General features: G+C 60.2%; 47 protein-coding genes and 1 riboswitch (2 of these 48 only partly in view). Of the genes, 14 read left to right on the top strand and 33 right to left on the bottom strand.

Annotated features, from left to right (window positions below; translation table 11 throughout):
* Positions 1-590: the 5' end (the start) of an adenylosuccinate synthase gene (locus tag NF676_RS03330; protein WP_016771943.1), read on the bottom strand. It extends 700 nt beyond the left edge of the window; the window shows 590 of its 1,290 coding nt (coding positions 1-590); it begins with the start codon at positions 588-590; its stop codon lies off the left edge, out of view.
* Positions 591-644: 54 nt separating this feature from the next.
* The gene (locus NF676_RS03325) at positions 645-1,832 is read right to left on the bottom strand and encodes an ATP phosphoribosyltransferase regulatory subunit (RefSeq protein ID WP_041480727.1); all 1,188 of its coding nucleotides are present in this window, start codon (positions 1,830-1,832) and stop codon (positions 645-647) included.
* 88 nt (positions 1,833-1,920) lie between these two features.
* Here NF676_RS03325 and NF676_RS03320 point away from each other — a divergent pair, with 88 nt between their 5' ends.
* Complete coding sequence (locus NF676_RS03320) at positions 1,921-2,127, top strand: hypothetical protein (protein WP_143497950.1); 207 nt, start codon at positions 1,921-1,923, stop codon at positions 2,125-2,127.
* Positions 2,128-2,144: 17 nt separating this feature from the next.
* Here NF676_RS03320 and hflC read toward each other — a convergent pair whose 3' ends face one another.
* The 9 genes from hflC to NF676_RS03275 all read right to left on the bottom strand — a co-directional run bounded on the left by hflC (position 2,145) and on the right by NF676_RS03275 (position 12,216).
* Complete coding sequence (gene hflC, locus NF676_RS03315; protein ID WP_016771945.1) at positions 2,145-3,014, bottom strand: protease modulator HflC; 870 nt, start codon at positions 3,012-3,014, stop codon at positions 2,145-2,147.
* Positions 3,014-4,180, bottom strand: coding sequence for an FtsH protease activity modulator HflK (hflK, locus tag NF676_RS03310; RefSeq protein ID WP_024011368.1), 1,167 nt, complete (start codon positions 4,178-4,180; stop codon positions 3,014-3,016). Before hflK ends, hflC begins: the two co-directional genes overlap by 1 nt.
* A 96-nt stretch (positions 4,181-4,276) precedes the next feature.
* Positions 4,277-5,578 carry a ribosome rescue GTPase HflX gene (hflX, locus tag NF676_RS03305; protein WP_041480728.1) on the bottom strand — a complete coding sequence of 434 codons (1,302 nt, stop codon included), beginning with the start codon at positions 5,576-5,578 and terminating at the stop codon, positions 4,277-4,279.
* A gap of 12 nt (positions 5,579-5,590) precedes the next feature.
* Entirely contained in the window at positions 5,591-5,857 is a 267-nt protein-coding gene (gene hfq, locus NF676_RS03300; protein WP_016771947.1) for an RNA chaperone Hfq, read from the bottom strand.
* A 95-nt stretch (positions 5,858-5,952) separates the two neighbouring features.
* Positions 5,953-6,924: a tRNA (adenosine(37)-N6)-dimethylallyltransferase MiaA gene (gene miaA, locus NF676_RS03295; protein WP_150638272.1), complete on the bottom strand. Its 972-nt coding sequence runs from the start codon at positions 6,922-6,924 to the stop codon at positions 5,953-5,955.
* Positions 6,924-8,831 carry a DNA mismatch repair endonuclease MutL gene (gene mutL, locus NF676_RS03290; protein WP_252887229.1) on the bottom strand — a complete coding sequence of 636 codons (1,908 nt, stop codon included), beginning with the start codon at positions 8,829-8,831 and terminating at the stop codon, positions 6,924-6,926. Before mutL ends, miaA begins: the two co-directional genes overlap by 1 nt.
* On the bottom strand, positions 8,828-10,207 hold the full coding sequence (locus NF676_RS03285) for an N-acetylmuramoyl-L-alanine amidase (RefSeq protein ID WP_370593506.1): 1,380 nt from the start codon (positions 10,205-10,207) through the stop codon (positions 8,828-8,830). The genes mutL and NF676_RS03285 overlap by 4 nt, the downstream gene beginning before the upstream one ends.
* A gap of 51 nt (positions 10,208-10,258) precedes the next feature.
* Positions 10,259-10,729: a tRNA (adenosine(37)-N6)-threonylcarbamoyltransferase complex ATPase subunit type 1 TsaE gene (gene tsaE, locus NF676_RS03280; protein ID WP_150638276.1), complete on the bottom strand. Its 471-nt coding sequence runs from the start codon at positions 10,727-10,729 to the stop codon at positions 10,259-10,261.
* A complete protein-coding gene (locus NF676_RS03275; RefSeq protein WP_252887228.1) occupies positions 10,717-12,216 on the bottom strand; it encodes an NAD(P)H-hydrate dehydratase in 1,500 nt (499 codons plus the stop codon). The genes tsaE and NF676_RS03275 overlap by 13 nt, the downstream gene beginning before the upstream one ends.
* A 63-nt stretch (positions 12,217-12,279) precedes the next feature.
* On the opposite strand from NF676_RS03275, the gene queG reads away from it, so the two are divergent.
* Positions 12,280-13,380, top strand: coding sequence for a tRNA epoxyqueuosine(34) reductase QueG (gene queG, locus NF676_RS03270; protein WP_252887227.1), 1,101 nt, complete (start codon positions 12,280-12,282; stop codon positions 13,378-13,380).
* A 55-nt stretch (positions 13,381-13,435) separates the two neighbouring features.
* On the opposite strand, the gene NF676_RS03265 is transcribed toward queG, so the two are convergent.
* The 6 genes from NF676_RS03265 to orn form a co-directional block, all read right to left on the bottom strand.
* Positions 13,436-18,178: an RHS repeat domain-containing protein gene (locus tag NF676_RS03265; RefSeq protein ID WP_252887226.1), complete on the bottom strand. Its 4,743-nt coding sequence runs from the start codon at positions 18,176-18,178 to the stop codon at positions 13,436-13,438.
* A gap of 80 nt (positions 18,179-18,258) precedes the next feature.
* Complete coding sequence (locus NF676_RS03260; protein ID WP_252887225.1) at positions 18,259-19,245, bottom strand: hypothetical protein; 987 nt, start codon at positions 19,243-19,245, stop codon at positions 18,259-18,261.
* A 341-nt stretch (positions 19,246-19,586) separates the two neighbouring features.
* Positions 19,587-22,106 (bottom strand): leucine-rich repeat domain-containing protein, encoded by a 2,520-nt coding sequence (locus NF676_RS03255; RefSeq protein WP_252887224.1) that lies wholly within the window; start codon positions 22,104-22,106, stop codon positions 19,587-19,589.
* A 184-nt stretch (positions 22,107-22,290) separates the two neighbouring features.
* On the bottom strand, positions 22,291-23,316 hold the full coding sequence (locus NF676_RS03250; protein ID WP_252887223.1) for a hypothetical protein: 1,026 nt from the start codon (positions 23,314-23,316) through the stop codon (positions 22,291-22,293).
* Between the two features lie 177 nt (positions 23,317-23,493).
* Positions 23,494-24,108, bottom strand: coding sequence for a trimeric intracellular cation channel family protein (locus NF676_RS03245; RefSeq protein WP_177342722.1), 615 nt, complete (start codon positions 24,106-24,108; stop codon positions 23,494-23,496).
* Between the two features lie 102 nt (positions 24,109-24,210).
* On the bottom strand, positions 24,211-24,753 hold the full coding sequence (gene orn / locus NF676_RS03240; protein ID WP_016771957.1) for an oligoribonuclease: 543 nt from the start codon (positions 24,751-24,753) through the stop codon (positions 24,211-24,213).
* 107 nt (positions 24,754-24,860) lie between these two features.
* Here orn and rsgA point away from each other — a divergent pair, with 107 nt between their 5' ends.
* The 3 genes from rsgA (at position 24,861) to NF676_RS03225 (ending at position 27,649) form a co-directional block, all read left to right on the top strand.
* A complete protein-coding gene (rsgA, locus tag NF676_RS03235) occupies positions 24,861-25,892 on the top strand; it encodes a small ribosomal subunit biogenesis GTPase RsgA (protein ID WP_024011360.1) in 1,032 nt (343 codons plus the stop codon).
* Positions 25,893-26,204: 312 nt separating this feature from the next.
* Positions 26,205-27,164, top strand: coding sequence for a caspase family protein (locus NF676_RS03230; RefSeq protein WP_252887222.1), 960 nt, complete (start codon positions 26,205-26,207; stop codon positions 27,162-27,164).
* Complete coding sequence (locus tag NF676_RS03225) at positions 27,164-27,649, top strand: toll/interleukin-1 receptor domain-containing protein (protein WP_041480739.1); 486 nt, start codon at positions 27,164-27,166, stop codon at positions 27,647-27,649. Before NF676_RS03230 ends, NF676_RS03225 begins: the two co-directional genes overlap by 1 nt.
* A gap of 59 nt (positions 27,650-27,708) precedes the next feature.
* Here NF676_RS03225 and motB read toward each other — a convergent pair whose 3' ends face one another.
* Together motB and motA are read right to left on the bottom strand one after the other, a co-directional pair.
* Positions 27,709-28,749, bottom strand: a complete 1,041-nt coding sequence (gene motB / locus NF676_RS03220) for a flagellar motor protein MotB (RefSeq protein ID WP_073471668.1) — start codon at positions 28,747-28,749, stop codon at positions 27,709-27,711.
* 3 nt (positions 28,750-28,752) lie between these two features.
* A complete protein-coding gene (gene motA / locus NF676_RS03215; RefSeq protein WP_024011357.1) occupies positions 28,753-29,604 on the bottom strand; it encodes a flagellar motor stator protein MotA in 852 nt (283 codons plus the stop codon).
* A gap of 166 nt (positions 29,605-29,770) precedes the next feature.
* On the opposite strand from motA, the gene NF676_RS03210 reads away from it, so the two are divergent.
* The 4 genes from NF676_RS03210 (at position 29,771) to NF676_RS03195 (ending at position 34,861) form a co-directional block, all read left to right on the top strand.
* Positions 29,771-31,309: an HDOD domain-containing protein gene (locus tag NF676_RS03210; protein ID WP_252887221.1), complete on the top strand. Its 1,539-nt coding sequence runs from the start codon at positions 29,771-29,773 to the stop codon at positions 31,307-31,309.
* A gap of 42 nt (positions 31,310-31,351) precedes the next feature.
* Positions 31,352-32,167, top strand: coding sequence for a thiosulfate sulfurtransferase (gene rhdA / locus NF676_RS03205; protein WP_076565369.1), 816 nt, complete (start codon positions 31,352-31,354; stop codon positions 32,165-32,167).
* Between the two features lie 18 nt (positions 32,168-32,185).
* Entirely contained in the window at positions 32,186-33,046 is an 861-nt protein-coding gene (gene asd, locus NF676_RS03200) for an archaetidylserine decarboxylase (protein WP_024011354.1), read from the top strand.
* A gap of 66 nt (positions 33,047-33,112) precedes the next feature.
* Positions 33,113-34,861, top strand: a complete 1,749-nt coding sequence (locus tag NF676_RS03195) for a cyclic-di-GMP receptor FimW-related protein (protein ID WP_252887220.1) — start codon at positions 33,113-33,115, stop codon at positions 34,859-34,861.
* A 91-nt stretch (positions 34,862-34,952) separates the two neighbouring features.
* Here the strand turns inward: NF676_RS03195 and serB are convergent, their stop codons facing one another.
* Positions 34,953-36,167 (bottom strand): phosphoserine phosphatase SerB, encoded by a 1,215-nt coding sequence (gene serB, locus NF676_RS03190; protein ID WP_041477650.1) that lies wholly within the window; start codon positions 36,165-36,167, stop codon positions 34,953-34,955.
* A gap of 134 nt (positions 36,168-36,301) precedes the next feature.
* On the opposite strand from serB, the gene NF676_RS03185 reads away from it, so the two are divergent.
* A complete protein-coding gene (locus tag NF676_RS03185) occupies positions 36,302-37,813 on the top strand; it encodes an AhpA/YtjB family protein (RefSeq protein WP_041477649.1) in 1,512 nt (503 codons plus the stop codon).
* Positions 37,814-38,044: 231 nt separating this feature from the next.
* Here NF676_RS03185 and NF676_RS03180 read toward each other — a convergent pair whose 3' ends face one another.
* The 9 genes from NF676_RS03180 to NF676_RS03140 form a co-directional block, all read right to left on the bottom strand.
* A complete protein-coding gene (locus NF676_RS03180; RefSeq protein WP_024011350.1) occupies positions 38,045-38,755 on the bottom strand; it encodes a PqiC family protein in 711 nt (236 codons plus the stop codon).
* A 185-nt stretch (positions 38,756-38,940) separates the two neighbouring features.
* Positions 38,941-41,205, bottom strand: a complete 2,265-nt coding sequence (gene parC, locus NF676_RS03175; protein ID WP_024011349.1) for a DNA topoisomerase IV subunit A — start codon at positions 41,203-41,205, stop codon at positions 38,941-38,943.
* 7 nt (positions 41,206-41,212) lie between these two features.
* A complete protein-coding gene (locus tag NF676_RS03170) occupies positions 41,213-41,737 on the bottom strand; it encodes a retropepsin-like aspartic protease family protein (protein WP_151552195.1) in 525 nt (174 codons plus the stop codon).
* On the bottom strand, positions 41,734-42,723 hold the full coding sequence (locus tag NF676_RS03165) for an esterase-like activity of phytase family protein (protein ID WP_252887219.1): 990 nt from the start codon (positions 42,721-42,723) through the stop codon (positions 41,734-41,736). Before NF676_RS03165 ends, NF676_RS03170 begins: the two co-directional genes overlap by 4 nt.
* Complete coding sequence (gene parE, locus NF676_RS03160; RefSeq protein ID WP_095180975.1) at positions 42,723-44,630, bottom strand: DNA topoisomerase IV subunit B; 1,908 nt, start codon at positions 44,628-44,630, stop codon at positions 42,723-42,725. The genes NF676_RS03165 and parE overlap by 1 nt, the downstream gene beginning before the upstream one ends.
* Before the next feature lie 41 nt (positions 44,631-44,671).
* On the bottom strand, positions 44,672-45,280 hold the full coding sequence (locus NF676_RS03155) for a YqiA/YcfP family alpha/beta fold hydrolase (RefSeq protein ID WP_095180976.1): 609 nt from the start codon (positions 45,278-45,280) through the stop codon (positions 44,672-44,674).
* Between the two features lie 290 nt (positions 45,281-45,570).
* Complete coding sequence (cpdA, locus tag NF676_RS03150) at positions 45,571-46,386, bottom strand: 3',5'-cyclic-AMP phosphodiesterase (protein WP_252868692.1); 816 nt, start codon at positions 46,384-46,386, stop codon at positions 45,571-45,573.
* A gap of 97 nt (positions 46,387-46,483) precedes the next feature.
* Positions 46,484-46,936: a DUF1249 domain-containing protein gene (locus NF676_RS03145; RefSeq protein WP_016771972.1), complete on the bottom strand. Its 453-nt coding sequence runs from the start codon at positions 46,934-46,936 to the stop codon at positions 46,484-46,486.
* Positions 46,927-47,544, bottom strand: a complete 618-nt coding sequence (locus NF676_RS03140; protein ID WP_024011344.1) for an NUDIX domain-containing protein — start codon at positions 47,542-47,544, stop codon at positions 46,927-46,929. The genes NF676_RS03145 and NF676_RS03140 overlap by 10 nt, the downstream gene beginning before the upstream one ends.
* Before the next feature lie 227 nt (positions 47,545-47,771).
* Here NF676_RS03140 and NF676_RS03135 point away from each other — a divergent pair, with 227 nt between their 5' ends.
* Positions 47,772-48,518 (top strand): RsiV family protein, encoded by a 747-nt coding sequence (locus tag NF676_RS03135; protein ID WP_016771974.1) that lies wholly within the window; start codon positions 47,772-47,774, stop codon positions 48,516-48,518.
* On the opposite strand, the gene cytX is transcribed toward NF676_RS03135, so the two are convergent.
* Entirely contained in the window at positions 48,487-49,779 is a 1,293-nt protein-coding gene (gene cytX / locus NF676_RS03130) for a putative hydroxymethylpyrimidine transporter CytX (RefSeq protein WP_252887218.1), read from the bottom strand. The genes NF676_RS03135 and cytX overlap by 32 nt on opposite strands.
* A gap of 140 nt (positions 49,780-49,919) precedes the next feature.
* The gene (gene thiC, locus NF676_RS03125; RefSeq protein WP_095180980.1) at positions 49,920-51,809 is read right to left on the bottom strand and encodes a phosphomethylpyrimidine synthase ThiC; all 1,890 of its coding nucleotides are present in this window, start codon (positions 51,807-51,809) and stop codon (positions 49,920-49,922) included.
* 145 nt (positions 51,810-51,954) lie between these two features.
* A riboswitch (TPP riboswitch) is annotated at positions 51,955-52,060 on the bottom strand.
* Between the two features lie 204 nt (positions 52,061-52,264).
* On the opposite strand from thiC, the gene NF676_RS03120 reads away from it, so the two are divergent.
* Complete coding sequence (locus NF676_RS03120) at positions 52,265-53,698, top strand: TolC family outer membrane protein (protein WP_041477642.1); 1,434 nt, start codon at positions 52,265-52,267, stop codon at positions 53,696-53,698.
* A gap of 91 nt (positions 53,699-53,789) precedes the next feature.
* Here the strand turns inward: NF676_RS03120 and waaA are convergent, their stop codons facing one another.
* Both waaA and NF676_RS03110 read right to left on the bottom strand, forming a co-directional pair.
* A complete protein-coding gene (gene waaA / locus NF676_RS03115) occupies positions 53,790-55,064 on the bottom strand; it encodes a lipid IV(A) 3-deoxy-D-manno-octulosonic acid transferase (protein WP_252887217.1) in 1,275 nt (424 codons plus the stop codon).
* 11 nt (positions 55,065-55,075) lie between these two features.
* Positions 55,076-55,972: a LysR family transcriptional regulator gene (locus NF676_RS03110; RefSeq protein ID WP_252883067.1), complete on the bottom strand. Its 897-nt coding sequence runs from the start codon at positions 55,970-55,972 to the stop codon at positions 55,076-55,078.
* Between the two features lie 107 nt (positions 55,973-56,079).
* On the opposite strand from NF676_RS03110, the gene NF676_RS03105 reads away from it, so the two are divergent.
* Both NF676_RS03105 and NF676_RS03100 read left to right on the top strand, forming a co-directional pair.
* The gene (locus NF676_RS03105) at positions 56,080-56,412 is read left to right on the top strand and encodes a DMT family transporter (RefSeq protein ID WP_252887216.1); all 333 of its coding nucleotides are present in this window, start codon (positions 56,080-56,082) and stop codon (positions 56,410-56,412) included.
* Between the two features lie 202 nt (positions 56,413-56,614).
* Positions 56,615-57,671, top strand: partial view of an NAD(P)/FAD-dependent oxidoreductase gene (locus tag NF676_RS03100; protein ID WP_252887215.1) — the 5' portion only. It continues 119 nt past the right edge of the window; 1,057 of the gene's 1,176 nt are visible here — the first part of the coding sequence; the start codon lies at positions 56,615-56,617; its stop codon lies beyond the right edge, outside the window.

Raw genomic sequence — 57,671 nt, 5'->3', positions numbered from 1 at the left:
AGCTCAGCGTATTCCTTGCACTCGGCCAGGGTCTTTTCGAATTCGATGGCTGGTTCTTTGTAGTAACCAACCAGCATGAAATTGTGGTAATCCACCAGTTCACGCAGCTTGTCTTCGAAGCGTGGCATGTTCAGCAAGTCGCCGACACGCAGGCCACGACGGGCAACTTTATCTTCGTACGCCGGGCCGATGCCGCGACCGGTAGTACCGATCTTCAGCTCGCCACGGGCCTTTTCACGGGCCTGGTCCAGCGCGACGTGGAAGGACAGGATCAGCGGGCAGGACGGGCTGATACGCAAGCGCTCGCGCACCGGTACGCCTTTCTCTTCCAGCTTGGTGATCTCGCGCAGCAGGGCGTCAGGTGCAACCACCACGCCGTTGCCGATCAGGCATTGCACGCCTTCGCGCAGCACGCCCGACGGAATCAGGTGCAAGACGGTTTTCTCGCCGTCGATCACCAGCGTGTGACCCGCGTTGTGGCCACCCTGGTAGCGCACTACGGCGGCAGCATGTTCGGTCAGCAGATCAACGATCTTGCCTTTGCCCTCATCACCCCACTGGGTGCCCAGGACTACGACATTCTTACCCATAACACTTGTCCTCATTCGCGCAAACTTGGTGCCGGCGATGGCCGGCAGGAAAACTCAAGAAGCCAGTGGCGATACTTGCCAAAGCCCGTTCTGCTGAATCAATTGCCGGTCGCAGTCCGCATCACGGGCGGCGGCCAAAGGTTGTCCAGGCAAGGCCTGAACGACACGCTGACCCTCACTGCGCAACTGGCAAACCTGCTGCCAGAGTGCCGCATCCGTACTGTCAGGCATCCAGATACCGCCAGACGGTAGCTCGATCTCAGCACGCCCCAGGGTCACCAGGGTTTTCAAATCGGTAGAGAAACCGGTCGCCGGACGGGCGCGGCCGAAGTCAGCGCCGATGTCATCGTAACGACCGCCCTGAGCGATGGACTGGCCAACGCCCGGCACGAACACCGCGAACACCACACCGGTGTGGTAGTGGTAGCCGCGCAACTCGCCGAGGTCGAAATACAGCGGCAGCTGCGGGAAGCGCACGGAAAGACGTTCGGCGATCGCCAGCAGGTCTTCCAGCGCCGCCAGCACTGGCGCCGGGGCATTGGCCAGACGCTCGCGGGCAGCGCTCAACACTTCACGGCCGCCGCACAGATCAACCAGTGCGCGCAGCATGCCCGACAGATCCGTCGGCAGGCCTTCGGTCAGGGTAATCACCTCATCGATGGCCTTGCGCTGCAGGGCATCGAACAACTGCTGCTCGACTTCACCGGACAGACCGGCGGCGCGCGCCAGACCACGATAGATGCCGACATGGCCGAGGTCCATGTGCACGTCCGGCACATCGGCCAGTTGCAGCATGGCCAGCATCAGGCTGATGACTTCGACGTCGCTGCTCGGGCTGGCGTCGCCGTACAGCTCGGCGCCCAGCTGGATCGGGCTGCGCGAGGACGACAATGCACGCGGCTGGGCGTGCAGGACACTGCCTGCGTAGCACAGACGGCTCGGGCCTTCGCGGCGCAGGGTGTGCGCATCGATACGCGCCACCTGCGGTGTGATGTCGGCACGGAAACCCATCTGCCGGCCCGATTGCGGGTCGATGACCTTGAAGGTACGCAGATCCAGGTCCTGGCCCGCGCCGGTCAGCAGGGATTCCAGGTACTCGATATGGGGAGTCACGACAAACTCGTAACCCCAGCTCTGGAACAGATCCAACACCTGACGACGCGCGACTTCAATGCGCGCCGCCTCCGGTGGCAGTACTTCTTCGATGCCATCTGGCAGCAGCCAGCGGTCTACCGTTGCCATTACGCCATTCCCCTTTGATCCGGGCGGCCAGCACTAGGCGAGCCTTGAGTGAAGCAGAAAATGACCGGAGCGTTCAAAACGCACGCGCATGAACGACGCAGCGAAAGGCCGGCTGGCGGCTTCGCCCATCACTTTCCTCGAAAAACGCTCGGGCTATTCAAACCCGATGCCTGCAACAAAAACAGCAATCAAACGTGCAGACGCAAAAAAGCCGGGAATTTCCCGGCTGCCGCATCATACACACGTTTTCCGAAAGGATCACCCCGCCCGAGGTTTTAGCCGCCGGGCGGAATGATTCAGGTCAACGTCGTATCAAGGTTTGGCTTTTTCCAGGTAACGGAAGAAGTCGCTGCTTGGGTCGAGGACCAGGACGTCGGATTTGTTCGCGAAGCTTTCACGGTAGGCACGCAGGCTACGGTAGAAACCGTAGAACTCCTGATCCTGACCGTAGGCCTTGGAGTAGATCGCAGCTGCCTGGGCGTCACCGTCACCGCGAACCTCTTCGGATTCACGATAGGCTTCGGCCAGCAGCACGCGGCGTTGACGATCGGCGTCGGCACGGATGCCTTCGGCCAGCTCGTTACCCTTGGCGCGGTGCTCGCGAGCTTCACGCTCACGCTCGGTGCTCATACGCTCGAACACACTGCGGTTCACTTCCTTCGGCAGATCAATGGCCTTGACCCGGACATCAACCACTTCGATACCCAGCTCTTTTTCCGCCATCTTGTTCAGCGATGCAGTGATGTCAGCCATCAGCGCATCACGCTCACCCGACACCACTTCGTGCAGGGTGCGCTTGCCGAACTGGTCACGCAGCCCCGATTCGAGACGACGGGACAGACGCTCGTCGGCGATCTGCTTCAGACCCGAAGTCGCGGTGTAGAAGCGCTCGGCATCTTTCACCCGCCACTTGGCGTAGGCATCGACCATCACGGCTTTCTTTTCCAGGGTCAGGAAGCGCTGCGTCGGCGCATCCAGCGTCAGCAGACGCGCATCGAATTTGCGCACCTGGTTGACGTAAGGCACTTTCACATGCAGACCTGGCTGGACATCCGCCTGAACCACACGGCCGAATTGCAGCAGCACCGCGCGCTCGGTCTGAGCGACGATGTAGAAGCAATTCCAGCCCACCAGTACCACAACGACGCCAACGATCAGGGCGATCAGCGATTTATTGCTCATCAGCGGGTCTCCCTTGTACGCGTCTGCGGCACGTCAGTGACATGCGGCGTGACGTCCGTGTTGTTGCTGGCGGCCGAACCGGTCACCGGTGCGTTGCCCGAGCTGTTCTGGATCATTTTGTCCAACGGCAGGTAAAGCAGATTGCTCTGGCCGTTCTTGTTGCCGGTCACGAGCACCTTGCTGGTGTTGCTGAAGACTTCCTGCATGGTGTCCAGGTACAGACGCTCGCGGGTGACTTCAGGTGCCTTGCGATACTCGGCGACCAGTTTGGTGAAGCGATCGGCCTCACCCTTGGCGCGCGAGATGGTCTCGTCGCGATAACCGTTGGCATCTTCGATGATGCGCTGGGCCTGACCACGGGCTTCCGGCACAACGCCGTTGGCGTAGGTTTCAGCCTGGTTGCGCGAACGCTGCTCGTCTTCACGGGCGCGGATCACGTCATCGAAAGCTTCCTGCACTTCACGCGGTGCTGCTGCGCTCTGTACGTTGACCTGGGTGACGGTGATACCGGTGCGATAGGTATCGAGGAAACGTTGCAGACGCTCCTTGATTTCGCTGGCCATCAATTCACGACCTTCGGTCAGCACCTGGTCCATGGCGGTAGAACCGACCACGTGACGCAGTGCACTTTCGGTCGCGTGCTGCAGACTGATTTCCGGCTGATCGACGTTCAGCACGAAGTCCTGCAGGTTGCTGATCTTGTACTGCACGGTCAGCGGCACTTCGACGATGTTCTCGTCTTCAGTCAGCATCTGGCCCTGCTTGGTGTACGCACGCTCACGCGTCACGTTCTCCATGTACTTCTTGTCGATCGGCGGGAAGTAGATGTTCAGGCCCGGGCCGACAGTCTCGTAGTACTTGCCGAAGCGCAGCACCACGGCTTGCTCCTGCTCGTCCACCACGTAGACCGCGCTGTACAGCCAGACAGCCGCCAGCACGACCAGGCCGATGCCGAGCAGACCGCCGAAGCCGCCACTGCTGCGCCCCGACCCGCCGCCGTCATCACCGCGTTTCTTACCACCACCGAACAACCCGTTCAGGCTTTCCTGCAGCTTTCGGAAGGCCTCGTCGAGATCCGGTGGTCCCTTGCGGTCGCCGTTATTGCGGCGCTTGCCACCCCAGGGATCCTGATTATTCGAGTTGCCACCCGGCTCATTCCAAGCCATAGCGCTCTCCATCTGATAAAGCAAAGACGCACCCACGGCGCGCCGACCAATGCTACAGAATGCCTGCCGTTGCGGCACAACCGCTTTGTCAGGCTTTTATTGCAAAGTGTGTTGCTCGATGAATTCCATCGGCTGCAATCCTTCGCGGCTTACCAATCGATTCAGCTCGATCCGGGGCAAACGAACGGCCAGCAGGCTGACACCTTCATCATCGTATTCTTCTTTCTGCACCGCCCCGAGTTCGAAGAACTGCGCACGCAGCCGAGCGAATCGTTGCGGCAAGCGCAAGGTACCGACGAACAGATCACTGCCGAGCAACTCGGCGATGGCCTGTTCAAGCAATTCCAGACCGCTGCCATCACGCGCCGAGAGCCAGACCCGTTGCGGCTTGCCATCGGCATCGCGCTGGATCTGCGGCTCGACGCCTTCAAGCAAATCGAGTTTGTTATAGACCTCGAGGATCGGCAAGTCCTGGGCACCAATCTCGCCCAGCACCACCATCACCTGCTCGATCTGCAACATGCGATCCGGTTCAGCCGCATCGATCACGTGCAACAGCAGGTCGGAATTGCTCGACTCTTCGAGCGTAGACCGAAATGCCTCGACCAGCTTGTGTGGCAGGTGACGAATGAACCCCACGGTGTCGGCGAGGACGATCGGACCGAGGTCGTCAAGCTCCAGCCGGCGCAGGGTCGGGTCGAGCGTGGCGAACAACTGATCGGCCGCGTACACCTCGGACTTCGTCACGTTGTTGAAGAGTGTCGATTTTCCGGCGTTGGTGTATCCCACCAGCGAAACGGTAGGGATGTCCGCACGGGATCGGCCACGGCGCGACTGCTCGCGCTGACTGCGCACCTTCTCCAGCCGCCCCTTGATCTGGCGCAGGCGAACCCGCAGCAGACGGCGGTCGGTTTCCAGCTGGGTTTCACCCGGACCGCGCATACCGATACCGCCACCCTGACGCTCAAGGTGAGTCCAGCCGCGAACCAGCCGCGTGCTCATGTGGTCAAGCTGGGCCAGTTCGACCTGCAGCTTGCCCTCATGGGTGCGTGCGCGTTGGGCGAAAATATCGAGAATCAGCCCGGTGCGGTCGATCACGCGACACTCGAAGACACGTTCAAGGTTGCGTTCCTGACTGGGCGTGAGGATGTGATTGAAAATCACCAGATCGGCTTCTTCAGCCTTGACCAGGTCGCGCAGTTCCTCGACCTTGCCGCTGCCGATCAGATATTTGGCGGTTGGCCGATGACGCGGCACGTTAAAAAACGCGACGGTCTCGGCGCCAGCCGAATTTGCCAACTCCTGAAACTCCTGCGGATCTTCGCGCGCCTCAGGGTCCTGTCCATCCAAGTGAACGAGGATGACTCGTTCACCACCACCGTGGCGCTCAAAGAACAAAGGAGACTCCTATCAGGCGTTACCCGGCGCTGCATCGGCATCGCCCTGTTCGTTTTCGGTTGCGCTAGGCAGACGAATTGGACGAACCGGCACGACGGTCGAGATAGCGTGTTTGTAGACCATCTGGCTTACGGTGTTTTTCAGCAGGATCACGAACTGGTCGAACGACTCGATCGTCCCTTGCAGCTTGATACCGTTGACCAGATAGATGGAAACCCCGACTTTCTCTTTACGTAAAGTGTTCAGGTAAGGGTCTTGTAGCGAATGCCCTTTTGACATGTGCCGCACTCCTTTAAGGATTCAATAATAAAAACAGGTAAATTCAGATGGCTTCGGCCGTCACACCCCCAAGGATAGACGGCAATTGCAAGGACTCAGCTCAATATGGAGATGGTCCCGAGGTATTTCAAGGCGCGTGGCAGATTGTCGCAATCAAGACTGTCCAGCCAATGCAAATCGTCCCAGCTGCGCAGCCAGGTAAACTGGCGTTTGGCCAATTGGCGCGTGGCGATGATGCCCCGCTCCTGCATCTGGGCCAATGTCAGCTTGCCGTCCAGGTAATCCCAGACTTGGCGGTAGCCTACCGCACGTATAGACGGCAACCCCGAATGCAGGTCACTTCTTTTACGCAGGGCTACGACCTCGTCGATGAATCCCTGTTCCAACATATTTGTGAATCTTTGTTCAATTCGCTGGTGCAGAACCTGACGATTCGCCGGAGCAATGGCCAGGTTCGCGACAGTATAGGGCAATTGTTGCCGTCCCGAAGCGGCTGCTTCAGTACTTTGCACAGATTGTTGCTCGCGCAGAGCGGTCATGCTCTGCCCGCTGACTCGATACACTTCCAGTGCCCGACTCAAGCGTTGCGGATCATTGGGATGGATGCGCGCCGCCGACACCGGATCGATCTGCGCCAACTGTTCGTGCAGGGCTTGCCAGCCGAGGCGTGCAGCTTCTTCCTCGATCTGCGCGCGGACCTCGGGATCGGCTGCCGGCATGTCCGCCAGACCTTCGACCAGAGCCTTGTAATAGAGCATGGTGCCGCCGACCAGCAGCGGGATCTTTCCTCGCCCAGTGATTTCGGCCATGGCCTGCAACGCGTCGCGACGGAAATCGGCAGCGGAATACGCTTCAGCGGGGTCGAGGATGTCGATCAGCCGGTGCGGGTATTCGGCCAACAACTCTTTCGAAGGCTTGGCCGTGCCGATGTCCATGCCGCGGTAGACCAGCGCCGAATCGACACTGATCAACTCGCACGGCAGCACCTTGGTCAGCTCGATGGCCAGATCGGTCTTGCCCGCAGCGGTCGGGCCCATCAGAAAAATCGCTGGAGGCAGCTGGCTCATCAACGACCGCGCAGGAACAGTTTGTCCAGATCGTCCAGGCCCAATTGGGTCCAGGTCGGTCGGCCATGGTTGCATTGACCACTGCGCTCGGTGTTTTCCATATCGCGCAGCAGACCGTTCATTTCCGGCAGGGCCAGACGCCGGTTGGCGCGGATCGCGCCGTGGCAGGCCATGGTGCCGAGCAGTTCGTTGAGGTGCGCCTGGATACGGTCACTGGTGCCGTATTCCATCAGGTCAGAGAGCACGTCGCCGACCAGTCGATTGGCTTCGGCCTGCTTGAGCAAAGCGGGAATCTGCCGGATCGCCAGGGTTTCCGGCCCCAGTCGCTGCAATTCAAAACCAAGACGCTGAAACCAGGCGGCGTGTTCTTCAGCGCAATCGGCCTCGCGCTGACTGACCGCCAGCGATTCCGGCACCAGCAACGGCTGGCCACTGAGACCTTCGCTGGCCATGGCGATTTTCAGGCGCTCGTACATGATCCGCTCGTGGGCGGCATGCATGTCCACCAGCACCAGGCCATGGGCGTTTTCGGACAAGATATAGATGCCTTTTAGCTGCGCCAGTGCATAGCCGAGCGGCGGAATATCTTCCTGACCGGTCGGCAGTGCGCTGGCATTGGCTTCAGGCAGCGGCGCGAAAAATTCCTTGTATGCGGCTTGCGCCTCGGCAGCAGGCACCGCCGATTGCGGACGCGGCGTGTATTGATACTGATAAGCGCCGCCAGCGCTGGCCCCGGACGAAGTATTGAACACCGGTTGCGCCTGCGGCTGCTCCAGCAGCGCATTGGCGGCCAGACGCATCTCGCCCTGTGGGCCAAACTCGCCCGCCTCGATCCCGCTCGGCCGAACGATCGCCGTGGTGACCGAGCCGGCCAATTGATCTTCCGGACGCACATCGCCCAGCGCACGGTGCAGCGTGCCATACAGGAAATCGTGGACCATGCGCCCGTCACGGAAACGCACTTCGTGTTTGGTCGGGTGCACGTTGACGTCTACCGCTGCGGGATCGACCTCGAAAAACAGCGCGAAGGTCGGGTGCCGACCATTGAACAGCACGTCGCGATAAGCCTGGCGTACCGCGTGGGCCACCAGTTTGTCGCGCACCGCACGGCCGTTTACGAAGAAATACTGCAAATCCGCCTGACTGCGGTTGAAGGTCGGCAAACCGACCCAGCCCCACAGGTGCAAGCCATTGCGTTCGATCTCGATCGGCAACGCCTGCTCAAGGAAACCCGAACCGCAGATCGCCGCCACACGCCGGGCGCGGGCTGCATCATCGTGGGCCTCGTGCAGGCTGAGGATGGTCTTGCCGTTGTGGCGCAGATGAAAAGCCACGTCGAAGCGCGCCAGCGCCAGACGCTTGATCACTTCCTGCAGGTGATCGAATTCGGTTTTTTCGGTCTTGAGAAATTTGCGCCGGGCCGGGGTGTTGAAGAACAGGTCGCGGACTTCCACCGAAGTGCCGACCGGATGCGCCGCCGGCTGCACGCGCGGCGCCATATCCCGGCCTTCGGTCTCGACCTGCCAGGCCTGATCGGCATCGCGGGTGCGCGAGGTGAGGGTCAGACGCGCCACGGAGCTGATCGACGCCAGCGCCTCGCCACGGAAACCCAGGCTCATCACCTGTTCGAGGTCTTCGAGGTTGCGAATCTTGCTGGTGGCGTGACGGGCCAGGGCGAGCGGCAGGTCATCGGCGGAAATACCGCTGCCGTCATCGCGCACGCGCAGCAACTTGATGCCGCCCAGCTCGACATCGACGTCAATACGCTTGGCGCCGGAGTCGAGGCTGTTTTCCAGCAACTCCTTGATCACCGAAGCCGGGCGCTCAACCACCTCACCAGCGGCGATCTGGTTCGCCAGTCGTGGGCTGAGCAGCTCGATGCGCGCAGTGTTCAATACCTGGTTCATTCTTTCGACGCCAGTTCGGTGCCAGGAATCGTCAGGTGCTGACCGACTTTCAGCTCATCGCTTTTCAGATTGTTGGCGGCGCGCAAGGTAGCCGGCGAAACCTGATAGCGCACGCCGATCATCGCCAGGGTTTCCCCCGGGCCGACACGGTGGTCGCGCGGGCCTTGAGCAATCTTGCCGGAATCACGCAGCCAGGCGATGTAGGTGCCCGGCGGCGGATTCTGCTGGAAGAACTGGCGCACGCCGCTGCTGATCGAACGGGCCAGCGCTTGCTGGTGGCTGGATGCGGACAGTTTGTTCGCTTCGTTGGCGTTGGAGATAAAGCCGGTTTCGACCAGGATCGACGGGATGTCCGGCGACTTCAACACCATGAAGCCGGCCTGTTCCACGCGCTGTTTGTGCAGCGGCGTAACGCGACCGATGTTGGTCAGAACCTTCTGGCCGACGTTGAGACTGGAGGTCAGCGACGCAGTCATCGACAGGTCGAGCAAAACGCCGGCGAGCATGCGGTCCTTGTCGTCGAGGCTGACGTTGCCGGCACCACCGATCAGGTCGGATCGGTTTTCACTGTCGGCCAGCCAACGGGCGGTCTCGGACGTAGCGCCACGATCAGAGAGGGCGAACACCGAAGCACCGAAAGCGGCTGCGGACGGCGCGGCGTCGGCGTGGATCGAGACGAACAGGTCGGCGCCCTTCTTGCGGGCGATTTCGGTTCGCCCGCGCAATGGAATGAAGTAGTCGCCGGTACGGGTCAGCTCGGCGCGGAAGCCTTTCATGCCGTTGACCTGACGCTGCAATTCGCGGGCGATCTGCAGCACCACGTCTTTCTCACGCTGGCCGCGCGAGCCTGACGCGCCCGGGTCTTCGCCACCGTGGCCGGCGTCGATCACCACGATAATGTCGCGTTTGCCGGCCGGGGCTGGCGGCAGCTTGATCGCCGGTTCGGTCGGGGTCACCGGCACTGCCGGCACGGTCGCCACCGATGGCGTCGGGGCTGGCGGCGGCGCGGCATCGGCCGGGTTGTCGAACAGATCGACCACCAGACGGTTGCCGTATTGCGCGTTCGGCGCCAGCGAGAAGCTTTTCGGGGTGACGGCTTTTTTCAGGTCGATGACCACGCGCAGGTCGGTCGGCGTGCGCTGGGCTGAGCGCATCGCGGTGATAGGCGTGTTCGCGGTCTGCACGTTCAACGGCGCGCCGAGGGTGGCGCCGTTGATGTCGATCACCAGCCGGTCCGGGGCTGTCAGGGTGAAAACGCTGTGCTGCACCGGGCCGCTGAGGTCAAAGACCAGTCGCGTGTTGTCCGGCGCCCGCCACAGGCGCACGCTGTTGACCTTTGAATCGGCCACAGCGTTGACGGTTACTGCCATCAACATCAGTCCAGCGGCAGCCACCAACGCGCGAAAGCGCATACCAAACCCCATCATTTAATTGGATTCCAATGCCAAAGCGGCACACCAGACCTCGCCACGCGAGCCCTGGGCTAAAATTTTCAGCGAACGCCCGCTGTCTTGCGGGCTAATGGTAATGGTCAGGTCGGGCTTTGGCAAAAAGCCTGCACCTTTATCGGGCCACTCGATCAGGCACAGGGCATCGTCTTCGAAGTAGTCACGGATGCCGAGAAACTCCAGCTCCTCGGGATCGACCAGACGATAGAGGTCGAAGTGGAAGGCACGTATGTCACCGATCTCGTAGGGCTCGACCAGAGTGAAGGTGGGACTTTTTACCGCGCCAACATGGCCCAAACCGCGAATGATGCCCCGTGACAGGGTGGTTTTGCCCATACCCAGATTACCTTCAAGAAAAATCAGGCCATGGCCCTGGGTGACGCGGGCGATCCGTGCGCCAAAGTCGCTCATTGCCTGTTCATCGGCCAGGTACAGGGTTACTTCAGACACGGTGCTTGCTCCTCCAACAACTGACGAATGGCTGGAATCAGATCACTGGCCGCCAGCCCACGGCCGAATTTGCCTTGTTGCATACCCGCGTTGGCGTGCAGCCAGACGGCCAGGCATGCCGCATCGAACGCGTCCATGTCCTGGGCCAGCAATGCGCCGGTGAGACCGGCCAGCACATCCCCCAAACCGCCCGTGGCCATCGCCGGATGGCCCTGATGACACAGGGCCAGACGCCCGTCTGGATGGGCGATCAGACTGCCGGCCCCTTTCAGAACCACTACCGCTGAATACTTTTTGCTCAACGCCAGAGCAGCGGCCGGGCGATCGGCCTGCACTTCGGCGGTACTGATGCCAAGCAAGCGCGCCGCTTCACCCGGATGCGGGGTGATCACGCAATCATTGGGCAACTGGACGAAATCGCTGGCCAGCAGGTTCAACGCATCAGCGTCCCACACTTGCGGCAACGCAGCATTGGCGGCCGCCGACAACAGGGCACGACCCCAACTGGCCTGACCGAGGCCCGGCCCGACCACCAGCACCGAAACCTTTTCCAGCAGCCCCATCAGTTGATTGGCTGATGAAGTGCCGAGCGCCATCGCCTCCGGCACCCGAGTCAGCGCCGCCGGCATATGCTCTGGGCGAGTCGCCAGCGAAACCATGCCTGCGCCGCCGCGCAAGGCCATTTCAGTGCTGAGCAGAATCGCTCCGCCGAAACCGTGATCGCCGCCGATCAGCAACACATGGCCAAAGCGGCCCTTGTGCGAGGTCGGCGCGCGCGGCGCAAGTGCTGGAAGATTAGCGGCGCTCAGACGCTGAGCGCAGACAGGAATGTCACTGAAAATTTCGTCGGTGGCTTGCAGGTCGCTGAAGACCAGCTCACCGATATGATCCGCAGCATCACCGGTCAACAGCCCGACCTTCATAGCAATGAAGGTCACCGTTAGATCGGCGCATACCGCGACACCCAGTTCACACCCGGTATCGGCACACAGCCCGGAAGGAATATCGACCGCCGCTACCGGCAAGCCGCAGGCGTTGATCGCCTTGATCGCCGAGGCATAGGGCTCACGCACTTCGCCGCTCAGGCCAGTGCCGAGCAAGGCATCGAGGACGACACCGCACAGCTCGCTTTGCGCCTGCCAGCCTTGCACCACAACACCAGCAGCCACGGATTCGGCATGGGCCAGTGCGGCATCGCCCTGCAAACGTTGCGGATCGCCGACGGCGAGAACGCGCACGGTCCAGCCGGCCCGCAGCGCCAACCCGGCCACCAGATAACCGTCACCGGCATTGTTGCCATGGCCGGCGAGCACGGTCAGCTCGTTCGCGCCCGGCCATTTGCGCACCAGTGCGCGCCACGTCGCGCGGGCGGCGCGTTGCATCAATTCGAAGCCCGGCGTGCCGGCGGCGATCAGCCGCGCGTCGAGTTCGCGCACCTGCGCGGCGCGGTACAGCGCGTCGGGTAATTCATCTTTCGTCTGCGGCATGCGTCTTCGGGCTCCGATGTCTGGCAGAATTATACGCACCTCAGCTCCGGTTTCTCTCGCCTCATGTCCGCCATCACCACAGACCTGCCCGCCCTCGCCCAATCGATCAAGGATTGGGGCCGCGAGCTGGGCTTCCAGCAAGTCGGCATCAGCGGTCTGGACCTGGCCGAACACGAGCAGCATCTGCAGCGCTGGCTCGAGGCCGGCTACCACGGCGACATGGACTACATGGGCGCCCATGGCAGCAAACGTTCGCACCCGGAAGAGCTGGTGCCGGGCACGTTGCGCGTGGTTTCCCTGCGCATGGACTACTTGCCAGGCGATACCGAAATGGCCAAACGCCTGGCTGAGCCGGAGAAGGCTTACGTGTCGCGTTATGCCTTGGGCCGCGATTACCACAAATTGATCCGTAAACGTGTTCAACAATTGGCCGACAAGATCCAGGCGGAGATCGGCCCGTTCGGCTTTCGTGCGTTTGTCGACAGCGCACCGGTGCTGGAAAAAGCCATCGCCGAACAGGCTGGACTGGGCTGGATCGGTAAAAATACCTTGGTGTTGAACCGCAAGGCCGGCAGTTATTTTTTCCTGAGCGAACTGTTCGTCGACCTGCCGCTACCGGTGGACGAACCGCACAGCACTGAACATTGCGGGCGTTGCACCGCATGCCTGGATATCTGCCCGACCAATGCCTTTGTCGGCCCGTACGTGCTGGACGCCCGGCGCTGCATTTCCTATTTGACCATTGAGCTGAAAACCGCGATTCCCGAAGAATTGCGGCCATTGATAGGCAATCGGGTGTTTGGCTGCGATGACTGCCAGATCGTCTGCCCATGGAACCGCTTCGCTCGGCCGACTGGAGAAAGCGATTTCAAGCCACGGCACAATCTCGATAATGCCGAGCTGGCTGAACTGTTCATGTGGGATGAAGAAAAGTTCTTGAACAGCACCGAAGGTTCACCGTTGCGGCGTGCCGGGTACGAGCGCTGGTTACGCAATCTGGCGGTGGGGCTGGGGAATGCGCCTTCATCGATTCCTGTGCTGGAAGCGTTGAAGGCGCGACGTGATTATCCGTCAGAGTTGGTCAGGGAACATGTCGAGTGGGCACTGGAACAGCACGCCCACCGCGCGCTCGCAAAACCGGCAAGCGTACTGTTCAAATCGTAGCCGGACCTTGAGTGTTCCTGCTTTCGCCTTGTATCGTTTCGTTGCGTGCTCCGACTTACTTTTTTTCCTTTAAATGACCACCCAGCTGGTTGATGACCGCGATCCGCTCCTTGGCGTTTTCGGTCATATATATTCGGTCTCCTTGCGATAGATAGAGATGCATCGGCTTTGATGCTGAGCCGGATGGACCATGCATGGGCGTGTATTTGGCATGAATCAGCGCTGCAGAGGACGTCGGGGAGTTACCCGCCTCAATGTGCTGCATGAAGGTTTCGGCCTTTTCAAGCAAGCCGGTAAGGCCCTCTTTCTCAAGGATGTTCTTTTTGGGGTCGACCCTGACGAGTGACCATGGTTTCTCGGCCTCTTCCTGAACGGCCGCGCTGGCCTTCGCCTTCGCCTTGGCCGCCGCCTTGTTTCCCTTACCCTTGATCATGCCTCGGGCCATCTCTTGACCCGCTGCCTTGGAGCCTTTACTACTCAGGCCCTGCTTGAAGGCGCCAGCCAGTTTCCTGCCAGCATTGATGCCCGCTTTGGCACCAGCTGCCAGCCCTGCCCCCACCGAAGCCAGCCCAAGACCAAAACTGATCCAGCCCAATATCTCGCCCGCTTGAGAACCCGGTGCGAGTTCATTGACCACCTCGCTGGCAATACCCGCCAGGCCTGAAGCAACCGCCAGCCCCAATGCCGCCACTGCCCATGGCGTCGCCGCGCCCATCGTCACCACGCTGGCAACAATTCCGAGAACACTGAGGCCGATGCCCAGGATCGATTGCCAGGAGATATGCCCGGTAGGGTCGACACGATTGACAGGGTCGCCCAGGCAATAACTGTAGGCATTCAATCCGCCCGCGCCAAATGGACTCATGCTGTCGGGGGCGAGAAAGCGCATCAGTGTCGGACTATAAGCCCTGTAACCGTTGCCCAGCAGATACAGCCCGGTAACCGGATCCAGCTGTTCGCCGTTGAACCCTGCCACGCTGAACAATCCACCTTCGGCGGGACGATGCCCATAAGGGCTGTAGGCGCAATCGGTGAGCTGCTCCTTGCCCAGCGTTGCCAGCACACTTTGCTGCTGATCGGTGGCGTATAGCTGCGTGTCGGGGTTCAACCCCGATTGCTGTTGCCCCACGAGCGCTCCACCGTGACGCACAACACTCGTTGAACTTTCACCACGCACCTCGTTGGCAACCCGGCCTGCGTAGTAGTAACGCTGCACAATTGCTTTTTCGGGTTGCGACAGCTCCACCAGATCGTCGAAACCGTCGTAATGGTAGCCACGAATCACTGATCCCCCTGCGCTGGACAGCTGCTCGAGACGTCCGAACGCGTCATAGGCCAGCGTTCGCGCCTGGTCGTCCTTGATCATCCTGCCGTTGGCGTCGTATTCCAGCGTCACTGCCGAGGGATAGTCGACGTGGGAATGTTTGACGGCGCTGAGCTGTGCAGGATCAGGGTTGTCGTAACTGAAGGTGGTCAGATTCATCCCCAGCGGGAACTTCGTCTGCACGGTGAGGATGTTATCCAATGCATCGAAGGTGAATGTCTGGCGGACAATTTCCTTGCCATACGGATCGCGCGGCTTTTGCGTGCCGGCACAGTCGTACTGGATCAAGCGCCCGCGCACATCGTAGGTGAACTGTTCATCACGTAACACTTGAGTGCCACGTCTGGACACTTTCTGCGCCAGTTTGCCAGCCAGCGTGTAAGTCGATTCCAGGGTCTGGTCTGGCTGTCCTTGAGTCTCGAATGTGCGGCGGGTTTCACGCCCGATATCGTCATAGGCAAACCGGGTGATCATTTGACGCTTGATGGACGTTTCTTCGGTTTGCGTCCAGTCCAGCATCCCCGTCTGCGCGTTGTAGTGGAATTCGGTTTTAAGCGAGCCCTGGGAGGTGGATAGCAGGCGGCCGTGCTTATCGTATTCGGATGTGCTTTCGACTCCGAGCACATTGACATGGTTGATCGGTCGCCCCTGCAGGGACCAGCTACTGGAGGTTGCTTTGGTGATAGCGCCGAGGGTCGTCGTTTCGGTTTTCACACGCCCGGAGGGGTGATAGGTAAAGCTGCGCTCTCTGCCGTTTTCGGTACAGGTCAAGGGATTGCCACTGAGGGGGTCATACGTCATGGTCGTGACCAGATCCCCTGCCTTGCGCTCAGTCAGCAGGCCGCCCAGTTCCCGCAAATAAGTGAATTCGGTTTTTTTGCCATCAGCACTCCTGTACCACTGCGGCTGGGTGAAGCCCGCTTCATAACCTGCCTCGGACTTACGTCCGCCAACGGTACTTCGGATCAAGCGACCCAGACCGTCATAAGTTTGCTGCCCCAACACTTTGTCAGCGACCTTGATGTTGATCGGCAGACCTTCATCACTATGCCCGGCGTAGTCGGTCACGACCGCAGTGGCGTCGGGCAGGACACTGCGGGTTATCCGGTCAAAAACGTCGTACTCATATCGGCTGGTATTGCCGACAGGGTCTGTCTGACTGGTTGTGCGCCCGTAGCCGTCATAGGTGTACACAGTTTTGCCGAGACTTTTGTTCTTCAGATTGAAGCTCTCGACACTCAGCGGTTTACCGAAATCATTGACGAGGGTGATCGTCTTGCCCATCCCCTGGAGCCAATGGGTCTGCCGGCGAAGAACCGGGTCCGCCTCGCTGTGTTCGATACGTCCATCATCGTGCAGCGTCTTGCTGACCTGGCCCCAGGAATCGAATTCGTAGCCGGTGCTGACCGGATAAGGCTTGCCATCACGCCAATCAGTCAGCGTCACTTTCACCTTGTGGCCGACCGAATCATGCAGCGCAGAATAAAGCGTGCGTGTCTGAATCAGACCGTCCTTGTCGGGATGGTCGCAGTCCTTTTCATGAACGGTGATCACCCGTTCCATCCCGTCATAAGTCACTTTTTGCTCGCCGCCAGCAGGATCCGTGGTCACCATTGTCGCCGGATGCTGTTTGCTGGCAGCCAGATAGGTCCACCGGGTAACGGCCGCATATGGGGTGCCGCCAGCAACCGTTTTGCCCACTGCCCGACCGATTGCGTCGTACTCATGCTCGATGTGCTCGCCATCGACAGCGACTTCAGAGACCTGTAATCCGGTCAGCGTCGACAGCACTTTCTCACTGGTCTGCAGCGTGCCGTCAAATCCGCGCGTGCTGGACCTGACTCGCAACCTGTCACCCTCAAGTTCATAGGAAAACTCGATAGCGGTTTTTTTATCATTCAGGATGACACTCTGCTCTTTCGTGGCTCCATGCTTGAGTGGATCCCCGGGCGTATTCAAATAACTGCGTGCGGTTTTCGAACGCAATACCTCAACGCCTTCCAACACTTCACAAAAACGCTCCTCGACCGGTAACACGGATGCCAGTTCCGCACCGTCCAGCGCCGGATGCAGCGCGTAGTCGTAGTAGGTGACTGTCGAAGCACCATCGGATGCGGCAGCAGTCACCGTCCTTTTTTTCGGGAATCTGGAAAAGCCCAGCGGATCCTCTGGGCAGTTATCTCCACCACTGGCCGGATAAAATTCCGTGGTCGTCGTCACCCCAGTGGGCTCGACCTGCTTGAGCAAGTTACCTTCGTCATCGAACTCGGTGACGGTGGTTTCCACACGCTGCTGTTGGGTGCGCCGATCGAGGTACGTCACCGTGTGGACTTTAGGCATGCGGAACTGAGCCACCTGCTCACTGAATGGCTTGGTAATGGAACAGTGATACTCCGTGGTGGTGGCGATCTGAGCGTCACCACAGGTTGTAACCTCAGCCACCAACAGATGGAATTTGTTGTAGGTGCGTTTGATGCGGGTATGTACTTTGCCGCTGACCAGCAAGTGCTCATCCGAGGTGTAGACGTAGTGGCCGGGCGCCAGATAGAGAGGATCCAGGTCACTATCCTTGGCAGGAAGGAGGCCCTGCCCAAGGAAGTTATGGTCGGAGTACGTGTAGGTCTTGCAAAGTCGGGGCTGGCCGCGCCCTGGGTAGACATCGTGAGCAATCACAAACGGCAGTGTCCGTTCCACACCGCTGATGAAGCGGTGGCCGTGCCGCTTGTAGCGAATGATTTCGACCCCGCGCAGCGGATTGACGATGCGATGAACATAGCTGGCTCCAGCGATGACTTCATACTCAAGGTCCCAACCCTTACCAACCGGCAACTCGATGGCCGTCACTCGAGAGTTTTTCAAGATCAGCTTGTAGTTGGAACTGGAAGTAGTGTCGGGATGCCGGGACAGCGTCACCTGACCTGCCGCGCGGGTGATTTTCAACAGGCAGCGCTTGGCATCACGGACTTCGGCCAATCGGGGAAACTGGTTGAACAACTCATGCTTCAGCGTAATGCTCACACCGTTCGCCGCTATTATTTTTTCCGCGACGGCGACCTGAGTGCCGGCCAGGACTTTGAGCAGTTCACGCCGGCCATCCTTGTATCGAACTTCATAGCGTCCTGCTCCAGCGACTGACACTTTCGCCGTTTGCAGTTTCATTTCCTTGAACTTAAGGCCGGTAGACGTCTCGACAGCCTTGTAGCGCTCACCGTTGGACAAGGTCATCACTTTGCTGCGCAAGTCATAATTGGTCAGTGTCAAAGACCAGCCAACGCCGAAACCACTATCCGCCTGATTGAGCGGATTAAAGCCCACTGAAAGTGCAAGCTCCGGACCATTGAGATCCGCCGAGTGCAACTTGCCAAGCGAAAATGCGCAGGTGTACATGCCCGTGCGGGGATCAACGCCTCCTGAAACAAATTCACCAAAGTTGAAAGCGTTTGAATGAACAGAGGGAGAGAAATTACTTTCCATTGGTAAACCGTCCTTTTATTTCCAGACTTAGGTTGAGCAGTTAAAACTGGCCAGCAAAAAGCGCCGACCACACAACGAAGTCAGCTAAGCTGCTTCATTGACCGCCTGGATTGATCCAGAATAAAAGTGAGCCGCTCTTTATCACCATCGATACAAAGGCGGTGCTCCGTACCGAACTCATCGAACACGGCAAACTCGAATGCGCTTTCATTTTCCCGTGCTGCTTGCGGGTCAGCGGAAAGATACTGAACAAGGGTTAATTGCCCAGGCACCTTATTGATAGGGACGGTAACGTAGCTCAGGGGACTGCGGAATGTTGCTTGCACGCCATATATCGGTGCCATATAGCCATAAAAAACTTTGCGACTACCTTGTATTCCGGGGATATTACCGGACACATAGACTTGCACTGCCTCTTCGGAATCATAAGGATCAAGTTTCACCTCACTGCTGTACCAGTCAAGGAGGTGAATCTGCCTGCCTTCAGCGCGCAGGGCAATATGATAATGCTGAATCGAATCGTATCGACCCCTCTGCCGTTTCTCATCATACTTGCTCAATGAAAAGCTGCTCAGCGAGTACTCTTTTGGAGGAATCGCCTCCAGCGTGACACTGCTGTCGAAACCAACCCCATTACTTCGCAATACCACGCCATTCAAGGAGATCTCGGCAGCCACTTCCATAATTCCAGGTCGGGAAGCCGAGACCCAGAACTGGAAAATCTGTACCGGATCTGCGGCGTTGCTTACCTGGTTGTCACTAACCCGAGGGAGTTCTGTCAGGCGCGTTGCACCACCCGACATTTCGTGAGCGTAACGATTTTCCTGAATCGAAACACTCCAGTCTCCCTCCAGAGGCCGAGCACCGTTGTAGGCAATCAGCCGCAATGACGGCAATGCAGGATGTCCATGCAGCGATACGCCGTCGCCATTGTTATCGATACCGTGCAGAAGCACCAATACACGCACCTGCATGCGACCGTTGGCATAAAGCACTTTGTGCTGGCCAAGATTTGTGGCGTCGAGCTTTACCTCGATACGGGAAATACCAACTTGCTCATCAAACATCTGATAACACCTCAGCCGATTAATATATTTCGCCCTTCAAGGGCTCGGCAAAGTATTAACGTCGAATTTAAATATAAACAGCCGCGACATTTGACATTTTGTGAAAAAGCAAACTTTCAACATTATCTTTAATAATTCACACAGATGCTAATAACTTCAAAAAATGCGATCTGCATGTTACGAGATTCAACACTAAGCCCTTCGCCCCTTTGATTCTGGCCCACGATGGCCTGTTACCCCTTCCGAATTCAATCAACCCGAACCGGAAGGGGAGTCAGCGAGTAGCTTATGTTTGCCAAATCATGTTGGCAGCGTGATCGATCCGTTACTTTCGACAACACTCAGTCGCTATCTGGACCTGTCGAAAATCCGCTCTCCGATGACTCACTATCGGAATCAACGTCTGAAACTGTTTCTTCCGTCTGGATTTCCACTTTCCGGTCCATACTGGAATTTTCAAGATATTGATTAATCCGCCGCATCGACTCGTCACTCAGCGGATTGTTCAATAAACCAACATATAGATCTTGAGTATCCGGAATATCGAACAGATCGCCCCCTATGTCTGAGATATTATTATCCTGTAACGCCATGACCCGAAGATCTCCAAGCCTGTCTATACCGGAAGGCAGGCTGGAGAGATTGGCGTTATATAGCATCAACTCGGTCAAACCTGTCATGAAGCCTACATGCGGAGCAACTGTCAGAGGGTTGTTGGCCAGATTCAACAAAGTGAGCGTCTCGATCCTGGACACACCTTCAGCCGTCGCTTCAGATAATTCAAGCGAGCAATCGTCCAGCACAAGTTGACGCAACTGGCGCATTTGGAATATCCCTGACGGGAAGTCCTCCATTTTTATGCCAGTGACCATCAAATATTGAACATTGGGAAAACTGTCAAAAAAAGCGCCGATGCGTGCGCCTGGCGTTTCCACAGTCAATATCAACTCTGTTACATAGTCGAACCTGGCGGATAATCTTGGTAACTCACCAGTAAAATCGACATGATGGGAAAAATGATAGTCACCGTAACCCCACCTGGAAACCGACTTGCGTCGCCAGATATCTTGCAGTTTTGCGCTAAATTGCTCGCGAGCCTGGCGCTGTTCTGCGATCTGCATTGCGTCCTGCGAAGAGTCCGCTTGGGTCGATAATCCTTCCGCACTCCAGATCGCCAATTCATTGCGCAATATTGCGAGGTCTGTCTCCAGGCGCGCTAAAACTGTGGACGGCTCAGATCCCAGGCGCTCGGAAACGAACGCGGCCAACTCCTTGTCAGCAAGCTGCGGATAGAGGCTACGGACACGTTCCACAACGGATCCTGTCAACATCGGGTTGACATCGCCGCCGCCTCGCAGCCCCGCTTGCGCGTATTGGGCGCTGGCCGGAACAGCCGTTACCTGCACCGGTGCCAGTCCCAACAATTCGCTCACGCGTTGGCGCGACGGCAATGGCTGTGCGCGTACCAGTTGCCGCAGAGCCGCACCACCGCCCTGCGCTACACCGAGCAACTGGCGCTGCCCGGGCAGTAAAAGGCGCCAGACGGCGGCATACAGATCCATCCGATCCTGAGGGGACGCGATGCCGCTGCGTTGGATAACGTAGCCTTCATGCTGACGAATCAATATGTGCCGCACTGGCGATCGAGCATCGCCAATAGCACTCAATGACTCACCCTCTGACGCTTGCAGACGAATCTCGATACGAATCTGTCGCGGCCACTGATCAAGCTGCCCGATCATCTGCAACGCCAGTTGGTCAGTGTCCAGGCTGGCTACCGCATCCAGATAGATTCCTTCGCACGCCCTGGCGAGACGCACCTCGCGTAGCGCCACCAGCGTTTTTTCTGCCATGTGCCGCGGCATTCCCGGCCGCAGGCGCAAATGCCTGTGGTCGGCGGCACTGGCCTCTCGCCACAACGCCTGAGCAATCGTCTTGGGCAGATGAGGAAAAATCCGTCGCATCTGCAACGTATTGTCATCGCAATCGAGTTCGAACGCCCGCTCGCTCTGCTCAAAGAGCAAAGCGCGGGACTGTTCGATAACGCGCTCGCTCAGATCAGTTGCCTGTAGCGTTAACAAAGCCTGCAGTTGTGAATCGGCTTGCGCACGCACGGTCGGATCGGAATGTTGCACTTGGGTGATGAACTGGCGGATCTTTTGATCGAGGGCGAAGCGCCTCGCAGTGTCCTGCAGCAATGCCAGCGAAGCGGGATGAATGTCGGACCTGTGCGCCATCATCGCGTCGACGCCGCTCACGGCAAATATGCGTTGGGTCATCAGTGGAGGGAAATCCTTTATTGAATACTCCGTGCCGGGAAGCTCTGTCGTGCGATTTTGTCCGGTAAAGACAGTTGCAACTGGATTGGCCGACTCAGGATCATCCAGCGGATGCCACAAACGGCCCTCGCTGTCAGGCCTCAACAGCGGACCGGAGGGATGCAGTTCTCTGGCATGTGTGGCGCGAAACAGGCCGCTCTCGGGGTCTCGGACCACTTGTACGATGTGATTGTCAGCGACGGCAACATACTGACGCTGCTTCATGATTGCGATGCCCCATGCATCGGTCTCGTCGAGACGCTCTTGCGTGGGTATCCAGTAGTTCTCCAGCGAATTCCTTGCGGACACACTTGCGAACTCGTCGATCGTGGAATATTTCGGCCTCGTGCTCACACTGATGACAGGCATCACTGCAAGCGAATCTGAAGAAGATGGCGAAGGCAAGGGTCCCTGATGATGTGCGACAGTCGAATGCGGCATTGTCGGTGACGGGTTCAGAGCCCGGGGCAGGCCATCCCCGCTGGACTCGATGGGTCTGGTTGGGGCAGATACAGGTTTGATTTTCGGCGGTTTGCCAGTCATGAATGCTCATCCTTGAGGAGTGGTGACGCTGGCCACACATCGCTGCGGGCCAGCGCAAGGCATCAGATAAAGCACTTTCGTGCATATGCCTGATTATCGAACATGGCAGCTTATCTGCAGCCGCGATGCCAAACGCATATACAGCTACTACATCCCAGGACATTGCATCAATGGATGATGAAACTCAGCCTCGCTGAAGAGACAAATTGCGCTCATAAAAACTCACGCGAATCGCCAACTTATGCCCGGTACCATATTCATCGATAGCGATAAAGTAGAGGACACTTCCATATTTTTGCGCACCGGTATTTTCCGAGTATTCGGATAACGCCTGCACAATAGTGAGTTCTCCGTCGCTTTGCGTATTTACTTTGTAATGCTTGTGATTCCATGTTTGCGCATCGCCGGTGAAAGCATATACAAACGGATCACCCCTATCAGGCAAGGTGACGGTCACACTGGTTTTTTCGGGACGGACGAAAATGCACTTCATATAATTTGTTTTGATTTCGTTAAGCCTGTTCCCGCCCGCAAAATCGAGGTTTTCGCCCTCTTCAGCCCTCTCGACCATCCAATCGACCAGGCGGATTTGCTTCCCGTCCGGGTAAAGCCCCAGATGGTACTTCCAGATACGATTACCAGGCGACTCATTACCAATCCTGTTCTGATACAACTGAAAGACTCCATATGTCGCGGGCTTTTCAGCCTCCAGAGTCACGCTGCTGTAATGAACACTGACAGGGGTGGTTCCGTTGCTCAAAATCCTCTCCCCGTTGAGAGACAGGCGCGCACCGACCTCAGTCGTTCCGGCGCTCGACGAGGAAACCCAGAACGTACGCACCTGTGGATGAACGCTGTCATTCTCAAGATCATCATCGTGCCTGTCCAAGGCATCCGGTGCAGGCCGTGCCTCACGCGTAAACCGCCCTTGGACCGCGCTCGCGACCCAACCATCGCGCAAGGTCTTGCCGGTCGCGTAATGAATAAGCTGGATGCTTTCCATTACATCTTCCGGTACATGCACAGCGTTGCCGTCGGCGTCTACTCCGGCAACCAGCACCTGAACTTTGACTTGCATCCGGCCATTAGCAAAAAGTGCCCTGCTTTGAGTGTTATCACTGGCGTCAAACTTGACCTTCAGACTGGACAACCCCACAAGAACGGGCGAAGTGTTTTGTTGATTACCTGTAGCATCCATGCTTTCACTCATAATACAGCTCCTCTGTGAGAATATAACTTGATAGTGACATCGAAAACATGTCAGCAAAAAAAGTTACATACCCACCAAGAAAATATCAAAGTGAAAAGTGTAAGAAATATGCGCGTATCAGCCGCCAGCCATTGCCTTATCTTTAAAGCAGTTCCAAACACACCGATGCAAGAATGTTCAATGTTCGTCGTTATAGACGAACTTCGGCATTTCCCAATGGAAACGGATGGCCAGCAGACGTAACAGGAACCCGCCAAATAAAGTGATCAGAATGGCTTGTTCGCCCGGCACATTTATATAGAGACAAAACATGTAGCACCATGCCGCAGCGAATGAAACACTGGCATAAAGTTCGCGGCGAAATATCAGCGGAATGTCATTGCAGAAAATGTCGCGCAGGATGCCGCCGAACACACCAGTGATAACGCCGCTGACCGATGCCACCAGCATGCCGTGACCCATTTCCAGCGCGGTCATGCAGCCGATCAAGGTGAACGCCACCAGCCCCACCGCGTCGAGCACCAGAAACAGCGAGCGCAGGTGGCGCATCCAGCGCGCAGCGAATACGGTGAACATCGCTGCCACCGAGGTCAGCACCAGATATTCCGGATGTTTGACCCAGGTCAGCGGGTAGTGCCCGAGCAACACGTCGCGCACCGAACCGCCACCGAGCGCGGTGATGCAGGCGATCAGCACCACGCCGAACCAGTCCATGCCTCGTCGTCCGGCGGACAGCGCGCCAGTCATGGCTTCGGCGGTAATGGCGATCAGATATAGCATCAGCAACATGATGGCAGTCCAGGCAGGAAGGCGCGCAGTCTAGCCATTTCGGCGCCGCACCAGAAGAGGGCGCGCCTCTCGCGAGCAGGCTCGCGAAGGCGGAAAGCCGCTCCCTCAGAACTTGATGAAGTGCTTGCGGTAATGCTGCAACTCGGCGATCGATTCGCGAATGTCGTCCAGCGCCAGGTGCGTGCTGCCCTTCTTGAAGCTGTCGCGCACATCCGGCGCCCAGCGCGCGGCCAGTTCCTTGAGCGTCGAGACGTCGAGGTTGCGATAGTGGAAGTAGCTTTCCAGCGCCTTCATGTGGGTATAAAGGAAGCGACGATCCTGGCAGATGCTATTGCCGCAGATCGGCGACTTGCCCTTCGGCACCCACTTTTCCAGAAAGGCGATGGTCTCAGCTTCTGCCTCAGCCATGCTGATACGGCTGTCGCGCACACGCTGGGTCAGACCGGAGTTGCCGTGGGTGCGGGTATTCCACTCGTCCATGCGCGCGAGCACTTCGTCGCTATGGTGGATGGCAATCACCGGACCTTCAGCCAATGTGTTCAGCTCACTGTCGGTAACGATAGTGGCCATTTCGATGATGACATCGTTGTCCGGGTCCAGACCGGTCATTTCCAGGTCGATCCAGATCAGGTTCTGCGGATTTTGCATATTCGGGCTCCTAGGCAATGCTGCGCAGTTTAGCCTAGGCCGGTGGCCGGGCGTGCTAAACTCGCGGCCGTTTTACCTAATCGCTGCATTCTTCAGACGGAACACCCATGGCCAAACGCCAACTCAATCGTCGTCAAAACTGGCGCATCGAAAAGATCCAGGGCGAGCGCGCCGCACGCGCCGCCAAACGCGAGTCCTCGGCGGTCGAAGCCCTCGAGGGCGGCGACCTTGGCCCAGAGCAACACGGCCTGGTGATCGCCCACTTCGGCGTGCAGGTCGAAGTCGAAGCCGTCGACGGCGAACTCGCCGGTCAAGTGTTCCGCTGCCACTTGCGCGCCAACCTGCCAGCGCTGGTCACTGGCGACAAAGTGGTCTGGCGCGCCGGCAACCAAGGCATTGGCGTGATCGTCGCGCAACTGCCGCGCAGCACCGAACTGTGCCGCCCCGACAGTCGTGGCCAGCTCAAGCCGGTTGCCGCCAACGTCGACATGATCGTCATCGTTTTCGCGCCGCTGCCCGAGCCGCACGCCAACCTGATCGACCGCTATCTGGTCGCCGCCGAACATGCCGGCATCCGCCCGCTTCTGCTGCTGAACAAATTCGACCTGATCGACGAGCAGAACGCCCCGGCGCTGAACGCGTTGCTGGCGGTGTACCGCACGCTGGGTTATCCGGTGCTGGAAGTCTCGGCTCACCACGGCGATGGCATGGAACAGCTGCAAAAGCAGCTCGACGGGCGCATCAGCGTGTTCGTAGGCCAGTCCGGCGTCGGCAAGTCGTCGCTGGTCAACAGCCTGCTGCCGGAAGTCGAAACCCGCGTCGGGCCGTTGTCGGAATTGTCCGGTCAGGGCACGCACACCACCACCACCGCGCGCCTGTTCCACTTCCCTGGCGGCGGCGAACTGATCGACTCCCCGGGCATCCGTGAATTCGGTCTGGGCCACGTCAGCCGCGCCGATGTCGAAGCCGGTTTCATCGAGTTCGATGACCTGCTCGGCACTTGCCGTTTCCGCGACTGCAAGCACGACCGCGAACCGGGTTGCGCGCTGCTCAAGGCGCTCGAAGATGGCCGCATCCAGCAGCAACGGATGAACAGCTATCGCTCGATCATCGCCAGCCTGCCCGAAAACGGTTATTAAACAGTCGCGCCGGCAGCCCTGTGCCATGGGTTGCCGGCTGTCGGACTGCATCTGACTCACCTCTCTCCTCTTAAACGTCAGCCTCTTCTGTAGGCACTTGCGCGACTGCTTGCAGGACCTTTCTGTTTTGCCGCGCAGACCTTGTAGGCCTGAGCCAGCGGCCTACATTCCTTTCCTCCTTCGCTCACAGCGACCTTCGAGGAAAGCCATGCCAACCTGTGTTTTATTCATCCGCCATTCGTCTCGCTACATCCACGCGTGCAGTGCCCACAGCATCGTCGGCGCGATCCGCCTGCACACGGTGGGGTGACCATGCGCAAGGCACTGTTCATCGGCATCAACGATTACACGCATATCGGCGGCCTGAGCGGCTGTTGCAACGACGCCATGGCCATGGCTTCGGTGCTGAAAACCAATGCCAACGGCGACCCCAACTTCAAGAATGTCGTGTTGACGTCCGCCGAGGATTATTTGAGCCGGCAAAAACTCGAAGACCAGATCCGCGAGTTGTTTTCCGGTGACTGCAACGTCGCTCTGCTGTATTTCGCCGGCCATGGCGGTTTCGACGCCGACACTGACGAAGGCATGTTGATCGCGCAGGACTACCGCAACGCCAAGGACGGCATCCGCATCAGCGACATCCTCAACTGGGCGGACAAGGCCACGCGAATCAAAAACAAAGTGATCATCCTCGACTGCTGCGAAAGCGGTTCGGCCGGCGAAGTGCGCGCCCTGCGCAGCGAGAGCAGCATGGTCAGCGAGGGTATGACGATCCTCACCGCCTGCAAAAAAGCCGAGCCGGCGCTGGAGGGCGCGCAGCACGGCGTGTTCACCGGCCTGCTCCTGCAAGCGCTGCATGGCGGCGCGGCGAATATCCTCGGCAAAATCACCCCCGGCAGTCTGTATTCCTTTGTCGACAACGCCCTCGGCGCCTGGGAACAGCGTCCGGTGTTCAAGACCAATGTGTCGCAGTTCATTTCCCTGCGCGAAGTCTCGCCGCTGATCCCCAAGGAGATACTGCGCAAATTGCCCGACTGGTTCGCCGAAGCCGAATCGGTCTACCCGCTCGACCCCAGCTATGAGCCCACCGAAAAGGCGTTCGTGCCTGAGCACGGCGAGGTCTTCGCCCAGTTGCAGAAGTGCAACCGCCACAGCCTGATCGAGCCGGTCGACGCCGAGCACATGTACTACGCCGCCCTCAACTCCACCGGCTGCCGCCTGACGGCACTCGGCGCCTATTACCGCGAACTCGCCCTCAAAGGACATTTCTGATGCCAGTCTTTATCAGCTATCGCCACATGGATCGCGCCCATGCGATCGCCATCAACACCCGCCTGACCCAAGCGAAGATCAGGACATATCTCGATGTCCTCGATCCGGAATCGCAGACCACGGACGACATCACCGGGGTCATTACCCGCAACATCACCGAGTGCACGCATCTGCTGGCGGTGGTGTCGGAGACAACTGCACTGTCGTGGTGGGTGCCGTTCGAAATTGGCGAGGCGACGATCAGCAATCGGCGGATCTGTACGTTCAAGACCGGACCTGCGCAACTGCCGATCTATCTGGACAAATGGCCGAAGCTGAGCACGGCCAGCGATCTGGATTTCTTTATCGATGCGTATCGTGATGAGGTGTCGAACAAGCGGTCGATGGCGCTGGATTCGATCAGCGAATCGGTCAAAGGGGCTTACAAGCGCGATGCAGAGATGTTTCATGAACAGCTGAAGAACCGGATTCGTCGGGGATTCTGAGACTGTGCCGGCCTGTGATAGCCACAAAAAAGCCGACATCACTGTCGGCTTTTTTTCACTCACTGCTTCGGCGCAGGCGCCGCCCCACCCGGCTCAGCCGGTTTCGGCGCCGCATCGTCAAACAGATTCAACCGCTCGCGCAACTCGTGAGCCGGCACTGGCTGTTTGTCCGCCGGCAACGCATTCGGATCAACCGGGGCTGCCGGAGCAGCACCGTTCTGCCCCTGATCCGCCGGTTTCGCTGCCTCAGGCCCCTGCGCACCTTCGATGGCGGCCTGGGCTTTTTTGGTCAGTACGACAATGTCGATCCGGCGGTTGACCGGGTTGAACGGATTTTCCCGATCGAACAACGCCGACGAGGCATAACCGACCACCCGCGCCACCTGCGCATCCGGATAGCTGCCCGCGACCAGGGCACGGCGAGCCGCGTTGGCGCGGTTGGCCGAGAGCTCCCAGTTGCCGTAGTCGCCAGTGCCAATGTACGGCTTGGCGTCGGTGTGGCCGCTGATGCTGATCTTGTTCGGCACCGCTTTGATGGTGTCGGCCATGGCCAGCAGGATGTCTTCAAAGTACGGTTTCAGGCGTGCGGACCCGGAGTCGAACATCGGCCGGTTCTCGGCGTCCATGATCTGGATGCGCAAGCCGTTCGGGGTGATTTCGAAGAGGATCTGATCCTTGAACTTCTGCAGTTGCGGGTTCTCGTCGACCTTGTTCTGCAGTTCTTGCAACAGCAGCTCGAGACGCTCCTTCTCGACTTGCTCGGCCATGCCTTCAACCTGATCGGTGTCGACCGTGACCTTGTCCGGTTGCGGCTGCGACTTCACTTCCGGGTTGAGGGTGTTTTCCGGCGCCAGGGTCGGCGTGCCACCCAAGTCGATGATGTACGGCGTGCCGCTTTCGGAGAAGCCGACCGGGTCCTTGAAATAACCGGCGATGGCGATCTTCTGTTCCGGCGTAGCGGTGGACAGCAGCCACAGCACGAGGAAGAACGCCATCATCGCCGTGGCGAAGTCGGCGAAGGCGATTTTCCACGCCCCGCCGTGGTGCCCGGCGGCAATGCGCTTGACGCGCTTGACGATGATCGGCTGATTATTTTCCATGACTTAGCGACCGCGAACCGCTTGTTCCAGCTCGGCGAAGCTTGGACGGTGCGCCGGGTACAGAACCTTGCGCCCGAACTCGACCGCCAGCGACGGCGGCATGCCGGACGCCGAAGCCACCAGCGAGGCCTTGATGGCTTCGTAGACGTTGAGCTCTTCCTTGGCATCGTGGGCCAGGGAATGCGCCAGCGGACCGAAGAAACCGTAGGCCGCGAGAATACCGAAGAAGGTACCGACCAGTGCCGCACCCACGTGCAGACCGATCGACGCCTGGTCGCCCTCGCCCAGCGAGGCCATGGTCACCACGATACCGAGTACCGCCGCAACGATACCGAAACCGGGCATGCCGTCGGCGATGCCGTTGACCGCGTGCGATGGGTGCTCGAGGTCTTCCTTGAGGCTGTACAGTTCCATGTCGAACAGGCCTTCCAGTTCGTGCGGAGCCATGTTGCCGGAGGACATGATGCGCAGGTAATCGCAGACGAACGCGGTCATGCGTTCATCCTTGAGCACCGCCGGGTACTTGGCGAAGATCGGGCTCGCGGCGGCATCTTCGATGTCGCCTTCGATCGCCATCATGCCTTCACGGCGGCTCTTGTTGAGGATTTCGTAGATCAGCCCGAGCACTTCCAGGTAGAAGGTGTGGGTGAAGCGCGAACCGAACATGCTCAGGGATTTCTTGAGCACGTGCATCGTCATGTAACCGGGGTTGGCCTGGAGAAATGCGCCGAGGGCCGCACCGCCGATGATCATCACCTCGAAGGGCTGGATCAGAGCGGCAATCTTGCCGTGGGAGAGCACGTATCCGCCGAGCACGCTCGCGAATACGACGATGATGCCGATAATTTTAGCCATAGGTAGAAGGTACTTGTTTAAGTCGGGTTCAAGGTCATATTCGGAAGTTAAAAAATCTCTTCTTCTACTTATCGGCAAAACTGCGCCAGACTATAGCCAGTTCAGGCGAAAAGCCAATTTAGCCCATGCCGGGCGCGTCTACAGTCAGTGAAGATCTCGTCCAGACATGGCTAATGAAACGAACATTCCATCGGTAATACCGACCACGCTCCAGGCTTGGGTCAAGCTGCTCGACAGCGTCCGCCTGCCCGTACCACAAGAGGCTCACGACAAAGTCTGCCGGGCGATCCGCGACAATCGCAGCTCGCTGCGCGACATCGCCGATCTGATGCAGGACAGCCCGGCGCTGGCCTTGAGCGTCATCCGTGAGGCGAATCGTCACACCCACGGCACCATGGCCGCGCCGGCGGAAAATCTTGAGGTGGCAATCAATCGCCTGGGCCTTGCCCGCACCGAAGAATTGCTCGCGCGCCTGCCCGCCGAACCGCACCGGCAAATCCCCAAGGCTTTGCGCCAATTGCAACTGATCAGCCAACACGCGACACAACAGGCCAACGGTTTTTTTGCCAGTCGCCTCGCGCGGCTGTGGCAGGACATTCATTGGGGCAGCTTGCTGTTTTTGTCGCCGCTGTGGCCCTTGGCACTGACGTATCCGCAGTTGCTCGAGGAGTGGGAACTGCGCGTGATCCACAAGGGCGAGTCGGCACGTGTGGTCGAAAAGCAATTGTTCGGCGTGCGCCTGTTGAAGATCGCCGAGGCACTGGTCCACGCCTGGCATCTGCCGATCTGGGTCGAGCAAGGCTACAAATTGCTGCTCAGCGAACAACGCGAACTGGTCAAAGTGCTGCGCATCGCCCGCGACAGTGAACACCCGCTGCGCCAGCAGAATCGCCTCGACGATGACCCGACATTGCGCCGCTGGCTCAACCAGCCGGCGAATACCGTGCTGCTGGCCAATGGGCTGGCGCTGTCGGCGCAACAGGCCTGGGACAGTCCGCACAGCAAGCGCTGGCAGTACCTGACCAGCCTCTATCTGCAGATTTCCATGGACGAAGTGCAGCAACAGTTGCACCAGCAAGCGGCGAACAGCGCGCGTCAGCATGCGATGCCCGATTTGTGGCACCCGGCGGTTTCGCTGATCTGGCCGTGGGGCACTCGTCGCTTGCCGGCCGGCATGCTCCCGGCAGCAGCGCCGAATGCGGATGACTTGGGCCAGTGGCGTCGGCAATGCGCCGAACTGCTCGCCGAACCCAGCCGCTTCACCAATGCCATGAGCCTGACCGTCGCCGCCCGCGAGGCACTGGTGGCCAGCGGCATGCGCCGGGTGATGATTCTGATGGCCGACCGCACGCACTCGACCCTGCGCGTACACCAGACCGCCGGTTTGCCGAAGGATGCGGCGGCGCTGAGTTTTGTCGTCAGCCAGAGCAAAGTCCTGCAACGCCTGCTCGCTCAGCAGGCACAGGTGCGGATCACGCCGGAGAACAACGCACAATTCTCGGCCTTGTTACCGGCGAGCCTGCGCACGCTGTTTCGTGGCGAACATCTGTTTCTGCGTTCATTGGTCAACAATGGTCGGGTGATCATGATCGTCGTTGCCGATCAGGGCGGCGGCCCCTTCGCCGACATCACTGTGCAAGCCTTCGGCAAAACCGCGCAGTGCATCGAAAAAGCCCTGCACAGCTTTAGCAGCCGTGGCCAATGAGCCTGCGCTACAATCCTCCCCTTTGTGCTCTGGAGACCTCACATGTCTGACTTCTCTGGCTTGCCGCTTGTCATCGAGCCGAGCGACCTGCTGCCGCGTCTGGAGTCCCCGGAACTGATCCTGGTGGACCTGACCAGCCCTGCCCGGTATGCCGAAGGTCACTTGCCCGGCGCACGTTTTGTCGACCCGAAACGCACCCAGCTCGGCCAGCCACCGGCCCCCGGGCTGATGCCGGCGAAGGCCGATCTGGAAGCGTTGTTTGGTGAGCTCGGTCATCGCAAAGACGCGGTCTACGTGGTGTATGACGATGAGGGCGGCGGCTGGGCCGGGCGTTTCATCTGGCTGCTCGATGTCATTGGCCACGACAAGTACCACTATATAGACGGTGGTCTTCCGGCCTGGCTGGCGGACGGCATGCCCATGTCGATTCAAGTGCCGGCCGCCGTCGGTGGCCCAGTGTCGCTGACCCTGCACGACGAACCGACCGCCACCCGCGAATACCTGCAAAGCCGTCTCGGCGCCGCCGATCTGGCGATCTGGGACGCGCGTGGGCCGCTGGAATATTCCGGCGAGAAAGTCCTCGCCGCCAAGGGTGGCCACATCCCCGGTGCGGTCAATTTCGAATGGACTGCCGGCATGGACCAGACGCGTCAGTTGCGTATCCGCAGCGACATGCCGCAGATCCTCGAAAACCTCGGGATCACCAAGGACAAGGAAATCATTACCCACTGCCAGACCCATCACCGGTCGGGCTTCACTTATCTGGTGGCCAAAGCCCTCGGTTATCCGCGGGTCAAGGGCTACGCCGGTTCCTGGGGCGAATGGGGCAACCACCCTGACACGCCAGTCGAGATTTAAGGTTTTTAAGGACAACTAATGAAAGAGCGTCTGTTTATCCTCAGCCAGTACCTGCTGCCGCATCACCTGCTGTCGCGCCTGGCCGGCTGCATCGCCGAATGCCGCGTGCGCTGGTTCAAGAATGCCTTCACCCAATGGTTTGCCAAGCGTTATCAAGTGGACATGTCGCAAGCGCTGGTCGAAGACCTGACCGCTTACGAGCACTTCAACGCCTTCTTCACGCGTGCCCTGAAAGACGGCGCGCGTCCACTGGACGAGACCCCGGGCGCAATCCTCAGCCCGGCCGACGGTGCGGTCAGCCAGCTCGGCCCGATCGAGCACGGTCGTGTGTTCCAGGCCAAGGGCCACAGCTTCAGCGTGCTGGAGTTGCTCGGCGGGGATGCGGCCAACGCAGCGCCGTTCATGGGCGGCGACTTCGCTACCATTTACCTGTCGCCTAAGGACTACCACCGCGTGCACATGCCGCTGGCCGGCACCCTGCGCGAAATGGTCTACATCCCGGGCCGCATTTTTTCGGTGAACCAGACCACTGCCGAAAACGTCCCGGAGCTGTTCGCCCGCAACGAGCGCGTGGCGTGCATTTTCGATACAGAACGCGGGCCGATGGCCGTGGTGCTGGTCGGTGCGATGATTGTCGCTTCGATCGAAACCGTGTGGGCCGGTCTGGTCACGCCACCGAAGCGCGAGCTGAAAACCTTCCGCTACGACGAAGCCGCACGCGCACCGATTCATCTGGAAAAAGGCGCGGAACTTGGGCGCTTCAAGCTCGGTTCGACGGCGATCGTGCTGTTTGGCCCGGATCAGGTGAAGTGGGCCGAAGAGCTGGTGGCCGGTTCACCCGTGCAGATGGGCCAAGGCCTGGCACTGCCAAAAGCGTGACCCTGTTCGCGGAAGCAGCCGAGGCTGCTTCCGCAAACCGCGGCATTTGCTGCTATGGTTTTGCTCATGAGCCAGACCAACTTTTCTCCCAAGCTGCGCGCTCCGACTCCCACGCAAACGCGCCTGTCGTTCTGCGAGGCCAGCCCGCGCGACCTCAAGCGCTGGATCGCCGGCCTGCCCAAGGCCAACATCGGCGAAACCGCCCGCTTGCTGTATCAAGGCCTCGGCGAACTGAACCTGTTGCTCACCCCCAGCGACAATCGCCTGCAATTGCTTGAGCTGCTGCGGCCCGAGGTGTATTTCGTCTGCCAGCATCTGGAACGGCATTTTCTGCATCAGGCGATCATGCTCGACGAGCGTTCGCGCAAAGTCAGCAACCTGTGTCAGGCGCTGCAAGCTCAGTTGGCCATCGGCTATAAACAGATTGTTCTGCGCATCCTGCCCAAATACAGCAAGGATCGCGCGACATTGGTCGGCACCGCCTTGCAACGCGCCGCGCATGCCCTCAAGGCGCAACTGGTGCGCGCCACGCAGCTGTACAGTTCACCGCCGGAACACGTGTGGTTGGAATTGCATCAGCTGTATCGCAGCGCTGCGCAATTACAGCTGCAACAACGGCGGCTGCGCGATGATCTGGCGTTTTTGACCAGCGAACTGAGCGTCGAACAGACCTACATCGCCGCGCTGCTATTGGGCAGTGCCCGTTGCAATCAATTACGCCAGAGTCAGATTGCTCGGCTGGCCGAGGTGATCGAGCCGTGGAGCGCCCTGCTCAAACTGCATCCCGGCAGCGCCGACGACGGTTTGTTCGCCATCAGCCCGGAACTGGATGTTGGTCCACGCTACCGCAAGATGTTTCGCAGCGAACAACAGAGCGGGCTGCTGGGCTTCGACCCGCAGCCCTTGGTCAAGCAGCTCGAAACGCACCTGCTGCAGCAGCCGACTTCGCCCCCCCTGCCTGTTTCCGCCGGTCTCAGCATCGATACCCTGCAACATCTGCACGCCACTTGGGGCCAGGCTGCCGAACGCAGTTTTCAGCGCAGCGCCGGCCAGGGCACATTGACCGTGTGCGTCGGCATGAGCGCCCTGCACTTCCACCTCGGCGGCGAACGCACCTTTAGCGAATTGCTCAAACATCCCGGTGGGCGAGCGGCGAACTTCACCAGCGTGGTGGTGAACGGCGAAAAGGACAGCTGGAGTCAAGCGTTCGACGCCGCACCGCAAGGCAACGATGAGCTGTTGCCATACGAGGAAATCCAGTACGACCAATTAGGCGAGGACGAAGGCCCCGGCAACGCGCCGAACTATCCGACTTACGCCTTGCCGGTGATCAACCACAGCCCCGGCGGCTATTGCCTGGCCTGGCCGAGCGAGGTGCCGGCCGAATTGCAGGCCGGGGAAATGCTCGGCATTCAGGACAGCGAGAGCAACGGCTGGAGCATTGCGGTGATTCGCTGGATTCGCCAGGTGCGCGGCAGCGGCACACAGATGGGCATTGAACTGGTCGCGCCACACGCGCAGCCGTGCGGGCTGCAACTGGTTCGTTCCAAGGACGATCACAGCCATTATCTGCGCGGCTTGCTGTTGCCTGAGATCAGCGCGATCGACTTGCCGGCTACCGTACTGGCGCCGCGCCTGCCGTTTCAGGAAGGCAACAAGGTGTTGATCAACACTCAAGGCGAAGAACACCGCGCCGGGCTGGATCGGCGGGTGGCGAGTACGCACAGTTTCAATCAGTTCGCCTATCGCTCGCTGGATCCTGCGCAGAATGGCGGGGGTGAGGAGGATTTTGATTCGTTGTGGAATTCGCTTTAGAGCAAAAGATCGCAGCCTTCGGCAGCTCCTACAGGGAAATGCATTCCAAATGTAGGAGCTGCCGAAGGCTGCGATTTTTGTGCTTTGTCAGTTACAACTGCCCGTCACGATCCCGGAAACCCAGCAGATACAACACACCATCCAGCCCCAGCGTTGAAATCGCCTGCTTCGCCGACTGCTTGACCAACGGTTTGGCGCGGAACGCCACGCCCAGCCCGGCAATCGCCAGCATCGGCAAGTCGTTGGCGCCGTCGCCGACAGCAATGGTCTGCTCCAGACGCAGCCCTTCCTTGTGCGCCAGCTCCTTGAGCAGATCAGCCTTGCGCTGCGCATCGACAATCGGCTCGATCGCCACGCCGGTGCACTTGCCGTCGACCACTTCCAGCTCGTTGGCGAACACGTAGTCGATGCCCAGCCTGGCTTGCAGCTGCTTGGCGAAATAAGTGAAGCCGCCGGACAGGATGGCGGTTTTGTAGCCGAGGCGTTTGAGTTCGGCGAACAGGGTTTCGGCGCCTTCGGTCAGGCGCAGCGAGGCGCCGATCGAGTCGAGCACGCTGACGTCGAGGCCCTTGAGCAGCGCCAGACGCTCCTTGAAGCTGGCGCGGAAATCCAGTTCACCGGCCATGGCGCGCTCGGTGATTTCCGAAACCCGGTCACCCACGCCGGCCGCTTTGGCCAGCTCATCGATGACTTCCGCTTCGATCAGCGTCGAGTCCATGTCGAACACCGCCAGACGCCGGTTGCGGCGAAATAGCGAGTCTTCCTGGAAGGCGATGTCGACGTTCAATTCCTGGGCAACGCTGAGGAATTCGGCGCGCAGGGCCTGCGGATCGGCGGCTTCACCGCGCACGGAAAACTCGATGCAACCCTTGCCCTTGTCGGCCGGCGTGTCCAGCGGCATGCGCCCCGACAGACGGTCGATATGGTCGATGTTCAAGCCATATTTGGCGGTGATCGCGCTGACCGCCTGCAATTGGCCGGCGGTGACTTTGCGCGTCAGCAGGGTAACGATATGGCGTTTCTTGCCCTGATTGCCCACCCACTGCTGGTAATCCTCTTCGGACACCGGGGTGAAACGCACTTGCTGATCCAGTTCGTAGCCCTTGAACAGGATGTCCTTGAGCACTGACTTGCCCTGTTCGGAATCGGGAATTTCAACCAGGATGCCGAACGACAGGGTGTCGTGGATCACCGCCTGACCGATGTCGAGAATGTTCACACCACCTTGTGCCAGAACACCGGTGATGGCCGCTGTCAGACCGGGACGGTCGACTCCCGTGATGTTAATCAGGACGATTTCGCGCAACGCGCACCCCCGCAACTGGAAAAAAACCGCATTCTACCCACTTTCAGTGACCATCGGGCACCGCGAGCGCTTTGCCGGTCTGGGGCCTGTCGCTATACTGCGCGTCAACTTCACGGACAAAGAGCCGAGCTCAAGTGAACCGGCCCACGCCAGTCAAAACCGATAACTTCTTCCTGCTGATCTTCCGTGCACTGCGCCACCGCCGTGTACCGATTGCATTGCGCATTGCCAGCCACAACGTGATCCTGGTCGCTCTGGCCCTGGTGATCTATGCCGGGGTGATGGGGCTGCAATTCAAGCAGGCCATGCACGAGCAGGCCGATGCGCTGGGCGAAAGCCTGACCACGCAGACCGCCACCTCCGCCACCGAGCTGCTGGTGTCCAACGACATCCTCAGCCTCAACGTGCTGCTCAACAACCTGACCAAGAACAAACTGGTCGCCCACGCGGCAATCTACAGTGTGGACAACCGCATCCTCGCCGAGTCCGGTCAGCGTCCCAAGCACAGCCTGTTGGGCGAAGCCGAGGGCATGTACGAGAGCAAGATCACTTTCCAGGACGTGACTGCCGGGCAACTGCGCATCAGCCTGGACATGGATCAGTTCCAGCAGCCGATGACCATCAGCCTGCAAAGCATGGGCATTCTGAGCGCGATTCTGCTGGCGCTGTCATTGGCTCTGAGTCTGCGCATGGGCCGCTATCTGTCGACGCCGTTGCTGCAATTGCGCGTGTGGCTGCGCCGCATCGACGCGCACACCCCGGGCATCGATCGCCAGGATGAAATCGGCGATCTGGCGCGCCAGCTGCATGCCAGCTACGCCCCGGAACCGGAGCCTGAGCCCGAACCCGAGCCGGAATTCGCCGAGGAAGAAGACGAGCCTGAATTCGAGGTGCGTAACCTGCGCGATCCGAGCTTCGACGAAAGCCGCCCGCTGGCCGCGAAGAAACCGGCGCCGCGTCACCTGGTCAGCACGGTCGAAGACGATGATGACGATGACGCCTTCGCCGACCTGCGCGACGAATCGCTGAACGGCGCCGCCCAACCGCTCACGCGCAAACCGAGCCCTGACGTGCCACAGCACACCGCCGTACTGGCCGTGCAATTGGGATCGCAGGAACAACTGCGTCGCTTGCCTCGCGCACGCCTGGAAGAACTGCAGGATCGCTATCGCGACTGCCTCGAGCAGGCCGCGTCGCTGTATCAGGGCGAAATCGAAACTCTCAACGATGGCAGCACGCTGCTGCTGTTCCATACCGAAGATTGCGGCGACGACTACCTGACCAATGCCATCTGCTGCGGCGAATTGCTGCGTGCTCTGGGTCATCAGTTGCAGATCGAGGTCGCAGACAGCGGCATCACCCTGCAATTGCAGCTGGGCCTGACCTTGGGCGATGAGTTGTTCGGTCTGAGCCAGATTGATCTGCTGCTGACCGATTCGGCCCAGGATGCACTGGCCTTGTCGCAACACAGCCGCAATCTGCTGCTGGTCGAGCGCAAGATCAGCGATGACACGCTGATCCGCCAGCGTGCGCGGATCCGGCCGATCGCCAGCCCTGAGGGCGCTTGCTGTGTGGAGCGGTTGATGGAGCCGTATCCGTCGATGCTGGAGCGGCAACTGGCGCGGATGCATGAGCGCCGGGCGTAAGGCTTAGGCCCGATACGCAAAAGCCCGCAGACGAGTGATTGTCTGCGGGCTTTTTGTTGCCTGCGCTGGCCCCTTCGCGAGCAGGCTCGCTCCCACCAGGTCTGCTCGCCGCCGATCAAATGTGGGAGCGAGCCTGCTCGCGAAGTGGCCAGCGTTGAAGACGAATAATCTCTGCCCCCCAGATACAACAAAGCCCGCACAAGGCGGGCTCTGTTCTGACTCGTTCCAGCCTCAGAAGCGAAACACTTCCATATCGGTACGAATCGGCGAGGCCATTGGAATCTTCGGCTGTTTCTCGGCATCCGCCGCTGGCGCTGCGGGTTTCGGCGCGGCTTTACGCGGTGCCTCGGCCACGGGCGGCTGGTTGGCCAGTGGCTTGAGCGCCACCGACAACTGCTCGGCCAGACGCTGCAACAGAACCCCTTGTGCCTGCACCTGGGACGCGGTGCTGCCGGCGTGCGTTTCCTGCAGGTGAATGATGCGGTTATCGCGCACCTTGCCGCGACGATCGATCAAACGCCATTGCGCATCGAGAATCGCCGGTTGTTTCGCCCCGGAATCCAGACGGGTGATGGTCAGCAGAACCTGCACATCCGGCGTGAATCCGGCAGTAGCAGGCGCCAGCACCACACGCTGACTGTCCAGGTGACCGGCGACCTGACGCATCAGCAGTTGATCGATATCCGACGAAAGGCTGCCAGCCCAACGACCGTCGGTCGCCGCTTGCAGGCTGCCGTCGGGTTGACGTTGCAGCAGGGTTTCGCGTTGCAGGTAATCGGCAACAACTACCGGCCCCAGCAAAACCGCCATGCCTGCGCTTTGCGCAGGCTGAACCGGACTTCCGCTGTCCAGTTGGTACAGCGACACCGGCTGGTGAACGCTGCAACCCGCCAGGCCAAGAACGCCGGCGAGCAACAAAATAAGGGGGCGTAGAGCAGTCATCATCCCGTCCAGGTGGCCGCCACAAGGCTGACCACAGTGAAAATACTCAATAAATATGAAGAACGCTCGGCCACGCCGGCGCTTGAAAGGCCATATCATCCGTGAATATGCGTTCCGACTCCAGCGCCAAAGCGTCGATCTACGCGTTTAATCGCAGATCGAACGCTCTAGGAAGGCGTTCTCGCCTAATTGAGGTTTTCGACGAGCAGCGCATCCACTCTCTGGAAGCCCCGCGGAAGTTTGTTTCCGCGCCGTCCACGCTCACCTTTGTAGTGCTCGAGGTCGTCGGCTTTCAGCGACAGGGTCCGTTTGCCAGCCTGCAATACCAGGGTGGCGCCTTCCGGCAGGACGGCGATGTCCGTGACATATTCTTCGCGACTGGCCACGCGTTCACCGGATATACCGATGATCTTGTTGCCTTTGCCCTTACCTAATTGTGGCAGATCGCTGATTTTGAAGATCAGCAGGCGACCTTCGGTCGTGACCGAGGCCAGCCAGTTCTGCTCACGATCGGCCACAGGGCGCGGCGCGATGACCTTGGCGTTGTTCGGCAGGCTCAACAGGGCCTTGCCGGCCTTGTTCTTCGCTTGCAGGTCTTCGCCTTTGACCACGAAGCCGTAACCGGCATCGGACGCAATCACGTACAGCGCATCGTCTTCGGGCATCAGCACGCATTCGAACGAAGCGCCCGGTGGCGGCGTCAGACGGCCGGTCAAGGGTTCGCCCTGGCCACGGGCCGACGGCAAGGTATGCGCGGCAACCGAGTAGCTGCGACCGGTGGAATCGATGAACACGGCAAACTGGTTGGAGCGCCCCGCCGCCGAGGTCTTGAAGCCATCGCCGGCCTTGTACGACAAACCGGTAGCGTCGATGTCGTGGCCCTTGGCCGAACGCACCCAGCCTTTTTCAGACAGCACGACGGTGACTTTCTCGTTCGGCAGCAGATCGTGCTCGCTCAACGCCTTGGCTTCGGCGCGCTCGACGATTGGCGAACGGCGGTCGTCGCCGTAGGTTTCGGCGTCTTTGAGCAGCTCGGTGCGCACCAGTTTCTTCAGCTTCGCTTCGCTGCCCAGCAGGGCTTGCAGCTTGGCTTGTTCCTTGAGCAGTTCGTCCTGCTCGTCGCGCAGCTTCATCTCTTCCAGTCGCGCCAACTGACGCAAGCGGGTGTCGAGGATGTAGTCGGCCTGAATCTCGCTGAGGGCGAAACGCTCAATGAGCTTGGCTTTCGGATGCTCCTCGGTACGGATGATGTGAATTACTTCATCCAGGTTGAGGTAGGCGATCAGCAAACCGTCCAACAGGTGCAGGCGCCGTTCGACCTTGTCGAGGCGAAATTGCAGGCGGCGACGCACGGTCAGCACGCGGAATTCCAGCCATTCGACCAGCAGCGCACGGAGGTTTTTCAGCTGTGGCTTGCCGTCCAGGCCGATGATGTTGACGTTGACCCGGTAGGTCGACTCCAGTTCGGTGCTGGCGAACAGGTGCTGCATCAGCGCTTCGTGATCGACGCGGCTGTTGACCGGGATGATCACGATGCGGCACGGGTTTTCGTGGTCGGATTCGTCACGCAGATCGGCGATCTGCGGCGCTTTCGACGGTTTGGCCTGCATCAACGCGGCGATCTGCTCCAGCACCTTGGCGCCGGAGACCTGATGCGGCAGCGCGGTGACGATGATGTCGCCATCCTCGACGTGGTACACGGCGCGCATACGCACCGAGCCCTTGCCGGTTTCGTACATCTTCAGCAGGTCGGCGCGCGGCGTGATGATTTCCGCTTCGGTCGGATAATCCGGACCCTGAATGTGTTCGCAGAGCTGTTCGACCGTGGCTTTCGGCTCATCCAGCAAGCGCACGCAGGCGGTGGCGACTTCGCGCAGGTTGTGCGGCGGCACATCGGTGGCCATGCCCACGGCGATACCAGTGGTGCCGTTGAGCAGAATGTTCGGCAGGCGCGCCGGCAACACCAGCGGCTCCTGCAGGGTGCCGTCGAAGTTCGGTCCCCAGTCAGCGGTGCCCTGGCCCAGTTCGCTGAGCAGCACTTCGGAATAGCGCGACAGCCGCGCTTCGGTGTAACGCATGGCCGCGAAGGACTTCGGATCGTCCGGCGCACCCCAGTTGCCCTGGCCGTCGACCAGCGTGTAGCGATAGCTGAACGGCTGCGCCATCAGCACCATCGCTTCGTAGCACGCCGAATCGCCGTGAGGGTGGAACTTGCCGAGCACGTCACCGACGGTACGCGCCGATTTCTTGTGCTTGGAATCAGCGTCCAGCCCCAGTTCGCTCATGGCGTAGACGATACGCCGCTGTACCGGCTTCAGGCCGTCGCCGATATGCGGCAAGGCGCGGTCCATGATCACGTACATGGAGTAGTTGAGGTAGGCATTTTCGGTGAAGTCAGCCAGCGAGCGGCGTTCTACACCGTCCAGGCTGAGATCAAGGGAGTCGCTCATGCGGGCCTCATCGGTTCGTTGTCTGGCGCAGCAGCATGGTGCCACCGCGCTGGGTAAATTCAAGTTTGTTCAGGGCGCTCATGCCGAGCAGCACCTGGTCGCCATGCAGTCCCGGCGCCACCAGTGCGCGGACATCCCGCAGCACGATGTCGCCCAGTTGCAGGCGGGCAATTTTCGTTCGATAGCCCTGGCTCAGGCCATTGGCCGTGCTCAGGGTCACGCCGAAACCTTCTTGCAGCTTCAAACGCTTGGCCAGATCCGCCGGAATCGCCACATCGGTCGCGCCGGTATCGAGCATGAACTCGACCGGCTCACCGTTGATCTGGCCGCTGGCAACAAAATGCCCTTGGGCATTGCTCACCAGTTTCACTTCGATAAAACCTTCGCCCTGCTCCGACGTAACCACGATGTTCGGATTCTGCTGGCGCTGCTCCCACTGACCGAAAAACCGCGTCGCGAGAAACAGCGCCGCGCACCAGGCGAGGATCATCAACACCCGACCGGCACGCTTGCCCGGCGGTTGCTGGCTCATGGCCTGGCACTCCAGCCACCGTCCGGCGCGGCGAAGCGCCAGACCACCGGGCGGACTTCGCCATCAGCACGTGGGCCAAAATTGTTGTCGACGCCGATCCACGCACCTTCGGCATCAATGATCAGCGCTTCTTCCAGTCCGTAGTTCTGCGAGTAACGGCGATTTTCCTGCAACAGTTCGCCAGCATACGACCAGCATTGCTCGACCTTGGCCGTCTGTGCATCGCGACGGCAGATCTCGAAAGCGTTGCGTTCCAGGGTAAAAAGCTTGCCGTTGAACAAGGAAATATCGGAAAAGTCGCGATGAACCGCTTTCGCCTTGGGAAACTGTGGCGGCTGCATCTCCTTGCCGCCCTCACTGAGCAGCACGCAGCGACCGTCACAATCCCACACCGTCTGCTGGCGCTTGATCAGCAGCAGGCCGCGCTTTTGCCGTTCGGCGGCCAGCCAAATCTGATCACCGGCCGGGTTGATCGCCAGGCCTTCGAAGATCGAATTGAACTTCAGCAGCAGGCCGCTCGCCCGCGCTTCGCGAACCAGCAGCGGCGAGATTTTCAGCCAGTTCGCCGGGCCACTGACCGGCACCTGCAACACCGCCGCATGGGCTTCGCTGACGATGTAGCGATTGCCCACGCTGTCGCAACTGATGCCTTCGAAATCCAGTTCGCCCCCGCGAATGAACGACGCCGCCCAGGTACGCGAGCTCAAGCCCCACGGCAAGCCGCTCTCCGGCACAGGCGGCACGTCGATGTGCACGGTTTGCGCCTGCCAGACCGGATCGCGGGTATCGAGCCGATAGATCTGCTCGTCATCGCGATCGGAAACGGTCCACAGCTCTTTGCCGCACATGGCCAGACCCGACAGGTTACCGCCGCGCATGCCTTCGACCGGGTGTTCGGAAAGCAGCCGCAATTGTTGCAGCGGCTCGGCCGACACGCTCAGCGCACTCAGCAGCAACGCACCCGCCAAGGCCCAGCCAAACTGCATCAGGCCAGCACCTCGGCGAGGTTGCCTTTGGATTCGAGCCAGGTCTTGCGGTCACCGGCGCGTTTCTTCGCCAGCAGCATATCCATCATTTCCGAGGTTTCGGCGAAGTCTTCGCCCAGCGTCAACTGCACCAGACGCCGGGTGTTCGGGTCCATGGTGGTTTCACGCAGTTGCGGCGGGTTCATTTCGCCCAGGCCTTTGAATCGGGTGACCTGCGGCTTGCCGCGTTTCTTCTCGGCCACCAGGCGATCGAGAATGCCGTCGCGCTCGGCTTCGTCGAGGGCGTAGTAGATCTCTTTGCCGAGGTCGATGCGGTACAGCGGCGGCATCGCCACGTAGACGTGACCGGCATCCACCAACGGGCGGAAATGCTGGACGAACAGCGCACACAGCAAAGTCGCAATGTGCAGACCGTCGGAGTCGGCGTCGGCGAGGATGCAGATCTTGCCGTAGCGCAGCTGGCTCATGTCCGCGGCGCCCGGATCGACGCCGATCGCCACGGCGATGTTATGCACTTCCTGGCTGGCGAGCACTTCGCTGCCGTCGACTTCCCACGTGTTGAGGATCTTGCCGCGCAACGGCAGGATCGCCTGGAACTCCTTGTCCCGCGCCTGTTTGGCCGAACCGCCGGCGGAGTCACCCTCGACCAGGAACAGCTCGGAACGCATCGGGTCCTGCCCGGCGCAGTCAGCCAGTTTGCCTGGCAGCGCCGGACCTTGGGTGACGCGTTTGCGCTCGACTTTCTTGCTCGCCTTGAGACGGCGGCCGGCGTTGTTGATCGCCAATTCGGCCAGGGCCAGACCGGTTTCCGGATTGGCGTTGAGCCACAGGCTGAACGCATCCTTGACCACACCGGAAACGAACGCCGCCGCTTCTCGGGAAGACAGACGCTCTTTGGTCTGGCCAGAGAATTGCGGTTCCTGCATCTTCATCGACAAGACAAAAGCGATGCGCTCCCAGACGTCTTCCGGCGCGAGTTTCACGCCGCGTGGCAGCAGGCTGCGGAACTCGCAGAACTCGCGCATCGCGTCGAGCAGACCCTGACGCAGGCCGTTGACGTGCGTACCGCCCTGGGCGGTCGGGATCAGGTTGACGTAGCTTTCCTGCACCGCGTCGCCACCTTCCGGCAGCCACAACAGTGCCCAGTCGACCGCTTCCTTATTACCGGCGAAAGCGCCGCAGAACGGCTCGTTGGGCAGACGTTCGAATTCGCTGACCGCATCGACCAGGTAGGAGCGCAGGCCATCTTCGTAATGCCACTCGACTTTCTCGCCGGTGCCTTTGTCTTCGAAGCTGACCAGCAAGCCCGGGCACAACACAGCCTTGGCCTTGAGCACATGCTTGAGGCGGCTGATGGAGAATTTCGGTGAGTCGAAGTATTTCGGGTCCGGCGCGAAGTACACGCTGGTGCCGGTGTTGCGCTTGCCGACGGTGCCGACGATTTCCAGCTCGGAGGCCTTGAAGCCGTCCTTGAAGGTCATCTGGTATTCGTTGCCGTCACGTTTGACCCGTACGCGCACTTCGGTCGACAGCGCGTTGACCACGGAAATACCCACACCGTGCAAGCCGCCGGAGAACTGGTAGTTCTTGTTGGAGAACTTGCCGCCCGCATGCAGCTTGGTGAGGATCAGCTCGACGCCGGACACACCCTCTTCCGGGTGAATGTCGACCGGCATGCCACGGCCGTCGTCGCTGACTTCCAGCGAATGGTCGGCGTGCAGGATGACCTGCACCGATTTGGCGTGACCGGCCAGGGCTTCGTCGACGCTGTTGTCGATGACTTCCTGGGCGAGGTGGTTCGGCCGACTGGTGTCGGTGTACATGCCGGGGCGTTTGCGCACCGGGTCGAGGCCCGAGAGGACTTCGATGGCGTCGGCGTTATAAGAACTAGCGCTGGGAGTGGCCATAAGGTCTCGTCGTCAGTCATTCATGAAAGAGGGGCAAGACTTCACAGCGTGGTGAAATCGATTGCCTGATACATATCGGCAGCCATGCCGGCAAAACTCAGCAACGCCGGCAATTGCCCGGCAAAGCCCTGGAAACTGTGGTCGCCGCCCGCCTGGATGCGCAGGGCACAGGCGCGGTAATACTGTTGGGCGAGGCGATAATCCAGTGTTTCGTCGCCGGTTTGCAACCAGACCTGATAACGCTGCGGATCCTGCGGTGGTGGCACTTCCAGTTCGGCCAGCGCCGTGACGTGGTCGTGGGTCAGTTCCCAGGTTTCATCGGTGTAGAGGTTCTGCTGCGTGCCCAGATAACCATCGAACATCCGGTGCGGGCTGACCGCCGGGTTGACTAGCAGGGCTTTCAGGCCATGGCGCTCGGCCAGGTGAGTCGCATAGTAGCCGCCGAGCGAACTTCCCACCAGCAACGGCCGGCCCAGCTCGGCGATTGCCTGCTCGAGCTGACCGATGGCTTCACGCGGATGGTGATGCAGCGCCGGCACGCGCAATTGCCCGCTCAAACCCAGCTGCTCCATGACCGCGACCAGCTGACAGGCCTTCTTCGAGGCCGGCGCGCTGTTGAAACCGTGGATATAGAGGATCGAACCGGACATTTGAGCTCCCTGGCTGTCGGCGAAAGATAGCGGAGTTTACAGGGAGAAGGACCGGGATTGGGGGTGGGTTCAATAAATTGGTGTGACAGCACAAGCTGCCCTCACCCTAACCCTCTCCCGGAGGGAGAGGGAACCGACTGGGGGATATTCGAGAGCTACACCGACCTGAGCGTTTTGCTGCGAATCCATAATCGATATCGCTGTTTCAGGTCGATGCACAGCCAAAGACACCGCGGTCGGCCCCCTCTCCCTCTGGGAGAGGGCTGGGGTGAGGGTCTTTGATTGTCAGTTCAGTAACCGTTGGAGCCGTAATCGACTGTGAACTCGAAGTCGCTGACTCTTTCGACGCCCGTTTCCAATTTCCCGTCCGGCAACAATCGCAACCAGCGATACCCCGGCGCCTGCTCGCCCACTTTGAAATCCGCACTCCCCGGCTCGAACTGGATACACGTCGAGGGCGAGGCCATCAAGCGCACGCCATTGCGGTCGCGATCGATTTCCTGATGCACATGCCCCCACAGCACCGCGCGAACCTGCGGGAAGCGATCCAGCACTTCAAAGAACGCTTCCGGGTTGCGCAAGCCGATCGGCTCCATCCACGCGCAGCCGATCGACACCGGGTGATGATGCAGGCACACCAGATGATGGCGCTCAGGCGCCTCGCTCAGCGCGCGGGCGAGCAGTTGCAATTGATCATCCTGCAGATAGCCCGGCACCGAACCCGGCACCGCCGAGTCCAGCATCGTCACCCGCCAATTGCCAATATCGACCACCGGCTCCAGGAGCGTGCTTTGCACCGCCGCCTCGGCCATGACCATCGGCTCGTCGTGATTGCCGGGAATCCAGCGCGCGGGTGCACTGATCTGCGCGCTCAGTTGGCGGAATGCCTGATACGACTGCAGCGTGCCGTCCTGGGAAATATCGCCGGTGGCCAGCACCAGGTCGATCTGCGCCTGTTGCGCCAACACCAGGTCGATGACCCTTTGCAGGCTCTCGCGGGTCTTCATGCCCAGCAGCGTGCCGTCCGCCTCGGCGAACAAGTGGCTGTCGGACAACTGCACCAGCAGCGCCGGGTCGGCGCTGGTCAATGTCGATACGCTGGGCAAGGCGCTCTCCCGGGGCTAAGCACGCAATGGATGGGTGCGGCAATTATGCTGGGGGATGACAAAAAGGGGAAACCGCCGAAGCGGACGCAGTTCACAACTAGCGAACGACTTCGTACTCGTGCCCCAACGCCAGGCAATGACTCAGCCATTCGCCCAGAAACACATTGAGCTGGGCCTTTTCATCGGGCTGGTGCATGGCGGCGTTCGGATAAGGATAGATGCCGCGAAAGCGTCGTGCATGCTCGGCGCTGACCACTTCGGCCATGCGCGCGTCGTGGTAGACCTGCACTTCCAGTTGCGGCACCGGCAACCACGGCAGACTGTGCTCCTGGCGCACCTGCAAGGTCGTGGTGTACGGGCAGGTCTGCAACACCTCGAGAGCGAGCACGCCAAGCATCTGCTCGCCCTGGGTCACAGCGATACGCCGCGCCTCGGGTTCGTTGCGCATGTCCGGCAGCAGTCGCATCAGGCGCGCGTAGTTGGCCTCGCAGGCGGCTTGCAGCCCTACGAGGTCAACCCGATAACGATCGCGCAGCTTGTTTACGACCATAGCCCCCTCACTTCGGCGCGGTTGAGCGCCAGCCACTGCAAGGCGATGATGCTCGCCGCGTTGGCAATACGTCCGTCACGCACGGCCTGCAAGGCATCTTCAAATGCCCAGACCGTTACGCGAATGTCTTCGGCCTCTTCTTCCAGCCCGTGCAGACCGCCGACACCGTCGGTGCTGCAACGTCCCAGATACAAATGCACGAACTCGTTGCTGCCACCCGGCGAGGGGAAATACTTGGTCATCGGCCACAGCGCCTTGATGTCCAGCCCAGCTTCCTCCTGCGCCTCGCGGTGAGCAACTTCTTCCGGTTGCTCATCCTTGTCGATCAGACCGGCGACCAGTTCGACCAGCCATGGGTTGTCGGCCTTGCCCATGGCGCCGACACGAAACTGCTCGATCAACACCACTTCATCGCGCTGCGGATCGTAAGGCAGGACGCACACGGCATCGTGGCGCACGAAGATTTCACGATTGATCTCGCGGCTCATGCCACCGGCGAACAGCTCATGGCGCAGGTGCACACGGTCAAGCTTGTAAAAGCCCTCGTAGCATTTTTCGCGCCGCACGATATCCACGGCGGTCGGAATGGCGTTGGCAAAGTCAGTCATAATCTTCCTCTTTACTGCACATCCATTACGAGGTTGCTGTGTACAACCGGCAACCTCGACTTCGCGCCATCCTAACGCGCCCGCACCGTTTGATGCAGCCCCTTTACCGTCAGCGGGATGGACGGTGAAGCTGAAACACACTCTAATCAGCTTAGTGGCGAACTGACTGCTCCGTTGAGAGTCGAAGCGGTATCTTTTTGCCTTCCCCTGCTTTCGAAAGGACGCCCATGTCGCTTTTCAAAATTGCCTCCGTGGCCGCTATTGCCCTGACTCTGGGCGCCTGTGCCAGCCTGTTCCAGCCCAACTATCGCACGCCGCTGGAAACCACCCGCGACGCCTCGGAACAACTCAAACCCGGCTGTTCCAATCCCGATTGCCCGCTGGTGAACATCGACACCCTGCGCTTCCCGGACGAGCCGGCACTGGACGGCATCATCGAAAAACGTCTGCTGCAAATGACCCGCACCGAGAAGAACGCACCGGTAGCGCCAACCCTGGCCGCCTACCGCGAGCAGTTCCTCGCCAGCGCCGGCCCGCGCAACAGCAGCTATCTGCAAGCGAAAGTACGCGAGCAGCATGACGGACTGGTGATCATCGAGCTGTCGAGCTACCTCGACACCGGCGGCGCCCACGGCACGCCGGGTCGCGGTTTCATCAACTATTCGCGCCAGCAGCACAAGGTGCTGAACCTGTCCGACATGTTGCTGCCGGGGCAGGAAGAGGCGTTCTGGAAAGCCGCGCAAGTGGCGCACAACAGTTGGCTGATCAGTACCAAGCTCGATCAGGAGGCGGAATTCGTCGCGAACTGGCCGTTCGTGAAAACCCCGCACGTGGCGCTGACCTATGGTGGCGTGATCCTCAAGTACGACGTGACTACCATCGCGCCTTATGCGCTGGGCCACGTCGAACTGAAGATTCCTTACCCGCGCCTGAACGGCATTCTCAAGCCTGAGCTGTTTCCCGGCCGTAACTGAAGGCCCGGCCCAGCACTAACTGCAACAGCCCTGCCAGCACCAGCGCCGGCAGGGTTGCGCCGACATCCGGATACAGATTCGCCAGCAAGTGGTAGGTGCTCACACCACCCAGCCACGCCAGCAACGCCGGCCAGCGCAATGCGGCTGACGCGACCTGAGCACTGCGTTTGCGCAGAATGAAGTGATCCACCAGCACCACGCCGAACAGCGGCGCGAACACCGAGCCGATCAACAGCAGGAAATTCTGGTACTGCGCCAATGGCGCCAGCAGTGCGATCAGCGTGCAGATCACGCCGATGGCCAAGGCCAGATGCTCGACTTTCAGACGCAACAGAATCCCGCTCGATACCGCCGCCGAGTGAATGTCGGCAAAAGCGTTTTCCGACTCGTCGAGCAGAATCAGCAACAGCGGAATGCCCAGGCCGGCGCCAGCCAAGGCCAGCAGCAACGCATTGACTTCACCGCTCGGCGCGAACGCCAGGGTGTAGGCCACGCCAAGGCTCATCAGCCAGAAATTACCGATGAAAAAACCGACAGCCGTGCCACCGAAAACATTCTTCGCACGCTTGCCGAAACGCGAGTAGTCGGCAATCAGCGGCAGCCATGACAGCGGCATGGCGATGGCAATGTCGAAGCCCACGGCAAACGGCATCGAGCCGTCACCGGCGCGCACCCACAGCGCCGCGAGGTCGGTTTTGGCGAACAGGTTCCAGGTCAGCCACAGGCACGCGGCGAGCAACAGCCAGATGCCCCACTTGCGCAGAATCTGCCGCACGAACGTCAACGGCCCGCTCACCGCGAGCAAGGTCGCCAGCGCGCCGAAGAACAGCGTCCACAGAATCGGACTGGCCCACAGCGAACCTTCGCTGAAGGCGCGGGTGCCGAGCAGACTGGCGGCATCGCGCATGACGATGATTTCGAACGAGCCCCAGCCGATCAGTTGCAGCAGATTGAGCAGCGCCGGCAGGCTCGCGCCTTTGCTGCCGAGGCTGAGCTTCAGCGCCGCCATCGATGACAGGCCGGTGTCGCTGCCGATCAAGCCGACAGCAGCCAGCAACAGCACGCCGACCAGCGTGCCGAGGAAGATGGCCAGCAAAGAACCGGACAGACCCAGACCCGGCGCGAGCAATGCGCCGGTCTGCAAAACCATCAGGCCGATGCCGAGGGAGAACCACAGGGAAAACAGATCGCGCCCGCCGAACACACGCTTTTCAGCGGGGACGGCGAGGTCGGGGGAATAAGTGCCGGGTTGAATGCTCAAGGGTGTTATCTCAAAGGGACATTTGGTGTGATCGTTCCCACGCTCTGCGTGGGAATGCCTCTCGGGACGCTCCGCGTCCAGTGACGCGGAGCGTCACGGGCTGCATTCCCACGCGGAGCGTGGGAACGATCAGTACGGGGTCAAACTTTCTTGTACAGCTGACTGCCTTCCTTCTTGAACCGCTCGGCCTGTTCCGCCAGACCTTTGGCGACGTCCACGTCAACCGCGTCGATGCGTTGGTTGGCCGCGTATTCACGGACTTCCTGGGTGATCTTCATCGAGCAGAATTTCGGCCCGCACATCGAGCAGAAATGCGCGACCTTGGCCGAGTCCTTCGGCAGGGTTTCGTCGTGATAGGAGCGTGCGGTGTCCGGGTCCAGGCCGAGGTTGAACTGGTCCTCCCAGCGGAACTCGAAACGCGCCTTGCTCAGTGCGTTATCACGGATCTGCGCGCCCGGGTGTCCCTTGGCCAGGTCCGCTGCGTGTGCGGCGATCTTGTAAGTGATGATCCCGGTCTTCACGTCATCCTTGTTCGGCAGGCCCAAGTGCTCCTTCGGCGTCACGTAGCAGAGCATCGCGCAACCGAACCAGCCGATCATCGCCGCGCCGATACCCGAGGTGATGTGGTCGTAGCCCGGAGCGATGTCGGTAGTCAGCGGGCCGAGGGTGTAGAACGGCGCCTCGTCGCAGCATTCGAGCTGCTTGTCCATGTTCTCTTTGATCAACTGCATCGGCACGTGGCCCGGGCCTTCGATCATGCATTGCACGTCGTGCTTCCAGGCGATCTTGGTCAGCTCGCCGAGGGTTTCCAGTTCGCCGAATTGCGCTTCGTCGTTGGCGTCGGCAATGGAGCCCGGACGCAGGCCATCGCCCAGCGAGAAGCTGACGTCGTAGGCCTTCATGATTTCGCAGATTTCGTCGAAGTGGGTGTAGAGGAAGTTCTCTTTGTGGTGCGCCAGGCACCACTTGGCCATGATCGAACCGCCACGGGAGACGATGCCGGTGACGCGCTTGGCGGTCAGCGGCACGTAGCGCAGGAGCACGCCGGCGTGAATGGTGAAGTAGTCGACGCCCTGCTCGGCCTGTTCGATCAGGGTGTCGCGGAACAACTCCCAGGTCAGGTCTTCAGCGACGCCGTTGACCTTCTCCAGCGCCTGATAGATCGGCACGGTACCGATCGGCACCGGCGAGTTGCGGATGATCCACTCGCGGGTTTCGTGAATGTGTTTGCCGGTGGACAGGTCCATCACCGTGTCCGAGCCCCAGCGAATGCCCCAGGTCAGTTTCGCCACTTCTTCTTCGATCGAAGAACCCAGGGCGCTGTTGCCGATGTTGCCGTTGATCTTCACCAGGAAGTTACGGCCGATGATCATCGGTTCCAGTTCGACGTGGTTGATGTTGGCGGGAATGATCGCGCGGCCGCGAGCGATTTCTTCGCGGACGAATTCAGGGGTGATTTCTTGCGGAATGCTTGCGCCGAAGCTGTGGCCGGCATGTTGCTGCTTGAGCAAACCGGCCGCACGGGCCTCTTGCAGCTTCATGTTTTCGCGGATGGCGACGTATTCCATCTCGGCGGTGATGATGCCTTTGCGCGCGTAGTGCATCTGGCTGACGTTGGCCCCGGCCTTGGCGCGGCGCGGGTTGTTGACGTGAGCGAAGCGCAGTTTGGTCAGTTCGGCATCGGCCAGACGCTGCTGGCCGAAGTTCGAGCTCAGGCCCGGCAGGCGCTCGGTATCGCCACGGTCATCGATCCACGCTGAACGCACATCGCCAAGGCCTTTGCGCACATCGATGACCACGTTCGGATCGGTGTACGGGCCGGAGGTGTCGTAGACCGTGACCGGCGCATTGATCTCGCCGCCGAAATCGGTCGGGGTTACATCGAGGCTGATTTCGCGCATCGGCACGCGGATGTCCGGGCGCGAGCCCTGAACGTAGATTTTTTGCGAACGGGTGAACGGCTTGACCGATTGCTCGTCGACCTTGGCCGAGTCACTCAGGTTGATCGCGTTTTTTTCTTTTGTTGTCATCACGGGCTCTCCAGACAGCATCCAGCAGTGGATTGTCGGAGCAGAACCTGAAAGGCACGGACGCACCAGGACCGGTGCTGTGCATTCGTCATGAGCGTTCGATTGTCGAACAATATCCCGGACGAAGCACAAGAGGACTCGCCGGGTGACGAGAAATCTTGTTCCCTACGCAGGCGCTAACCTGATCAGGTTCAACGGGATCCGAAATTATTCGATCTCAGCCTCATAGCAAGGCACCCCGACAAGAACCCGGCCAGTCTAGACACAACCACCGAGGAACGCCAACACCGCAGCGAACGCCATGATGAATGGCGTAAATACCCAGGCTGGCCGATTGTTGCCGGAGCAATGCGCAACTACACTCGCTTGGCCTGCCCAGCCTTGACGCTGTGCGGGCTGCGCCTTACCTTTGGCGCCCGGATTACTTCCATAATATTCATGCTAGGGATCGCCTCATGCTGCGCAAACTTTCATTGGCTGTTGCCGTGTCCTGTGCGTCCAACACAATGGCCTGGGCAGCGGAAGCACCCTTGTCGACCAAAACCGATCTGGTCAGCGTCTATCAGGAAGCGGTCGACAACAACGCCGACCTCGCGGCGGCCCGCGCCCAGTATGGCGCGCAGAAAGAAGTGGTGCCGCAGGCCCGCGCCGGTCTGCTGCCGAACCTGTCCGGTGGCGCCGAAGTCGCCGACGTGCGCACCTCGATCGACCAGCCTTCGGCCATCGCCAACCGCAGCGCGCATTCCTACCAGGCGACCCTCGCGCAGCCGCTGTTCCGCGCCGATCGCTGGTTCCAGTATCAAGCAGCCAAGGACGTTAACGAGCAGGCCGCACTGCAGCTGTCGGCGACCGAGCAGAACCTGATCCTGCAGAGCGCCGAAAGCTACTTCAACGTGCTGCGCAGCCAGGACAATCTGGCCTCGACCAAGGCTGAAGAAGCGGCGTTCAAACGTCAGCTCGATCAGTCCAACGAGCGCTTCGATGTCGGCCTTTCGGACAAGACCGACGTGCTGCAATCGCAAGCCAGTTACGACACCGCGCGAGCCAACCGCATCGTCGCCCAGCGTCAGGTCGATGATGCGTTCCAGGCGTTGATCACCCTGACCAACCGTCAGTACAACTCGATTCAGGGCATCGTCCACACGCTGCCGATTCTGCCGCCTTCGCCCAACGATGCGAAATCCTGGGTCGACACGGCGGCGCGGCAGAACCTCAATCTGCTCGCCAGCAACTACGCGGTCAGCTCCGCCGAGCAGACGCTCAGGCAGCGCAAGGCCGGCCACTTGCCGACCCTCGACGCCGTGGCCAAATACGAGAAAGGCGACAACGACGCCCTCGGCTTCGCCAACCCCAACTCGTTCGGCGCGCCGTACGGCGGCAACGTCGAGCAGAGCACGCTGGGCCTGCAACTGAACATCCCGATCTACAGCGGCGGGCTGACCAGTTCGCAAGTGCGTCAGTCCTATGCGCAACTGGATCAGAGCGAACAGCAGCGCGAATCGCTGCGCCGGCAAGTGGTGGAAAACACCCGCAATCTGCACCGCGCGGTGAACACCGACGTCGAGCAAGTGCAGGCGCGCCGCCAGTCGATCATCTCCAACCAAAGTGCAGTGGAAGCCACGGAAATCGGCTATCAGGTCGGCACGCGCAACATCGTCGACGTGCTCGACGCGCAGCGCCAGCTGTACACCTCGGTGCGCAACTACAACAACACCCGCTACGACTACATCCTCGACAACCTGCGCCTGAAGCAGGCGGCGGGGACGCTGAACCCGGGTGATCTGGAAGATCTGCGGCGCTATCTGAAAGCCGATTACAACCCGGACAAGGATTTCCTGCCGCCGGATCTGGCGTCGGCGGCTGAGGCGCAGCTCAAGGCCCGGCCTTAAGCGTTAAAAACAAAAGATCGCAGCCTTCGGCAGCTCCTACAGGGAAATGCATTCCAACTGTAGGAGCTGCCGAAGGCTGCGATCTTTTTGCTTACTTGATCAATCTGCCCAAGCTATCCAGCAGCCGCTGCAACGCGCCCTGATTGCGCCGCATCACCGCCAGCCCGGCCTCGGCCATGCGCTGCGCATCACGCGGCAGTTCGAACAAGCGCTGCACCTCGACTGCGAGCCCTTCGGCATCATCCACTTCGGCCAACGCCCCGGCTTCGCGCAGTTGCGCGGCGATGTCGAGGAAGTTGAACAGGTGTGGGCCGCTGAGTACCGGTTTCGCCAGCGCGGCGGGTTCGAGCAGGTTGTGCCCGCCGTTCGGCACCAGACTGCCGCCGACAAATGCGCTGTCGGCCAGGGCATAGAGAAACAGCAACTCACCCATGGTGTCGCCGAGCAGCACGCTCGTTTGCGCATCGACATTGGCCCCGGTCGAGCGACGTACCGTGGCGAAACCTTCGCGCTGGCACAAGTCGAACACCGAATTGAAACGCTCGGGATGACGCGGCACCAGAATCAGCAACGCATCGGGATGACTGCCCAGCAAACGACGATGGGCGTCGAGCACCACTTCGTCTTCGCCTTCGTGGGTGCTCGCAGCGATCCATACCGGGCGATCCTGCGCCTGCCACCGGCTGCGCAGTTCGGCTGCACGCTGCAACAGTTGCGGGTCGATGGTCAGGTCGAACTTGATCGAACCGGTGACCTCGACAGTTTCCGGACGTGCGCCAAGATCGCGGAAGCGCTGGGCCTCGGCTGCGGTCTGCACGGCCAGCAAACTCATCTCGGCGAGCATCGGCGCAGTGAGTTTGCTGAAGCGGCCATAGCCTTTGGCGGAACGCTGCGACAACCGCCCATTGGCCAACGCCACCGGAATCCCGCGCTTGGCACATTGATGAATATGGTTAGGCCACAGCTCGGTCTCCATGATCACTGCAAGCCTGGGCTGTACGCGATCAAGAAAACGCGCCGCCGCACAAGGCAAGTCATACGGCAGATAGCAGTGTTGAATGCGCGGCTCGTTGGCGAACAGTGCCTGAATCCGCTCCGAACCGGTCGGGGTCATGCAGGTCACGGTGATCGGCAGCGTCGGATAGCGGTCCAGCAGCGCGCGGATCATCGGCGCGGCGGCAATGCTTTCGCCGACCGACACCGCGTGCACCCAGATGCCACCGGGCTGCAGGGTGGGCATGCGATAAGTGAAACGTTCGCCAATCCGTTTGGCATACGCCGGCGCCTTGCGCGCACGCAGCCATAGCCGAATCGCCACCAATGGCAGCCCCAAGTAAAACAGCGCGGTGTAGAGAGTTCTATTCATGGCGGCGGAGTTTATCGGCTTTTGTCGCCGATCGCCCGCAAGTGCACGGCAAAACGTTCCGCCAGCCAGCGCGCGGCCGGGCCGAGCGGTTCGTCGCGGCGCCAGACCAGTTCCACCACCAGCGCTGGCGGCGTCCATTCGCTGTCGAGCTCAATCATCTGGCCTTGATACGCCGAGTACTGCACAACGTGGCGCGGCAACCAGGCCCAGCCGAGATCGCGCACCAGCCATTCGGACATTACGTAAAAACTGTCGGCGCGCCATACCTGTGGGCTGGCCGGCTCGTTGCCGGGATAGACGCTGGTCTGCGTCGACATCAGCAATTGCCGGTGCTGCGCCAGTTGCTGGCAGGTCACATAGGACTGCTGCGCCAACGGATGATTGACGCCACAGACCGTGACCATTTCCACTCGACCCAGTACGCGCCGCTCAAGGGCTTCGGGGATTTCATCGTGATAGAACAACAAGCCAAGATCGGCCCGGCGTTCGACCAGTTTGCGCGCGACTTCGCCTTGGGCGGCGCTGGTCAGTTGCACTTCCAGGCTGGGAAACTGCTCGGCCAGTTCGCCGAAACTTTCCACCAGCGCCTGATAGGGCATCGCCTCGTCCTGGGCCACCCGCAACTGCGCCTCCTGGCCGCGCAGCATGGCCATGGCCCTGCCGTTGAGGCGCTCGCACTGGCGCAACACTTCCCGCGCCTCTTCCAGCAACGCCTCGCCCGCCTCGGTGAGACTGGGCTGACGGCCACTGCTGCGCTCGAACAGGCTCACGCCCAAATCCTCTTCGAGCATCGCAACAGCGCTGCTGATCGCCGACTGCGCCTTGCGTTGTCGACGCGCCACGGCGGAGAAAGAACGCTGTTCGGCGACATCGACAAATACTCGCAACTGCTCGAGATTCCATTGCATGCGTTTTTTCAACCTATCTACTGAACAGATAGCTAATGACTTTACCCCATCTGAGCAATCCCTAGAATGTCGCCTCAGCAAGCAACGTTTTATTTGAGGATCAAACCATGAACGCCTACGTCTATCTGGCCATCGCCATCTGCGCCGAAGTGATCGCCACCGTTTCGATGAAAGCGGTCAGGGGCTTCAGCACTCCTCTACCGCTGATTCTGGTGATTGTCGGCTACGGGATTGCATTCTGGATGCTGACGCTGGTGGTGCGCACCGTACCGGTCGGCGTGGCCTACGCGGTCTGGGCCGGTATGGGCATTGTGATGGTCAGCGTGGCGGCACTGTTTATCTATGGGCAGAAGCTGGATATCCCGGCGATGCTGGGGATGGCGTTGATCGTGCTGGGCGTGGTGGTGATTCAATTGTTCTCGAAAACCGCCGGCCATTAACTGCCAGACACAATCCCCTGTGGGAGCGAGCCTGCTCGCGAATGCGGTACATCAGTCAACACATATGTCGACTGGCATTCCCTCTTCGCGAGCAGGCTCGCTCCCACATTGGCCCATATGTTCGGCATGTTGATCATCGACAAATCCGCCCCTTTCCCGAGTCTGTATACTGCGCCCTCGTCTTGAGCACTGAGGTCGTTGCATGCCATCCGTTATTTCCACCGACGTTCTGATTGTCGGCGCTGGTGTCGCCGGCCTCTGGCTGAATGCGCGCCTGCGCGGTCAGGGTTTCTCGACCGTGCTGGTGGAAAGCGCCAGCCTCGGTGGCGGGCAGAGCGTGAAGTCCCAGGGCATCATCCACGGCGGTGCCAAGTACGCGCTGCACGGCGCGCTGACCGGGGCCTCGGAAGCCATCGCCGACATGCCGCGCCGCTGGCGCGAGGCGCTGGCCGGTAATGGTGAGCTGGATCTGTCCGGCGTACGTCTGCTGTCCGAAGCCCATTACCTGTGGTCGCCAGGCACTTTGGCCGGCAACCTGACCAGTTTCTTCGCCAGCAAAGCCGTGCGTGGCCGGGTCGATCAGGTCAAGGGCGATGAACTGCCGCCAGCCCTGCAAGACAAGCGCTTTAAGGGCAAGGTCTATCGCCTCGCCGAATTGGTAGTGGATGTCCCGAGCCTGATCCAGCGTCTCGCCGATCTGGCCGGTGACGGGCTGCTCGCCGGTCAGGTCATCGAGCCGCTGCTGGACGCCGGCGTACTGGTCGGCCTGAAAGTCGATGGGCGTGAGATCCGCGCCCAGCGCATCGTCCTCAGCGCCGGCGCTGGCACAGCCGAACTGCTTGAAGCCCTGGGCCTGAGCCGTCCGGCCATGCAGCGCCGCCCCCTGCACATGATCCTCGCCAAAGGTCCCGGCTTGAAACCGTTGTACGCGCACTGCCTGGGCGGCGGCACCAAGCCGCGCATCACCGTGACCACGCACCCGGCCGCTGACGGCCAGTGGGTCTGGTACATGGGCGGCGACATCGCCGAAAGCGAAGGCGTGGCCCGCGAGCCGGCCGAACAGATCGCCACCGCGCAAAAGGAAATCGCTCAACTGCTGCCGTGGATCGACCTCAGCACCACGCAATGGGCAACCCTGCGCGTCGATCGCGCCGAGCCGCTGCAAACCGGCCTGACCCGCCCGGACAACGCGTTCCTCGCCGAAGAAGGTCGCTTGCTCGTCGGCTGGCCGACCAAACTGGCACTGGCGCCAGACTTCG

Origin of the sequence: Pseudomonas siliginis (genome assembly GCF_024072275.1) — a bacterium.
In the GTDB taxonomy this organism is placed as follows: Bacteria; Pseudomonadota; Gammaproteobacteria; order Pseudomonadales; family Pseudomonadaceae; genus Aquipseudomonas; species Aquipseudomonas siliginis.
The sequence above is the reverse complement of the archived record's forward strand: the minus strand, read 5'-3'. Positions and strand labels throughout refer to the sequence as shown.

Excerpts from the sequence above, each read along its gene's own strand:
- NF676_RS03325 (WP_041480727.1), bottom strand. The coding sequence starts at position 1,832 with ATGGCAACGGTAGACCGCTGGCTGCTGCCAGATGGCATCGAAGAAGTA.
- NF676_RS03320 (WP_143497950.1), top strand. The coding sequence starts at position 1,921 with ATGAACGACGCAGCGAAAGGCCGGCTGGCGGCTTCGCCCATCACTTTC.
- hflC (WP_016771945.1), bottom strand. The coding sequence starts at position 3,014 with ATGAGCAATAAATCGCTGATCGCCCTGATCGTTGGCGTCGTTGTGGTA.
- hflK (WP_024011368.1), bottom strand. The coding sequence starts at position 4,180 with ATGGCTTGGAATGAGCCGGGTGGCAACTCGAATAATCAGGATCCCTGG.
- hfq (WP_016771947.1), bottom strand. The coding sequence starts at position 5,857 with ATGTCAAAAGGGCATTCGCTACAAGACCCTTACCTGAACACTTTACGT.
- miaA (WP_150638272.1), bottom strand. The coding sequence starts at position 6,924 with ATGAGCCAGCTGCCTCCAGCGATTTTTCTGATGGGCCCGACCGCTGCG.
- mutL (WP_252887229.1), bottom strand. The coding sequence starts at position 8,831 with ATGAACCAGGTATTGAACACTGCGCGCATCGAGCTGCTCAGCCCACGA.
- NF676_RS03285 (WP_370593506.1), bottom strand. The coding sequence starts at position 10,207 with ATGTTGATGGCAGTAACCGTCAACGCTGTGGCCGATTCAAAGGTCAAC.
- NF676_RS03275 (WP_252887228.1), bottom strand. The coding sequence starts at position 12,216 with ATGCCGCAGACGAAAGATGAATTACCCGACGCGCTGTACCGCGCCGCG.
- queG (WP_252887227.1), top strand. The coding sequence starts at position 12,280 with ATGTCCGCCATCACCACAGACCTGCCCGCCCTCGCCCAATCGATCAAG.
- NF676_RS03265 (WP_252887226.1), bottom strand. The coding sequence starts at position 18,178 with ATGGAAAGTAATTTCTCTCCCTCTGTTCATTCAAACGCTTTCAACTTT.
- NF676_RS03260 (WP_252887225.1), bottom strand. The coding sequence starts at position 19,245 with ATGTTTGATGAGCAAGTTGGTATTTCCCGTATCGAGGTAAAGCTCGAC.
- NF676_RS03255 (WP_252887224.1), bottom strand. The coding sequence starts at position 22,106 with ATGACTGGCAAACCGCCGAAAATCAAACCTGTATCTGCCCCAACCAGA.
- NF676_RS03250 (WP_252887223.1), bottom strand. The coding sequence starts at position 23,316 with ATGAGTGAAAGCATGGATGCTACAGGTAATCAACAAAACACTTCGCCC.
- orn (WP_016771957.1), bottom strand. The coding sequence starts at position 24,753 with ATGCAAAATCCGCAGAACCTGATCTGGATCGACCTGGAAATGACCGGT.
- rsgA (WP_024011360.1), top strand. The coding sequence starts at position 24,861 with ATGGCCAAACGCCAACTCAATCGTCGTCAAAACTGGCGCATCGAAAAG.
- NF676_RS03230 (WP_252887222.1), top strand. The coding sequence starts at position 26,205 with ATGCGCAAGGCACTGTTCATCGGCATCAACGATTACACGCATATCGGC.
- NF676_RS03225 (WP_041480739.1), top strand. The coding sequence starts at position 27,164 with ATGCCAGTCTTTATCAGCTATCGCCACATGGATCGCGCCCATGCGATC.
- motB (WP_073471668.1), bottom strand. The coding sequence starts at position 28,749 with ATGGAAAATAATCAGCCGATCATCGTCAAGCGCGTCAAGCGCATTGCC.
- motA (WP_024011357.1), bottom strand. The coding sequence starts at position 29,604 with ATGGCTAAAATTATCGGCATCATCGTCGTATTCGCGAGCGTGCTCGGC.
- NF676_RS03210 (WP_252887221.1), top strand. The coding sequence starts at position 29,771 with ATGGCTAATGAAACGAACATTCCATCGGTAATACCGACCACGCTCCAG.
- rhdA (WP_076565369.1), top strand. The coding sequence starts at position 31,352 with ATGTCTGACTTCTCTGGCTTGCCGCTTGTCATCGAGCCGAGCGACCTG.
- asd (WP_024011354.1), top strand. The coding sequence starts at position 32,186 with ATGAAAGAGCGTCTGTTTATCCTCAGCCAGTACCTGCTGCCGCATCAC.
- NF676_RS03195 (WP_252887220.1), top strand. The coding sequence starts at position 33,113 with ATGAGCCAGACCAACTTTTCTCCCAAGCTGCGCGCTCCGACTCCCACG.
- NF676_RS03180 (WP_024011350.1), bottom strand. The coding sequence starts at position 38,755 with ATGACTGCTCTACGCCCCCTTATTTTGTTGCTCGCCGGCGTTCTTGGC.
- parC (WP_024011349.1), bottom strand. The coding sequence starts at position 41,205 with ATGAGCGACTCCCTTGATCTCAGCCTGGACGGTGTAGAACGCCGCTCG.
- NF676_RS03170 (WP_151552195.1), bottom strand. The coding sequence starts at position 41,737 with ATGAGCCAGCAACCGCCGGGCAAGCGTGCCGGTCGGGTGTTGATGATC.
- NF676_RS03165 (WP_252887219.1), bottom strand. The coding sequence starts at position 42,723 with ATGCAGTTTGGCTGGGCCTTGGCGGGTGCGTTGCTGCTGAGTGCGCTG.
- parE (WP_095180975.1), bottom strand. The coding sequence starts at position 44,630 with ATGGCCACTCCCAGCGCTAGTTCTTATAACGCCGACGCCATCGAAGTC.
- NF676_RS03155 (WP_095180976.1), bottom strand. The coding sequence starts at position 45,280 with ATGTCCGGTTCGATCCTCTATATCCACGGTTTCAACAGCGCGCCGGCC.
- NF676_RS03145 (WP_016771972.1), bottom strand. The coding sequence starts at position 46,936 with ATGGTCGTAAACAAGCTGCGCGATCGTTATCGGGTTGACCTCGTAGGG.
- NF676_RS03140 (WP_024011344.1), bottom strand. The coding sequence starts at position 47,544 with ATGACTGACTTTGCCAACGCCATTCCGACCGCCGTGGATATCGTGCGG.
- NF676_RS03135 (WP_016771974.1), top strand. The coding sequence starts at position 47,772 with ATGTCGCTTTTCAAAATTGCCTCCGTGGCCGCTATTGCCCTGACTCTG.
- thiC (WP_095180980.1), bottom strand. The coding sequence starts at position 51,809 with ATGACAACAAAAGAAAAAAACGCGATCAACCTGAGTGACTCGGCCAAG.
- NF676_RS03120 (WP_041477642.1), top strand. The coding sequence starts at position 52,265 with ATGCTGCGCAAACTTTCATTGGCTGTTGCCGTGTCCTGTGCGTCCAAC.
- waaA (WP_252887217.1), bottom strand. The coding sequence starts at position 55,064 with ATGAATAGAACTCTCTACACCGCGCTGTTTTACTTGGGGCTGCCATTG.
- NF676_RS03110 (WP_252883067.1), bottom strand. The coding sequence starts at position 55,972 with ATGCAATGGAATCTCGAGCAGTTGCGAGTATTTGTCGATGTCGCCGAA.
- NF676_RS03105 (WP_252887216.1), top strand. The coding sequence starts at position 56,080 with ATGAACGCCTACGTCTATCTGGCCATCGCCATCTGCGCCGAAGTGATC.